The 57438-nt window shown below is 62.7% G+C and carries 51 protein-coding genes (2 of these 51 only partly in view); 18 read left to right on the forward strand and 33 right to left on the reverse strand.

Annotated elements, in window-relative coordinates:
* The 3 genes in view from djlA to AB5Y94_RS00280 are tightly spaced (at most 19 nt apart) and all read right to left on the reverse strand, a layout consistent with a single transcriptional unit that may run on beyond the window.
* Positions 1-202 carry the beginning of a co-chaperone DjlA gene (djlA, locus tag AB5Y94_RS00270; protein WP_017779140.1) on the reverse strand. 629 nt of this gene lie to the left of the window's left edge, so the window shows 202 of its 831 coding nt (coding positions 1-202); its start codon is at positions 200-202; its stop codon lies beyond the left edge, outside the window.
* Between the two features lie 19 nt (positions 203-221).
* A complete protein-coding gene (murU, locus tag AB5Y94_RS00275; RefSeq protein ID WP_368204448.1) occupies positions 222-890 on the reverse strand; it encodes an N-acetylmuramate alpha-1-phosphate uridylyltransferase MurU in 669 nt (222 codons plus the stop codon).
* Positions 887-1897, reverse strand: a complete 1011-nt coding sequence (locus tag AB5Y94_RS00280; RefSeq protein ID WP_054544198.1) for an aminoglycoside phosphotransferase family protein — start codon at positions 1895-1897, stop codon at positions 887-889. Before AB5Y94_RS00280 ends, murU begins: the two co-directional genes overlap by 4 nt.
* Before the next feature lie 174 nt (positions 1898-2071).
* Between AB5Y94_RS00280 and lptD the strand changes: the two genes are divergently transcribed.
* From lptD to AB5Y94_RS00310, 6 genes are read left to right on the forward strand one after another with little or no spacing between them, the layout of a single operon-like run.
* Positions 2072-4504: an LPS assembly protein LptD gene (gene lptD, locus AB5Y94_RS00285; RefSeq protein ID WP_368204449.1), complete on the forward strand. Its 2433-nt coding sequence runs from the start codon at positions 2072-2074 to the stop codon at positions 4502-4504.
* Positions 4505-4534: 30 nt separating this feature from the next.
* Entirely contained in the window at positions 4535-5833 is a 1299-nt protein-coding gene (surA, locus tag AB5Y94_RS00290; protein ID WP_368204450.1) for a peptidylprolyl isomerase SurA, read from the forward strand.
* The gene (gene pdxA / locus AB5Y94_RS00295) at positions 5833-6828 is read left to right on the forward strand and encodes a 4-hydroxythreonine-4-phosphate dehydrogenase PdxA (protein ID WP_368204451.1); all 996 of its coding nucleotides are present in this window, start codon (positions 5833-5835) and stop codon (positions 6826-6828) included. Before surA ends, pdxA begins: the two co-directional genes overlap by 1 nt.
* Positions 6818-7630 carry a 16S rRNA (adenine(1518)-N(6)/adenine(1519)-N(6))-dimethyltransferase RsmA gene (rsmA, locus tag AB5Y94_RS00300; RefSeq protein ID WP_368204452.1) on the forward strand — a complete coding sequence of 271 codons (813 nt, stop codon included), beginning with the start codon at positions 6818-6820 and terminating at the stop codon, positions 7628-7630. The genes pdxA and rsmA overlap by 11 nt, the downstream gene beginning before the upstream one ends.
* A gap of 4 nt (positions 7631-7634) precedes the next feature.
* Positions 7635-7997 (forward strand): Co2+/Mg2+ efflux protein ApaG, encoded by a 363-nt coding sequence (gene apaG, locus AB5Y94_RS00305; protein ID WP_005304166.1) that lies wholly within the window; start codon positions 7635-7637, stop codon positions 7995-7997.
* Between the two features lie 6 nt (positions 7998-8003).
* Entirely contained in the window at positions 8004-8825 is an 822-nt protein-coding gene (locus tag AB5Y94_RS00310) for a symmetrical bis(5'-nucleosyl)-tetraphosphatase (RefSeq protein WP_019839316.1), read from the forward strand.
* Positions 8826-9173: 348 nt separating this feature from the next.
* Here the strand turns inward: AB5Y94_RS00310 and AB5Y94_RS00315 are convergent, their stop codons facing one another.
* Together AB5Y94_RS00315 and AB5Y94_RS00320 are read right to left on the reverse strand one after the other, a co-directional pair.
* Positions 9174-9674 carry a 2TM domain-containing protein gene (locus tag AB5Y94_RS00315; RefSeq protein ID WP_017763864.1) on the reverse strand — a complete coding sequence of 167 codons (501 nt, stop codon included), beginning with the start codon at positions 9672-9674 and terminating at the stop codon, positions 9174-9176.
* Positions 9675-9907: 233 nt separating this feature from the next.
* Complete coding sequence (locus AB5Y94_RS00320) at positions 9908-10897, reverse strand: luciferase-like monooxygenase (protein WP_005304175.1); 990 nt, start codon at positions 10895-10897, stop codon at positions 9908-9910.
* Between the two features lie 154 nt (positions 10898-11051).
* Here AB5Y94_RS00320 and AB5Y94_RS00325 point away from each other — a divergent pair, with 154 nt between their 5' ends.
* The 3 genes from AB5Y94_RS00325 to AB5Y94_RS00335 all read left to right on the forward strand — a co-directional run bounded on the left by AB5Y94_RS00325 (position 11052) and on the right by AB5Y94_RS00335 (position 14947).
* Positions 11052-14024 carry an HD domain-containing phosphohydrolase gene (locus AB5Y94_RS00325; protein WP_195878035.1) on the forward strand — a complete coding sequence of 991 codons (2973 nt, stop codon included), beginning with the start codon at positions 11052-11054 and terminating at the stop codon, positions 14022-14024.
* A gap of 133 nt (positions 14025-14157) precedes the next feature.
* Positions 14158-14508: a hypothetical protein gene (locus AB5Y94_RS00330; RefSeq protein WP_005304182.1), complete on the forward strand. Its 351-nt coding sequence runs from the start codon at positions 14158-14160 to the stop codon at positions 14506-14508.
* 85 nt (positions 14509-14593) lie between these two features.
* The gene (locus tag AB5Y94_RS00335) at positions 14594-14947 is read left to right on the forward strand and encodes a hypothetical protein (RefSeq protein WP_123245600.1); all 354 of its coding nucleotides are present in this window, start codon (positions 14594-14596) and stop codon (positions 14945-14947) included.
* A gap of 42 nt (positions 14948-14989) precedes the next feature.
* On the opposite strand, the gene AB5Y94_RS00340 is transcribed toward AB5Y94_RS00335, so the two are convergent.
* The 5 genes from AB5Y94_RS00340 to rplU form a co-directional block, all read right to left on the reverse strand.
* Complete coding sequence (locus tag AB5Y94_RS00340; protein ID WP_368204453.1) at positions 14990-16684, reverse strand: AMP-binding protein; 1695 nt, start codon at positions 16682-16684, stop codon at positions 14990-14992.
* Positions 16685-16853: 169 nt separating this feature from the next.
* Positions 16854-18224, reverse strand: coding sequence for a YjiH family protein (locus tag AB5Y94_RS00345; protein WP_005304191.1), 1371 nt, complete (start codon positions 18222-18224; stop codon positions 16854-16856).
* Between the two features lie 393 nt (positions 18225-18617).
* Entirely contained in the window at positions 18618-19820 is a 1203-nt protein-coding gene (gene cgtA / locus AB5Y94_RS00350; RefSeq protein ID WP_017763857.1) for an Obg family GTPase CgtA, read from the reverse strand.
* 188 nt (positions 19821-20008) lie between these two features.
* The gene (gene rpmA / locus AB5Y94_RS00355) at positions 20009-20266 is read right to left on the reverse strand and encodes a 50S ribosomal protein L27 (protein WP_005304202.1); all 258 of its coding nucleotides are present in this window, start codon (positions 20264-20266) and stop codon (positions 20009-20011) included.
* A gap of 17 nt (positions 20267-20283) precedes the next feature.
* Entirely contained in the window at positions 20284-20595 is a 312-nt protein-coding gene (gene rplU / locus AB5Y94_RS00360) for a 50S ribosomal protein L21 (RefSeq protein ID WP_005304210.1), read from the reverse strand.
* A 242-nt stretch (positions 20596-20837) separates the two neighbouring features.
* Between rplU and ispB the strand changes: the two genes are divergently transcribed.
* Complete coding sequence (gene ispB / locus AB5Y94_RS00365; RefSeq protein WP_010634945.1) at positions 20838-21809, forward strand: octaprenyl diphosphate synthase; 972 nt, start codon at positions 20838-20840, stop codon at positions 21807-21809.
* Positions 21810-21882: 73 nt separating this feature from the next.
* Here the strand turns inward: ispB and AB5Y94_RS00370 are convergent, their stop codons facing one another.
* The 10 genes from AB5Y94_RS00370 to AB5Y94_RS00415 form a co-directional block, all read right to left on the reverse strand.
* A complete protein-coding gene (locus tag AB5Y94_RS00370; RefSeq protein WP_005304217.1) occupies positions 21883-22071 on the reverse strand; it encodes a DUF2065 family protein in 189 nt (62 codons plus the stop codon).
* 127 nt (positions 22072-22198) lie between these two features.
* Entirely contained in the window at positions 22199-23083 is an 885-nt protein-coding gene (gene hflC / locus AB5Y94_RS00375) for a protease modulator HflC (RefSeq protein WP_017763855.1), read from the reverse strand.
* Positions 23084-23086: 3 nt separating this feature from the next.
* A complete protein-coding gene (gene hflK, locus AB5Y94_RS00380; protein WP_005304223.1) occupies positions 23087-24238 on the reverse strand; it encodes an FtsH protease activity modulator HflK in 1152 nt (383 codons plus the stop codon).
* Between the two features lie 91 nt (positions 24239-24329).
* Positions 24330-25616 (reverse strand): ribosome rescue GTPase HflX, encoded by a 1287-nt coding sequence (gene hflX, locus AB5Y94_RS00385; RefSeq protein ID WP_005304225.1) that lies wholly within the window; start codon positions 25614-25616, stop codon positions 24330-24332.
* A gap of 63 nt (positions 25617-25679) precedes the next feature.
* Positions 25680-25943: an RNA chaperone Hfq gene (gene hfq / locus AB5Y94_RS00390; protein ID WP_005304228.1), complete on the reverse strand. Its 264-nt coding sequence runs from the start codon at positions 25941-25943 to the stop codon at positions 25680-25682.
* 70 nt (positions 25944-26013) lie between these two features.
* Positions 26014-26931 (reverse strand): tRNA (adenosine(37)-N6)-dimethylallyltransferase MiaA, encoded by a 918-nt coding sequence (gene miaA / locus AB5Y94_RS00395; protein ID WP_017782112.1) that lies wholly within the window; start codon positions 26929-26931, stop codon positions 26014-26016.
* 94 nt (positions 26932-27025) lie between these two features.
* Positions 27026-28903 carry a DNA mismatch repair endonuclease MutL gene (mutL, locus tag AB5Y94_RS00400; RefSeq protein ID WP_368204454.1) on the reverse strand — a complete coding sequence of 626 codons (1878 nt, stop codon included), beginning with the start codon at positions 28901-28903 and terminating at the stop codon, positions 27026-27028.
* 230 nt (positions 28904-29133) lie between these two features.
* Positions 29134-30699 carry an N-acetylmuramoyl-L-alanine amidase gene (locus tag AB5Y94_RS00405; protein WP_025202169.1) on the reverse strand — a complete coding sequence of 522 codons (1566 nt, stop codon included), beginning with the start codon at positions 30697-30699 and terminating at the stop codon, positions 29134-29136.
* Positions 30690-31163 (reverse strand): tRNA (adenosine(37)-N6)-threonylcarbamoyltransferase complex ATPase subunit type 1 TsaE, encoded by a 474-nt coding sequence (gene tsaE / locus AB5Y94_RS00410; protein WP_005304245.1) that lies wholly within the window; start codon positions 31161-31163, stop codon positions 30690-30692. Before tsaE ends, AB5Y94_RS00405 begins: the two co-directional genes overlap by 10 nt.
* An 8-nt stretch (positions 31164-31171) precedes the next feature.
* On the reverse strand, positions 31172-32683 hold the full coding sequence (locus AB5Y94_RS00415; protein WP_201899624.1) for an NAD(P)H-hydrate dehydratase: 1512 nt from the start codon (positions 32681-32683) through the stop codon (positions 31172-31174).
* Positions 32684-32869: 186 nt separating this feature from the next.
* On the opposite strand from AB5Y94_RS00415, the gene queG reads away from it, so the two are divergent.
* Positions 32870-33997, forward strand: coding sequence for a tRNA epoxyqueuosine(34) reductase QueG (queG, locus tag AB5Y94_RS00420; protein ID WP_043170997.1), 1128 nt, complete (start codon positions 32870-32872; stop codon positions 33995-33997).
* 83 nt (positions 33998-34080) lie between these two features.
* A complete protein-coding gene (gene ppgK, locus AB5Y94_RS00425) occupies positions 34081-34836 on the forward strand; it encodes a polyphosphate--glucose phosphotransferase (protein ID WP_005304254.1) in 756 nt (251 codons plus the stop codon).
* 109 nt (positions 34837-34945) lie between these two features.
* Here the strand turns inward: ppgK and AB5Y94_RS00430 are convergent, their stop codons facing one another.
* Positions 34946-35401, reverse strand: coding sequence for a hypothetical protein (locus tag AB5Y94_RS00430; protein WP_252601876.1), 456 nt, complete (start codon positions 35399-35401; stop codon positions 34946-34948).
* A gap of 471 nt (positions 35402-35872) precedes the next feature.
* Here AB5Y94_RS00430 and metN point away from each other — a divergent pair, with 471 nt between their 5' ends.
* The 4 genes from metN (at position 35873) to rfaH (ending at position 38973) form a co-directional block, all read left to right on the forward strand.
* Positions 35873-36916, forward strand: coding sequence for a methionine ABC transporter ATP-binding protein MetN (metN, locus tag AB5Y94_RS00435; protein ID WP_368204455.1), 1044 nt, complete (start codon positions 35873-35875; stop codon positions 36914-36916).
* A complete protein-coding gene (locus AB5Y94_RS00440) occupies positions 36897-37550 on the forward strand; it encodes a methionine ABC transporter permease (protein WP_324039837.1) in 654 nt (217 codons plus the stop codon). Before metN ends, AB5Y94_RS00440 begins: the two co-directional genes overlap by 20 nt.
* Positions 37551-37575: 25 nt before the next feature.
* Positions 37576-38376, forward strand: coding sequence for a methionine ABC transporter substrate-binding lipoprotein MetQ (gene metQ / locus AB5Y94_RS00445; protein ID WP_324039836.1), 801 nt, complete (start codon positions 37576-37578; stop codon positions 38374-38376).
* 96 nt (positions 38377-38472) lie between these two features.
* Positions 38473-38973, forward strand: a complete 501-nt coding sequence (gene rfaH / locus AB5Y94_RS00450) for a transcription/translation regulatory transformer protein RfaH (protein ID WP_005304273.1) — start codon at positions 38473-38475, stop codon at positions 38971-38973.
* A gap of 95 nt (positions 38974-39068) precedes the next feature.
* On the opposite strand, the gene AB5Y94_RS00455 is transcribed toward rfaH, so the two are convergent.
* The 6 genes from AB5Y94_RS00455 to arcB all read right to left on the reverse strand — a co-directional run bounded on the left by AB5Y94_RS00455 (position 39069) and on the right by arcB (position 50944).
* A complete protein-coding gene (locus tag AB5Y94_RS00455; protein ID WP_368204456.1) occupies positions 39069-41045 on the reverse strand; it encodes a methyl-accepting chemotaxis protein in 1977 nt (658 codons plus the stop codon).
* Between the two features lie 38 nt (positions 41046-41083).
* Complete coding sequence (locus AB5Y94_RS00460) at positions 41084-42295, reverse strand: EAL domain-containing protein (protein WP_368204457.1); 1212 nt, start codon at positions 42293-42295, stop codon at positions 41084-41086.
* Positions 42276-46553, reverse strand: a complete 4278-nt coding sequence (locus AB5Y94_RS00465; protein WP_368204458.1) for a transporter substrate-binding domain-containing protein — start codon at positions 46551-46553, stop codon at positions 42276-42278. The genes AB5Y94_RS00460 and AB5Y94_RS00465 overlap by 20 nt, the downstream gene beginning before the upstream one ends.
* A 148-nt stretch (positions 46554-46701) precedes the next feature.
* On the reverse strand, positions 46702-46905 hold the full coding sequence (locus AB5Y94_RS00470; protein ID WP_005304283.1) for a hypothetical protein: 204 nt from the start codon (positions 46903-46905) through the stop codon (positions 46702-46704).
* A 321-nt stretch (positions 46906-47226) separates the two neighbouring features.
* A complete protein-coding gene (dgt, locus tag AB5Y94_RS00475; RefSeq protein WP_017763839.1) occupies positions 47227-48603 on the reverse strand; it encodes a dGTPase in 1377 nt (458 codons plus the stop codon).
* Positions 48604-48631: 28 nt separating this feature from the next.
* Complete coding sequence (gene arcB, locus AB5Y94_RS00480) at positions 48632-50944, reverse strand: aerobic respiration two-component sensor histidine kinase ArcB (RefSeq protein ID WP_201881771.1); 2313 nt, start codon at positions 50942-50944, stop codon at positions 48632-48634.
* 207 nt (positions 50945-51151) lie between these two features.
* Between arcB and AB5Y94_RS00485 the strand changes: the two genes are divergently transcribed.
* Positions 51152-52150 (forward strand): DUF2860 family protein, encoded by a 999-nt coding sequence (locus AB5Y94_RS00485; RefSeq protein WP_368204459.1) that lies wholly within the window; start codon positions 51152-51154, stop codon positions 52148-52150.
* Positions 52151-52218: 68 nt separating this feature from the next.
* Here the strand turns inward: AB5Y94_RS00485 and AB5Y94_RS00490 are convergent, their stop codons facing one another.
* The 4 genes from AB5Y94_RS00490 to AB5Y94_RS00505 form a co-directional block, all read right to left on the reverse strand.
* A complete protein-coding gene (locus AB5Y94_RS00490) occupies positions 52219-52917 on the reverse strand; it encodes a DUF3334 family protein (protein ID WP_010634960.1) in 699 nt (232 codons plus the stop codon).
* A 98-nt stretch (positions 52918-53015) separates the two neighbouring features.
* Positions 53016-53453 carry an HIT domain-containing protein gene (locus tag AB5Y94_RS00495; RefSeq protein ID WP_017763836.1) on the reverse strand — a complete coding sequence of 146 codons (438 nt, stop codon included), beginning with the start codon at positions 53451-53453 and terminating at the stop codon, positions 53016-53018.
* A gap of 72 nt (positions 53454-53525) precedes the next feature.
* Positions 53526-54155, reverse strand: coding sequence for a DUF2057 domain-containing protein (locus AB5Y94_RS00500; protein WP_368204460.1), 630 nt, complete (start codon positions 54153-54155; stop codon positions 53526-53528).
* 99 nt (positions 54156-54254) lie between these two features.
* Positions 54255-55154 carry a LysR family transcriptional regulator gene (locus tag AB5Y94_RS00505; protein WP_095593366.1) on the reverse strand — a complete coding sequence of 300 codons (900 nt, stop codon included), beginning with the start codon at positions 55152-55154 and terminating at the stop codon, positions 54255-54257.
* Between the two features lie 97 nt (positions 55155-55251).
* Between AB5Y94_RS00505 and AB5Y94_RS00510 the strand changes: the two genes are divergently transcribed.
* Complete coding sequence (locus tag AB5Y94_RS00510) at positions 55252-55854, forward strand: short chain dehydrogenase (protein ID WP_124250600.1); 603 nt, start codon at positions 55252-55254, stop codon at positions 55852-55854.
* 131 nt (positions 55855-55985) lie between these two features.
* Here AB5Y94_RS00510 and AB5Y94_RS00515 read toward each other — a convergent pair whose 3' ends face one another.
* Together AB5Y94_RS00515 and bamC are read right to left on the reverse strand one after the other, a co-directional pair.
* Positions 55986-57089, reverse strand: a complete 1104-nt coding sequence (locus AB5Y94_RS00515) for a phosphoribosylaminoimidazolesuccinocarboxamide synthase (RefSeq protein ID WP_010634965.1) — start codon at positions 57087-57089, stop codon at positions 55986-55988.
* 65 nt (positions 57090-57154) lie between these two features.
* Positions 57155-57438, reverse strand: the end of a protein-coding gene (bamC, locus tag AB5Y94_RS00520) for an outer membrane protein assembly factor BamC (protein WP_017779109.1). Its footprint extends 841 nt past the window's final position; only the last 284 of its 1125 coding nucleotides appear in the window; its start codon lies beyond the right edge, outside the window; its stop codon occupies positions 57155-57157.

Genomic DNA, 57438 nt, shown 5'->3' on the forward strand with positions numbered 1-57438 from the left:
CGCTCGCCTTGGCGATGTGGCCCATGACGGCGAAGGTGGCGTGGAAGAAGACCGCCTGTTGCTGCTGGGTGGGGGCGCGGCGAAAATTCAAGCCCATGCCCCGATCGAAGCGATGGCCGATCCAGAGGCCAAGCAGGGCACCGAAGATGTTGCCGAGCAGAAAACCGAAGAAGGCGCCAAGCACCTTACCCCAAATACGCATGGTTCAAGACCTCGTGAAATTAATGAGTGCGTCCTTGCAACTGATCGTCCAGCTCGTGCAGCCGCTGGGCCGTCCCTATGTCGCGCCACTCGCCGGCCAGCAGGCTGCCGCCCACCCTGCCTTGCGCCATCCACCCCCGCAGCAAGGGCGCCAGCTTGCGTGCCCCCGCCGCCAATCCGGCAAAGGCGGCGGGATGATAGAGCCCGACGCCGCTGAAGGTCAGCGCAGGGGTATCAACCACCTTGCCCGCCTGCAGCGCAAAATCCCCCGCCGGATGCTGCGGCGGGTTGGGCACCAGCCAGAGGTGGGCCAACTGGTCGCCAAGGGGCTGGCTCACCAGGGTGCGATAGTCCAGGTCGAGCCAGGTATCGCCGTTGATCACCAGAAAAGGATCGCTGCCCAGCAGCGGCAGCGCCTGTACGATGCCGCCGGCGGTCTCGAGCGCGCTCTCCTCGGCCGACCAGTGGATGGAGACCCCGAACGCACGGCCATCGCCGAGCGCTTCCACCAGCTTGTGGCCGAGCCAGGCGTGATTGATGACCAGGTCGGTCACGCCGGCCGCCTTGAGTTTTTCGATATGGTGCACGATGAGCGGCTTGCCCCCCACCGCCAGCAGTGGCTTGGGCAGGCTGTCGGTGAGCGGGCGCATCCGCTCGCCGCGTCCGGCGGCCAGGATCATCGCCTTCATGACGCCACTCCGCTGCGGGCCAGCCCGGGCAGCACCACCCGCTCCAGCCACTGGCCGAAGCGGGCCAGCACCGGATAGGCGGCGCCATGGCTGCGGCAGACATCCACCACGTAGCCCAGGGTGCGGGGAATATCCTTGAGGTAGCCGGACTTGCCGTCGCGATGGTAGAGCCGGGTGAAGATGCCCGCCGCCTTGAGGTGGCGCTGCATGCCGGTGAGGTCGGCGGCGCGACGAAACGCGGCGTAATCGAGCCCGCCCAGCAGATTGGCCTGCTGCAAAGTATCGAAGCCGAGTCGCATGCCCTGCTCGATCACCGCGTCCGGCCAGCGCACGTAGCAGTCTTTCAGCAGCGAAACCAGGTCATAGCTGAGCGGGCCGATGACCATGTCCTGAAAGTCGATCACCGCCAGCTCGCTCTCATCCGGCGTCTCGCAGCCGCACACCATCAGGTTGCGGCTGTGAAAATCACGGTGCATCACCCCCTGCGGCTGGGCCAGGTTGTTCTCGGTAAGGCAGGCGAAGGTCTCATCGAGCAACTGCTGCTCTTCATCGCTCAGGGTCAGTTGCAGATGGTGACCCAGCAGCCACTCGGGGAAGATGCTGTTCTCCCGCGCCATAAAGGCGGAATCAAAAGGCTCAAGGTCCAGCTCAACCGCGCCGAGACGGGGCAGCAGCGCGATGGCCTTGCCGTACCAGGCCTGCACATTGTCTGCGTTCAGGCAGCTAATAAGTTGGGTATCCCCCAGATCGGTCACCGCCAGCAGCCCCTGCTCGTAGTCCACCGCCCGCACCTCGGGGGACAGCAGGCCGCCTGCATGCAGGGCCGAGGCATTGCGGACAAACTCATGATTTTTTTCGGTTTTAGGGTTGGCATCCACCCAGATCAGGCCACCGCCACGGTGGTAGCGGCGAAAACTGGCGTCACCGGAAATGAGGGTCAACTGAAGGCTGGCATCACCGGAAATCCGGCGCGCCCAGTGCAGCAAGAGGGAATCGCGATCGTGCATAAGTCGGGGACCAAATTGGAAAGCAGCACTTGGCTGTTAGCCCTGGCCGCAATAATGCTTTATCATTGCCGGCTAACATAAAGCAATGACATGCAATGTCAACTCGATGAATCCTGTCGTAAAATGCATGTCTTGAATCAGCCGTAGCTACCACGGATTGCGCGAGTCTTTCACATGACAAAACGGACACTGGGATACTCCTATCCCATCGCCCTGACCATCAGCCTTGTTCCTGCCCTGACCCCTGCCATCGTGCAGGCAGCGCCGCTGACGCCGCCTCCCGCCACCGGGATCCTGGACGGGCTCTGCTATGACTATGTCCCCAAGATTGAAAAACTGGCGCCCGGCACCGACGCCAATGCCCAGCCCGTGGAGGTGGATGCCGATCGCCTCGAAGCCAAGCAGGGCGGCACCGCCGTCTATCAGGGCGACGTCAAGGTGCGCCAGGGCGTGCGCAAGTTCGATTCCGACTACGCCGAGCTCGATCAGAAGAGCCGGGACGTCATCGCCATCGGCAACATCTATTACAACGACGGCCAGATCACGGTCACCAGCGACAAGACCCTGAAATCCAACCTGGATACCAAGAATTCCGAGCTGGAAGAGGGCAAGTATCAGGTGCATGGCTCGCCGGTGCGCGGCTCTGCCGACCGGGTCACCATGACCAACAACAACCAGAACATCACCCTGGAAGGGGCCCAGTACACCACCTGCCCACCGGGCCAGGAAGTGTGGACCCTGAAGGCGGGCAGCATCGACATCGATCAGACCGAGGTGTTCGGGGAAGCCTGGAACGCCAGCCTCTGGCTCTACGACTATCCGGTGTTCTACTTCCCGTACATCAACTTCCCCATCAAGGATGAGCGCAAGACGGGCCTGCTCTACCCGGGTTACACCCAGAGCTCCAAGAACGGCATGGACATCACCCAGCCGTTCTACTGGAACATAGCCCCCAACTACGATGCCACCATCACCTCCCGCTTCATGGACAGACGGGGCCTGATGGAGCAGGTGCAGTTCCGCTACATGCCGGATCCGGCCCACGTGGGCAGCCTCTATTTCGAGAACCTGGCCAACGACAAGCAGTACGACGAGACCCCGAGCCTCAACCAGGCCATGTCCGACGGGCACCGCTACCTGTTGAATGCCCGTCACACCTCCATGTTCATGGACAACGCCATGCGGGTATCAATGGACTACACCAAGGTGCGGGATCGGGATTACAACTACTTCAACGACTTCTCCCCCAAGGTGGGTACCCAGGTCGACAACCAGTTGCAGCAGTCCCTGATGGCCGGTTACTTCCAGCCCAACTGGAACATCAACACCGAGGTGCGCACCTACCAAATCTTGCTGGCCAGCGCGCAGCAGCCCCACGAGCTGATGCCGCGCATCAACCACAACTACTACCAGCAGGGCAGCTGGTATGATCTGGCCTGGAATACCGAGATCACCAAGTTCGGCTACAACAATGCCCAGGCTATCGAGCAAAACAAAGGTAGCGCCTACACCGGCACCCGGGTCTACACGGCCCCGACCCTGACCATGCCGCTCATTGACGAGGCTGGCTACTACCTCGACAGCCAGTACAAGCTGATGTACACCCGCTACGATCAGGAAGTGCCGGACAACATGAGCCAGACCTTCGTCAACCGCTTCACCCCTGCAGGCGCCAACGGAGTCACCCTGGATGAAGGGATCATCACCCGCACCCTGCCCTCATTCCGCCTCAAGGGCGGCATGACCTTCGAGCGCAACCAGAACTGGTTTGGCGGCGATGCCAACCAGACCCTGGAGCCGGAGTTCCAGTACCTCTATGTGCCCTACAAGGATCAGGACAACATAGGGGTCTATGACTCCACCACCATGCGCCAGGACTACTACAGCCTGTTCAGCGACCGCCGCTACGCCGGCCTGGATCGCATCAGCGACTCCAACAGAGTCTCCATCGGCCTCACCAGCCGGGTATATGATGAGGTCGGCGATGAACGAATTCGGCTGGCCGTTGCCCAAGCTTTCGATTTCGTTGCGCCCAGGGTCAAGCTCTATCCCAGCGAGACCCTGACCACCAACACCCGCTCCCCGCTCTCCTTCGAGGGGGATGCCAAGATCAACGAGCAGTGGTTTGCCCATGCCGGCGCGCAATATGATATGGACCAGAGCAGGCTCAGCTCCGCCAACAGCGCCCTCGAGTATCGCCACGAGAAGCTGATCAGCCAGTTGAACCACCGTTTCGTGCGCGACGCCAACTACGATCTCGAAAACCGGGGACAGGTCACCGACCTCAACCAGATCGGCCTGCTGTTGACCACACCGCTCAACGATCAGTGGCACCTGTACGGGGGTTACTACCAGGAGCTCAACCAGAGCGTGAAGTCTGATCGCAAGGTGGGCTTGAAGTACGACTCCTGCTGCTGGAGCATCAACTTCAACCTGGAGTGGGTCAACACTCCGGACAACGTGACGCTGCGTCCGACTTCGGAGCGCAGCCTGGGCATTCAGTTTGAAATGAAAGGATTGGGTAGCGTGGGTACCGGCTCCAAGGGCACCTCCCTTGACACCGAAGCACTGCCTTACATTCGTCCGTTTAACCTGCGAGACCAATAAGCGGTCTGGCAAACGCCTTGAGAGATGGATATGAAGAAGACGTTGATTTCCCTGCTGACTGCAGGCCTGTTCGGAGCCATGAGCCAGGGTGCCTTCGCCGCCCCCGAGCTGATGGACAAGGTGCTTGCCGTGGTCAACAAGGACGTGGTGCTGGCTAGCCAGCAGGAGGCCCTGGTTCAGAAGGTCAAGATCTCCGCCCAGGAAAACGGCCAGTCCCTGCCCGATGACGCCACCCTGCGCAAACAGGCGCTGGATCGCCTGATCCAGGAGAGCCTGCAGTTGCAGCTGGCCGAGCGCCAGGGCCTCAAGATCAGCGATACCCAGCTGGAGCAAGCGATCCAGAGCATCGCCGCCGACAACAAGATGACCCTGGATCAGCTGCGTGCCCAGCTGGATCGCGAGGGGCTGACCTATGCCCAGTATCGGGAAGAGGTGCGCCGCGAGATCCTGATGAACGAGGTGCGCCGCAACCAGGTGCGCCGCCGCATCAACATCTCCGAGCAGGAGGTGAAGCAGGTAGTGGATATCCTGGCCAAGCAGGGTCAACAGCAACAGCAGTACCATGTCGGCCACATCCAGGTTGCCCTGCCGGACAACCCGAGCGCCGAGCAGCTCAACGCCGCCAAGAGCAAGATTGAACGCATCCTGGCCGCCCTCAAGCAGGGCGCCGACTTCCGCAAGATGGCCATTGCCGAGAGCAGCGGACCCAAGGCGCTGGAAGGGGGTGACTGGGGCTGGATGAGCCCGCAAGAGATGCCGACCCTGATGGCCGAAGCGGTGCAGGGTGCCAAGAAGGGCGACATCGTCGGCCCGCTGCGCTCCGGTGCCGGTCTGCACATCATCAAGGTGTTCGACAGCAAGGGCCAGCAGCAGGTGGTGCAGACCGAAGTGCGCGCCCGCCACATCCTGATCAAGCCCTCCATCATCCTGAGCGAAGAGAAAGCCAAGGGGATGCTGGACGGCATCCTGCATGACATCAAGAGCGGCAAGGCGAGCTTCGCCAGCCTGGCGGAGAAGTACTCCGAGGATCCGGGCTCTGCAGTGCAGGGTGGCGAACTGGGCTGGTCCGATCCCAACGTCTACGTGCCCGAGTTCCGCGACATGGTCAACCGCCTGCAACCGGGCCAGATCAGCGAACCCTTCCGCACTACCCACGGCTGGCACATCGTCCAGCTGGAAGAGCGCCGCAGCCAGGATGCCACCACCAAGGCCCAGGAGCAGCGCGCCTATCAGCTGATCTACAACCGCCGCTTCACCGAAGAGTCCCAGGCCTGGCTGGACGAGCTGCGTGACGAGGCCTACATCCAGACCGAAGGCGCCGGCAGCTGATGACCTGTCGTCGCCTTGCCATTACCCCGGGTGAACCGGCCGGGATCGGCCCGGATCTGGTGCTGCAGATTGCCCAGCAGGATTGGCCGCACCAGCTGGTGGTGATCGCCGATCCGGCGCTGCTGCACGAACGGGCCGCCCTGCTGGGGCTGCCCGTCGAGCTGCTGCCCTATGATGCCGGTCAGCCGGCACAACCGCAGCGGGCGGGCACACTCACCGTCTGCCCTGTTCCCCTCGGCGCCGCCGTGATACCGGGCAAGCTGGACGAGGGCAATGGTGCCTACGTGCTGGCCACCCTGCAGCGCGCCTGCGACGGCAACATGAGCGGCGAATTTACCGCCGTGGTGACCGGGCCGGTGCACAAGGGGATCATCAACCAGGCTGGCGTGTCATTCAGCGGTCACACCGAGTTCTTCGCCCAGCAATCCAACACCGCCGACGTGGTGATGCTGCTGGCGACAGAAGGGCTGCGGGTCGCGCTGGCGACCACCCACATTCCGCTGGCCTATGTGGCGATGGCCATCACCGAGGATCGCCTCGGCAAGGTGATCCGCATCCTGGATGCGGATCTCAAAGCCAAGTTCGGCATCGCCAAGCCCCGCATTTACGTCTGCGGCCTCAACCCCCACGCCGGGGAAGGCGGCCACCTCGGCCGTGAAGAGATTGACGTGATCGAACCTGCCCTGGCCGGCCTGCGCCAGGAGGGGATCGATCTGGTCGGCCCGCTGCCGGCCGATACCCTGTTCCAGGAGAAATACCTCAAGGATGCGGATGCGGTACTCGCCATGTACCACGACCAGGGGCTGCCCGTGCTCAAATACAAGGGCTTCGGCAGTTCGGTCAATATCACCCTTGGACTCCCTTTCATCCGCACTTCGGTGGATCACGGCACCGCTCTGGATCTGGCAGGCAAGGGCCTGGCCGACTCCGGCAGCCTGATCACCGCGATCAACCACGCCATCAAGATGGTAGAGAAAAAAAGATATGAGCAGTAAGGTGCACATGGGCCACACGGCCCGTAAGCGTTTCGGTCAGAACTTCTTGCACGATCGCTACGTGATCGACCAGATCGTGGCCGCCATCAATCCGCAGCCGGGTCAGAACCTGGTGGAGATAGGCCCGGGTCTGGCCGCGCTGACCGAGCCGGTCGCCGCCCAGATGGACAAGATGACCGTGGTCGAGCTTGACCGGGATCTGGCGGCGCGCCTGCGCGATCACCCGACCCTGAAGGACAAGCTCACCGTCATCGAAGCCGATGCCATGCGTTTTGACTTCAGCACCCTGATGGGGGAAGGCAAGGGGCCGCTACGCATCTTCGGCAACCTGCCCTACAACATCTCCACCCCGCTCATCTTCCACCTGTGCGAGTTCGCCGATCGGGTAGAAGACATGCACTTCATGCTGCAAAAGGAAGTGGTGCTGCGTCTGGCCGCCGGCCCGGGCAGCAAGGCCTATGGCCGTCTGAGCGTGATGACCCAGTACTACTGCCAGGTAGTGCCTGTGCTGGAAGTGGGCCCTGGCGCCTTCAAGCCGGCGCCCAAGGTGGATTCTGCCGTGGTCCGTCTGATCCCGCACAAGAACCCGACTATCGTCGCGAAAGACATTCGTTGCCTGAACCGGGTCTGCACCGAGGGCTTCGGCCAGCGTCGCAAGACCATTCGCAACAGCTTCTCCAACTTCATCACGGACGCCCAGCTGACCGAACTTGGCATCGATGGCAACCTGCGCCCGGAGAACCTCTCCCTCGAGCAGTTCGTCATGATCGCCAACTGGCTGGCGGATCAGCCAAAGGCCTGATCCCGTGGCAACCCCGCACATCCTGGTCCGCCCATACCCCTCGTATGTGGCGGATAGCAAAGACCCTTACCAGTTCCACTATCTCATCGAGATCGAGAACCTGGGGCCCGGCCCGGCGCAACTGCTGCGCCGGCGCTGGCTCATCACCGATGCCAATGGCAAGATGCTGGAAGTCGAAGGCCCCGGCGTGGTCGGCGAGCAGCCGGTCATCGCCCCCGGCGAGACCTTCCGCTATCAGAGCGGCGTACCGCTGGCCACCCCGCTCGGCGTGATGGAAGGGAGTTATACCCTGCAAGACGAGTCGGGGCAGCAATTCGAGGTGCCCATCGCACCCTTTACGCTGGCCGTCCCCCACATTATCAACTGAGGTTTCATGGCGAACTGTTTTGTTGGCGATATCCAGGGCTGTTACGACGACTTGCGCCGTCTGCTGGATCTGGCCGAGTTCGATCCCGCTAACGACGTACTCTGGCTGTGCGGCGATCTGGTCGCCCGCGGCCCGGATTCCCTCAACACCCTGCGCTTCGTCAAAGGGCTGGGCAACCGTGCCGTCACCGTGCTCGGCAACCACGATCTGCACCTGCTGGCGGTCGCCGATGGGGTCGCCCCGCTCAAGAAGAAAGACAGGCTGCAGGAGCTGATGGACGCCCCGGATCGGGACGAGCTGCTGGAGTGGCTGCGCCACCGCCCGCTGCTGGCGGAGCACCCCGACCTGCCCATCATGATGGTGCATGCCGGCATCTCCCCGGCGTGGGACGCCCGCACCGCCCGCAACTGTGCCCGCGAGGTGGAAAGCCTGCTGCGCGGTGATCAGTACCAGTGGCTGCTGCACAACATGTATGGCGATCAGCCCGATGGCTGGCAGGACGATCTGGTCGGGATCGAGCGCTACCGCTACATCATCAACACCTTCACCCGGATGCGCTTCTGCTATTTCGACGGCCGGCTCGACTTCAAATGCAAGAAGGGCCCCACCGAGTCGACCCCGGGCCTGCGCCCCTGGTTCGAGCAGCGCGAACACCATGTGGATGACCCCATCCTAGTGTTCGGCCACTGGGCTGCCCTGATGGGCAACACCGGCAAGCCGGATATCAAGGCGCTCGACACCGGCTGTGTCTGGGGCAACAGCCTCACCCTGTGGCGTTATGAAGATGATGCCCTGATCGCCACCCCCTGCCCTACCTACGCCAAGTAATGGTGAGGCGAGCGTCTGGACAACAAGAGCCTCACTCTGTGGCGTTATGAAGATGATGCCCTGATCGCGACCCCCTGCCCCACCTACGCCAAGTAATGGTGAGGGAGCGAGCGTCTGGACAATCAGAGCCTCACCCTGTGGCGCTATGAAGATGATGCCCTGATCGCGACCCCCTGCCCTACCTACGCCAAGTGACGATAAGCGGCTGAACCTGAGCAACCCTGTGGTGCCATGAAGATGATGCCCTGATCGTCACTCACTGTCCCGCCAACGCCAAGTAGGCTGCAGACAATAAAACAAAACAGGCCCGGTATTGCCGGGCCCGTTTTTTATGGTGCACTGCTCACCCTAGAGCTTGCGTCCCAGTCGTTTCTCGATCTGCTGTCGCTCCCACTCGGGGCCGAACAGCTTGAAGGGCTGGAACAGGTTGATGGCATGGGAGATCAATCCCAGCCCCCAGCCCAGTGCCGGCCACCAGGCCCAGATATAGCCCGGGTTGCTCAGATAGTTGATGACAAACAGCCCGCATATTACCAGCAGGTAGCTGGCGATGTGGTAATAGAAGCCCTTGAGCCCCTCCACATAACGCATGGCGGCCCGCTCCTCTACCGATACCCGGATCTGATCCCGTTCCATCGTGTCACTCCCTCTCATCTCATGCTCCTGTTGGCTTGTACCGTCAAGTTGCGCCACCTCGAGCTCAAAGACGGCGGCCAGGGCCTTGAGGGATTCCAGTCCGGGCTGCTGACCCTGCTCGATCCGCTGAATGGTGCGAACGCTCAGGCCGGTAAAGGCGGCCAACTGCTCCTGTGACCAGCCCCGCTGCAATCTCAACTTCCTGACGATCATCTCGAACTCCTTGTGGTTGATTGACGGGGCCAGCATAGGATCAGGAGGGTGGCATGCGACACGACAGCAGCCTGACACCAACCTGACTTTCCTTTTAATTCAGTGCATTAGATAAAATAGAGAGGGCAGAAACCCCATCTTTCCTCCCCACAACGCCCCCTCTCGATGACCTGACAGCAGGGCGACAGAGGCGCTTCTAGCAAGATAGCGCCCTGCTCTTCGGGGAGTCGAGCTTATAGCGCCTGCATCAGCTCGGCGGCAATTTCAAAGGAGCGCAGCCGCGCCTGATGATCGACGATGGGACCGTTGAACATCAGCTCGTCGGCCCTGGTTTCCGCCAGCAACGCCTTGAGGCCGTGGCGTACCTGATCCGGGTTGCCCACCAGCGAGCGGGCCAGGGTCTGCTCCATCGCCACCAGCTCGCGTTCGGACCACTCCTCGCTCAGTTCGACGACGGGCGCCGGCAACTTGCCCGCGTTGCCGCGATGCAGGCGCAGAAACTGCTGCTGCAGGGTAGTGAACTGGAAGCGCGCCTCCCGCTCGCTGTCGGCGGCGATCATGTTGATGCAGACCACCGCATGGGGCTTGGGCCAGCGGGCGGAGGGGCGATACTGGGCGCGGTAAATTTCCAGCGCCTGCAGCAGCATGGCGGGGGCGAAGTGGGAGGCAAAGCCGAACGGCAGCCCCATGGCCGCCGCCAGCTGGGCGCTGTAGAGGCTGGACCCCAGCAACCAGATGGGCAGATGCAGCCCCTGGCCCGGTACCGCCTGCACCGCGCCCACCTCGTCGCCAAAGTAGTCCATCAGTTCGCGCACATCCGCCGGGAAGTCATCCACCTCGCCGCTGCGCTGGCGTCTGAGCGCCCGCATGGTGCGCTGATCGGTGCCCGGCGCGCGGCCAAGGCCGAGATCGATGCGATCCGGATAGAGTGACGCCAGGGTGCCGAACTGCTCGGCAATGACCAGCGGCGAGTGGTTCGGCAGCATGATGCCGCCGGCGCCGATGCGCAGGGTATTGGTGCCGCCGGCCAGGTGGCCGATCAGCACCGAGGTGGCGGCACTGGCGATGCCCGGCATGTTGTGGTGCTCGGCCAGCCAGTAGCGGTTGTAACCCCAGCGCTCGGCATGGCGAGCCAGATCCAGCGAGCGGCGAAACGACTCGGCCGGCTGGGAGCCTTCGGCAACGGGCACCAGATCGAGCACGGAATAGGGGATGGCAGACATGGGTCACTCCATTGATTCACAGACCAGTAACAAGGGGGCAATGTAGCACGGGATACCTGAATGAATCACCTGATCGGCCGGCAAAATTGACGGACACGGGTTCCGGGAGCGCCAGCAGGGTTAGTTTCTCTCTGTCACATCCCGATCTCTCTGAATGGGTTATTGTGTTTATTGTCATCCTGCAGGCACACTGCAGGTTGATCGTCTCTGCAATCGCCCGTGTGACAAGGATGTGTCCATGACAACTGCCAGGCCAGGTCGTAAACCCTTCTATGTGCATATCGCCACCCTCTTCATCCTGCTGTTTACCCTGCTCGGCAGCGCCCTCATCGCCTTGCAGTTCCAGCAAGGGGCCCGCCAGGGGCTGGAGCACGAGCGACAGAACTTTCTGCAGTATCGCCAGCAGCTGGCCCTCGCCCTGCAGCTGAACGAGCGGCCGGCCCGCATGTCGCTGAGCCTGCTGCGCAGCGGCCAGCTGGCGGCCATGACCAACCTGACCGACCGTCTGGCCTACCTGCCGCAACTGGCGGAGGTGCTGGCCAACAGCCCCAGCTATGGGGCCGTCTATGCCGGCTACGAGGATGGCGACTTTTTTCTGGTGCGCAAACTGACCGAGCGGGCCAAGACCCAGCTGGGGGGCGTGCCGGCCGCCAGCAGCCTGCTGGTGCAGAGCCTCAGTCAGGGCAAGGGAGAGTTTCTCTATTTCGATCAGCGGCTGAGCCTGCTCGAGCGGCGCCCCATGCCGAACTACCGCTACGATCCCCGCAGCCGCGACTGGTACAAGCAGGCCCGCTGGCGAGCGGGGATCGCCACCACCAACCCCTACCTCTTCTTCACCACCAAGGAGCCTGGCATGACCCTGGCGGTGGAGAGCGACGACAGACGCGCCGTGATCGGGCTCGACACCAGCGTCGAGGGACTGTCGGCCCTGATCGGCAAGCTGCAGCTGCCCGCCCAGAGCCAGGTGATCCTGTTCGATGAGTACGCCACCCTGCTGGCCGCCGATCCCAGACACCTGCCCAGCTTCGAGCAACTGAGCCAGCTGCCCATGCTGGCCAGCCTACCCCATCCGGCCCTGGCGGACCTGCAACAACGGATCATCAGCCAGCCCACCTTGCTGAACGACCCGGCCGAGCTCAACCTGACCGCCGCCGATGGCAGCGACTGGCTGGTCAACCTCTCCCCCCTCGGGAGCGACTCCCCCTTCCATATCGCCCTGCTGGTGTCGGCCGACCTGCTCTATCAGCAGGCCAGAGACGAGGCCCTGGTCAATCTGGGCTGGGCGCTGGCGGGCCTGCTGCTGCTGCTGCCGGTGATCTGGCTGGTCTCGCGGCGTACCGCCACCCCGCTGCTGGCGCTTACCAAGGAGGCGGAGCGGATCCAGCACTTCGATTTTGGCGAGAGTCGGGTCCCCGAGTCTTCCATCCGCGAGATCGACGATCTGGCACATACCATGTCCGGCATGCGGCTGACTCTCGGCAACTTCATGAACATGGGACGGGCGCTGGCGGCCGAACACCGCTTCGACTCCCTGCTCAGCCGCATCCTGCACGAAACCATCGCCGCGGTGCAGGCCGAAGGGGGTTGTCTCTACCTGGCTCAGGAGCAGGGGATGGTGGCGGTGCAGGCGCTGTGGCGCAAAGCGCCGCTGCCGGCCGGGCAGATCCGCTGGCAGCAGGCCCTGTTTGGCGAGCTGGCCCGGGGCGAGCGGCTCAGCCTCGCCATCGACCAGCAGGGCTGGCAGCAGCATCTGGCCGACTGGGGCCCCTTCCCCGGCCCCTGCCAGCTGGTGGCCGAGCCCCTGCGCAACCATCGCCAGGAGCTGATCGGCTGCCTGCTGCTGATCCTGCCTGACTGCTCGGCCCGTGAACTGGCCTCGCGCATCAGTCTGATCGAGGCGCTGGCGGGCACCTCGGCCTCTGCCATCGAGAATCAGCGCCTGCTGGAGGAGCAGAAACAGTTGCTGGAGTCCTTCATCGAGCTGATGGCCGGCGCGATCGACGCCAAGAGCCCCTACACCGGCGGCCACTGCCAGCGGGTGCCGGAGCTGACCCGGATGCTGACCGAAGCTGCCTGTGCCCAGCAGCAGGGGCCGTTCGCCGAGTTCCGGCTCAACGAGGAGGAGTGGGAGGCCATCCATATCGCCAGCTGGCTGCACGACTGCGGCAAGGTGACCACCCCCGAGTTCGTGGTGGACAAGGCCACCAAGCTGGAGACCCTTTACGATCGGATCCACGAGATCCGTACCCGCTTCGAGGTGCTCAAGCGCGACGGCTACATCGAGGCGCTGGCGGCCCGCCTGCCGGCGTCGGAGCGGGAAGCGGCCAGGGCGACGGTGGCGCCGCTCTGGAGCACCCTGGACGAGGAGTTCGCCTTCGTCGCCGAGTGCAACCTGGGCGGCGAATGGATGGCACCGGAGAAGCTGACCAGGCTGGATGCCATCGCCAGCCGCACCTGGCTGCGCACCCTGGACGATCGGCTCGGCATCAGCCGGGAGGAGCTCAAGCTGCGCCAGGGGGAGCCGGCTGCACCGCTGCCCTGCGTCGAGCCCCTGCTGGCGGACAAGACCGCCCACCTCATCCCCCGCCCCGTCCACGATCAGCTGGACGAGCGCAATCCCTGGGGCTTCAAGGTGCGGGTGCCGACCCATCTCTACAACCGCGGCGAGCGCTACAACCTCGCCATCGGGCGCGGCACCCTCACCGAGGAGGAGCGCTACAAGATCAACGAGCACATCATCCAGACCATTCGCATGCTCGAACGTCTCCCCTTCCCCCGCCATCTGCGCAGCGTGCCAGAGATTGCCGGCGGCCATCACGAGCGGATGGACGGCAAGGGCTACCCGCGCCAGCTGCTGGGCAGCCAGATGAGCATCCCCGCCCGCATCATGGCCATCGCCGACATCTTCGAGGCGCTGACCGCCAGCGATCGCCCCTACAAATCGGGCAAGACGGTCTCCCAGTCGCTGGCCATCATGCAGAGCATGGTGCGCGAGCAGCACATCGATCCCGCCCTGTTTGCCCTGTTCGTCAGCAGCGGCATCTGGCGCGATTACGCCGGGAGATTCCTCGCCCCCGAGCAGCTAGATCAGGTGGATGAAAGCGCCCTGCTGGCCGGGCTGGCCTAGGGCCGGGTCATATTTTCTTACATTTGCGGACTGGCCTGAACGCCCCCGGCTGGTTATAACGGTGCCCCTATAGCGAAGGGGGAGCAATAGACTCCCCCTCACTCTTTGTCACACCACACTGTTCAGGTTATCTATGTCAAAACATCTCATCATGCTGGGCGCGCTGACGCTCTCCGGCTGCTCCCTGTTGTCTCCCCCCGCCCCCACCGTCACCCCGGTGCACCTAGCCGATGCCAGCCAGCGCGGCTTCTACATCGAGTGCAGCAGCATGACGGCCTGCTTCCAGCAGGCCAACCAGACCTGCCCGCAGGGCTACCAGGAGACGGATCGCCGTCAGCAGACGCTCTACAGCACCCAGTACACGGCGGGCAGCTATGACGACGAGAAGAAGGTCTACAAGGCTGGCAAACCCTATCGCATGGCCAACACGGTGCACTCTCTGACCATCCAGTGTCCGGTCGATATGGGCATCACGCCGCGCTGATCCGCGCTTTGCGGCCGGCACGAGGCTGATGGCCCCGGCCGGCCGCTAGCCACCCTTTTCTTGTTTCATCGAGCACAACTCTCTTATGTCACCCCGAATTTTCCTGCTGGGCAGCCTCTTGCTGTCCGGCTGCGCCCTGCTGCCGGCGCCCGCCACCGTCACCGAACTCGCTTCAGCTAATCCCGCACTGCAACGCTTCCAGATCGAGTGCGCCGCACTGGAGGAGTGCCAGCAGCAGGCGACGCTGAGCTGCCCGCTCGGCTATCAGGAGACCGATCGCCGCCAGCGCATCTTCACTTCCCATCAGATGAGCATGGGGGCCGCCGATCCGATGACGGGGTTTCGCCCAAGCTTCCCCCAGAGCAGCACCTTCACCACCCATACCCTGCTGGTGCAGTGCCCCCGCAAGCCGGCACAGCCCCACCCGCTGGGACGCTGACAAAAAAGGGCCCGCAGGCCCTTTTTTCCGATGTCGCCACGCTCAGCGCATCCCCTCGGCGTGCTGGCGGGCCAGCTCGTCGCTCATCAGTTCCCGCATCCTGAATTTTTGCAGCTTGCCGGTTACCGTCATGGGGTACTCCTCCACGAAACGGATGTATCTTGGAACCTTGAAATAGGCGATGCGGGCCGACAGGAACTGCTTCAGCTCCTCCTCGCAGGCCTCCTGGCGGGGCCTGAGCTTGACCCAGGCACACACCTCCTCGCCATAGCGCTCGCTGTCGACCCCGAACACGGCTGCATCCTGCACCGCCGGATGATCATAGAGCCGCTCCTCGATCTCGCGCGGGTAGATGTTCTCGCCACCGCGAATGATCAGCTCCTTGCTGCGTCCGACGATCCGCACATAGCCCTCTTCATCCATGATGCCGATGTCCCCCGAGTGCAGCCACCCTTCCTCATCTATGGTATCCGCCGTCTTGACCGGATCCTGCCAGTACCCCTGCATCACCCCGTTGCTGCGACAGCAGATCTCGCCCCGCTCGCCGATGGCCACTATCTCTCCGCTGGGGTCGACCAGCTTGATCTCGGTGTGACCGATGGCGCGGCCGACCGTGGTGACCCGCTTGTCCAGCGGCGCATCGATGGCGGTCATGTGATTGATGGGACTGCACTCGGTCTGGCCGTAGGCGATGGTCACCTCGGTCATGTGCATCAGGGTCTGCACCTTGCGCATCAAGGGCTCGGGGCAGATGGCACCGGCCATGATGCCGGTGCGCAGGGAGGAGAGATCGAACTGGTCAAACTCCGCCAGCTCCAGCTCGGCGATGAACATGGTCGGCACCCCGTGCAGGGCGGTGCAGCGCTCCTCGCTCACCATCCGCAGGGTGGCCGCCGGATCGAAGGCTTCGGCCGGAAACAGGGCGCAGGCCCCCACACTGATGCAGACCAGATTGCCGAGCACCATGCCGAAACAGTGGTAGAGCGGCACCGGGATGCAGAGCCGATCCTGCTCGCTGAACGCCATGCCTTGCGCCACCTGGCGGCCGTTGTTGAGGATGTTGCTGTGACTGAGGGTAGCCCCCTTGGGGTTGCCCGTGGTGCCCGAGGTGAACTGGATGTTGATGGCGTCATCGGGTTTGAGGGTGGCGGCCACTCGGGCCAGCCAGGCCGGATCCTGCCGGTCGCCCAGTACCAGCACCTCGGGGAAGTTGAGCATGCCGGCGCTTTGCTGCTCCCCGAGCCGGATCACCATCTCCAGGCTTGGCAGCCGGGATGATGTCAGGCGGCCTGGCGGACAGCTAGCCAGCTCGGGGGCCAACTCGCCCAGCATGGCGAGGTAGTCGCAGCCCTTGAACGCGCTGGCGCAGATCAGGGCCCGACAGCCCACGTTGTTGATGGCAAAGGCGAGCTCGTAGCTGCGGTAGGCGGGGTTGATGCAGACCATGATGGCCCCTATGCGGGCCGTTGCGAATTGCACCAGGCACCACTCGATGTTGTTGGGCGACCAGATGCCGACCCGATCCCCTGGCCGGATCCCAAGCGCCAGCAGGCCCAGCGCCAGCCGGTCTATCTGGGTCAGGTATTCCCGGTAGTTCCAGCGGATCTGCTGGTGGCGCACCACCACGGCGGGCCGCTCGGGGAAACGTTCCGCCACCTCTTGCAGGTAGGCGCCTATGGTCTGGTGAAGCAGCGGCTGATCGCAAGGACCGGCCCGGTAGCTGAGCAGTGAGGTCATGGGGTGACTCCTGGCCACATAGGTTGGAATTGCCTACTGCTCGGCTGGCGTGTTTTTTCAGCTTGTTACATTAATGTAAATTCAGGCCTCATAAAAGACTCACTTTGGTCTAATAGTGACCATAAAAAAACGGCCAACCGAAGTTGACCGTTTACAAACGCGGGGCAGATCAGAACAGCAGGTGCGCCACCCCGGCGATGACCGGCAGGGTGATCAGGGTGCGCAACAGGAAGATCACGAACAGCTCCCACAGCTTGACCGGGATCTTGCTGCCCAGCAGCAGGGCACCCACTTCCGACATGTAGATGAGCTGGGTGACCGACATGGCGGCGATCACGAAGCGGGTCATCTCGCTCTCGATGGTGGAGGCCAGCACCGCCGGGATGAACATGTCGGCGAAGCCCACCATGATGGTCTTGGAAGCGGCTTCCGCCTCCGGCAGTTGCAGCAGCTCCAGCAAGGGGACGAAGGGGGCCCCCAGCCAGTTGAAGATGGGGGTGTGCTCGGCCAGCATCAGGGCACAGGTACCCACCGCCATCACCACCGGCAACACGCCAAACACCATGTCCAGGGCATTCTTCACCCCTTCCCGCGCCACGGCGCCGAGATCCGTCATGCTGTCGGCCTTGGTCAGGGCCCGCTCATAGCCATAGCTCAGCACGCTGTGCTGATGGGGGATCGCCTCCTGCTTGCGGCACAGGGGAGTACCGTCGCTGTAGACATCCTTCTTCCAGGAGAGCGGCGGCAGGCGCGGCACCACGATGGCGGCCACTACCCCGGCCAGGCAGACGGTCAGGTAGAAGGGCACGAACATGTGCTCCAGCTTCACCTGGGAGATCACCACCAGGCAGAAGGTGATGGAGACGGCAGAGAAAGTGGTGCCGATGACGGCGGCTTCCCGCTGAGTGTAGAACTTGCCTTCGTACTGTTTGCTGGTGAGCAGGATGCCGACGCTGCCATCCCCGAGCCAGGAGGCGAAGCAGTCCACCGCGGAGCGGCCCGGCAGGCGGAACACGGGACGCATGATGCGGGTCATCATGGTGCCGACGAACTCCAGCAGACCAAAATCGAGCAGCAGCGGCAGCAGCAGGCCGGCGAAGATGAAGACGGAGAACAGCACCGGCAGCAGATCGTGCAGCACCAGGCCACCGGTTGCCCCGGAACGCAGCACCTCGGGACCGGCCTCGAAGAAGGTCAGCAGCACGAAGATGCCGCCAAGCACCCGTACGCAGGCCCAGAAGGGTGAGACGTTGAACAGGCTGTTGAGGAAGGGGCGCTTCACCAGGATCGCCGGCTTGAACAACCAGGCGATCAGGGTCATCAGCATGGTGGTGGTGATGATGGCGCTGACCATGGCCACCAGATAGTCGGCAAACACCCTCTGTACCAGCTTCGCCAGTACGGCTACCGGGATGGTGACGTTGCCGTCATAGAGAACGGGGGTCATGAACAGCAGGATCCCGATGAGTGACGGGACCAGGAACATCAGCACGTTGCGACGGGTATTGAGCGCAGGTGCTTGCAGAGTCTTTTCCAGCATGGTTTACAGCCTTAATGTTACTTTTCCTTAGCCAGGCAAACCTGCATACCCATGCTCTCACCCGACAAAACGGGCGCAAGAATACTCCAAAAAAATGCACAAACAAGCTTTTAATGGATCATTTCAAGCATAAATATTTTTACAGGCAAACCTTCCATAAGAATGTACCCAAACAGATGCGCATATCAATTCATTACAAATGGTTAGCACATTGTTTCGTTAAGGTTACATTCAGGAGCGCAGTATAATCAGTTGCGGTTGGCAGGCAATAAGTGACATAAGAAATATATCTATATGGTGATCCAGTCGATCCCCATAAAAAAACCGGAGCCTGGCAAGGCTCCGGTTTTTCAGCGGCGGGTGGCTGCACTGTGCCCACCCGCAGGATGAGGGTCAGTCACGCACGTAGATGACTTCCACGCCATCATCGTCTTCGTCGTCCCAGTCATCGTCGTCCAGCGACTCGTCAAACGCCTTGGAGGCAGCCAGCGCATCCGCTTCGGCCTTGGCCAGCTGGTTCTTGTGGTAGTCGTCCCACTTGAACTCCACCTTCTCGATGGCTTCCTTGGCATCTTCCGCCAGCTGACGGGGCATGGTATCCAGCAGATCCAGGATGTCGTAGCAGACCTTCTTGGTCCCTTCCTTGCTAATGGCGGTGATGGCGTAAACCGGCCCTTCGTGGTTCAGGGCGGCCTTCACGCGCTCCATCACTTCACCTGCCTCTTCTTCCAGGATCAGGTCCATCTTGTTGAACACCAGCCAGCGTGGCTTGCTCGCGAGCTCCGGGCTGTACTTCTCCAGCTCACGGACGATGGTCACGGCATTCTCGGCCGGATCGGAACCATCCACCGGGCAGATATCCACCAGATGGACCAGCACGCGGCAGCGCTCGAGGTGCTTGAGGAAGCGGATACCGAGGCCGGCGCCTTCGGCAGCACCCTCAATCAGACCCGGAATGTCGGCAATGACGAAGGAGCGGGAGTTCTCGCCACGCACCACCCCCAGGTTAGGCACCAGGGTGGTGAAGGGGTAGTCGGCCACTTTCGGGCGGGCCGCAGAGACGGCGCGGATGAAGGTGGACTTGCCGGCGTTGGGCAGGCCCAGCATGCCGACGTCAGCCAGCAGCAGCAGCTCCAGCTTCAGGGTACGTACTTCACCCGGGGTGCCGTTGCTCTTCTGGCGCGGCGCACGGTTGACCGAGCTCTTGAAGCGGGTGTTGCCAAGACCGTGGAAGCCGCCCTTGGCAACCAGCAGCTTCTGCTCATGGTGGGTCAGATCCCCCAGCAGTTCGCCGGTATCTTCATCGGTCGCACGAGTACCGACCGGCACGCGCAGGATCTTGTCCTTGCCGCGACGACCGGTACAGTTGGCGCTCTGGCCATTCTCGCCACGCTCGGCGGCATGGAAACGCTCGAAACGGTAGTCGATCAGGGTGTTCAGGTTTTCATCGGCAACCAGATACACGTCGCCACCGTCACCGCCGTCACCGCCGTCCGGGCCGCCGTTTGGAATGTACTTCTCCCGGCGAAAGCTCACACAACCGTTACCACCGTCACCGGCATCGACTCGAATCTGGACTTCATCAACAAACTTCATAGGTAACCGTCACCTTAATTCGAAAAACCGATACGCCATTATAGTGGTACAGACCACTGCGGGCGATACGCATCTTGCCAGTCGCCCCTTCAGAGCCAGGGTCGGCTGCGTGCCGTTTTTTCGTCAACTACATCAGAAAAACAAAAGCCCCGCCTGTTGGCGGGGCTTCGGATCCTTGCGGTCCGTAATTACTCAGCAACGATGCTTACGTACTTACGGTTCAGCGGACCTTTGACTTCGAACTGCACCTTGCCGTTCGCGGTAGCGAACAGGGTGTGGTCCTTGCCCAGACCAACGTTCTCACCAGCGTGGAACTTGGTGCCGCGCTGACGAACGATGATGCTGCCAGCCAGAACTGTTTCGCCGCCGAAACGCTTCACGCCCAGGCGTTTAGCTTCTGAATCGCGGCCGTTGCGGGATGAACCGCCAGCTTTTTTGTGTGCCATCTATCGTACTCCTCTAATTAAGCGCTGATGCCAGTGATTTTGACTTCAGTGAACCACTGACGGTGGCCCGCTTGCTTACGGTGGTGCTTACGACGACGGAACTTGACGATAGTCACTTTCTCGCCACGGCCGTGAGCCACAACTTCAGCTACAACCTTGCCACCTTCAACGAAAGGAGCACCTACTTTAAAAGTGTCGCCTGCAGCAACCATCAGCACTTCGTTGAAGTCGATGGTAGCGCCAGTCTCAACGTTCAGCTTTTCCAGACGAACGATTTGACCTTCGGCCACACGGTGTTGTTTTCCGCCGCTTTGGAATACCGCGTACATTTGATTAACTCCGTAAAGGCGTGTCTTTTGCTCAAGGCCAGACACGCGCAAAAACCTATAACAATGGGCGGGCATTCTACGCAAATCGATTTGCTCAGGCAAGGCCAATTTAGCAAAAAGTTTATTTTGTGCGCATATCTGCCGCCGTGAATAAACGCTTAACTGTAACCCATTGTGAAATCGTGTAGAATCCCCGCCATTGCTAAAATCGCAGTCATCACTGCCGTCACGTTATGAGACTTATGGACCAACAGACTATCCGTGCGCTCTGTGCCGCCGACATGACGGCGGTCAATGAACTGATCCTGGCGCGACTCCAGTCCGATGTCAGCCTGATCAACCAGCTGGGTTTCTATATTGTCAGTGCAGGCGGGAAACGGATGCGCCCCATGCTGACCGTCATGGCCGCCCGCGCACTGGGATATGAGGGTGAGGATCACCTGAAACTGGCTGCCATCATCGAATTCATTCACACTTCCACCCTGCTGCACGACGACGTGGTCGACGAATCCGACCTGCGCCGCGGCCGGGAGACCGCCAACGCCATGTTCGGCAACGCCGCCAGCGTCCTGGTGGGTGACTACCTCTACAGCCGCTCCTTCCAGATGATGAGCGAGCTCTCCAACCTGCGGGTGATGGAGATCCTCTCCGAGGCCACCAACACCATCGCCGAAGGGGAAGTGCTGCAGCTGATGAACTGCAACGACCCGGATACCACCGAAGAGAGCTACATGACGGTCATCTATTGCAAGACCGCCAAGCTGTTCGAAGCCGCCACCCGTCTCGCCGCCGTGCTGACCCATCAGCCCGCGCCCATCGAACAGGCGATGACCGACTACGGCAAGTATCTGGGCACCGCCTTCCAGATCATCGACGACGTGATGGACTACTGCTCCCAGAGCGACGAGATGGGCAAGAACGTGGGCGACGATCTGGCCGAAGGCAAGCCGACCCTGCCGCTGTTGCGTGCCATGGAAGTGGGTAGCCCGGAAGAGCGCCAGCTGGTGCGCGACGCCATCGAGCACCGCAACGGCATGGAGCACCTCGACCGGATCCTGGCCATCCTCGACCGTACCGGCGCGCTGGAGTACTCCCGCATGCGGGCCCGGGAAGAGGCCGACAAGGCCATCGCGGCCCTCGCCATCCTGCCGGACTCCCGGCACAAGCAGGCACTGGAAACCCTGGCCCACATGGCGGTGCAGCGCAGCGCCTGATGCTCAGCCGGAAATAAAAAAGAGGCCATTGGCCTCTTTTTTATTGTCTGGCAAACACAGCCAGGCTCATCCTTTAACGCGCCAGCGCCCACAAGATAACGGCCCCGGCCACCACCAGACAGCCGCCGATGCGGCGCAACTGCTCGGCCGGTTGATCGCTCAGCAGCCGCAACATCTGCTGCCAGGCGCGCGGCATCAAGAGCGGCCCCAGCCCTTCGAACAGCAGCAGCAAGCCCAGCCCCATCAGGATGGATGTCAGCATGCAACCTCCTTTCTCGCCTGAATGCGCCTCAACCACAGCGCTTCACACACAGCCACCCGCTGCCAGCCAATGACCGGCAAACAAAAGGGCCTGAATCATCAGGCCCTTGGGTCAAATCACGACGAGCTTACTGCTTGTTGCCGTGCGGCGACTTGAGGTAGCGGAAGAACTCGCTGTCCGGCTTGAGGACCATCAGGTCGTTGCCACCGGCGAAGCTCTTGCGATAAGCCTCCATGCTGCGCACGAAGCTGAAAAACTCCGGGTCTTTCTTGTAGCTGTCGGCATAGATCTTGGCGGCCTCGGCATCCCCTTCACCACGCAGCTGACGAGCATTACTCTCGGCATCGGCGATCATGACGGTCACCTTGCGGTCGATGTCGGCACGCAGGATCTCGGCCTGCTCGCGGCCCTGGGAGCGATGCTCACGGGCTACCGCGGTCCGCTCGGCACGCATCCGCTGATAGATGGAGCTGGAGACTTCCACCGGCAGGTTGATCTGCTTGATACGCACATCCACCACCTTGATGCCGAGCTCGGAGGAGCGCGCCATCTTCATCAGGGCATCTTCCATCACGGTACTGCGCTCGCCAGAGACGATATCCTTGATGGTGCGGTTACCGATCTCGGAACGCAGACCGTTGTTGATCTTGCGCTTGAGCAGGTCTTCGGCCTGGATCTTGTTGCCACCACCGGTTGCCAGGTAGTACTTGGAGAAGTCCTCGATCTTCCACTTCACGTAGGAGTCGATGATGAGGTCCTTCTTCTCGGAGGTGACGAAGCGATCCGCCTGCCCTTCCAGGGTCTGGATACGGGCATCCATCTTGCGAACCTGGTCGATGAGCGGCACCTTGAAGTGCAGGCCCGGCTCGTACAGACGCGGCTCGCCGGATTCAACCCGCTTCACCTTGCCGAACTGCACCACGATTCCCTTCTGGCCTTCATCCACGATGAAGACCGAAGAGAAGCAGACCATGGCGGCCACAGCGATGACACCAATAGCTAGCTTTTTCATCTATCAGTTTCTCCCTGAGCTGAAACGGTCGCCGCTGCGCAGCGGGGTCGGCGTGGAGTTGGCCCCTTCGTTGGACGGCGGGGTTTGTTCTACCACCGGCGCACCTGCCGGACGAGCCGGTTGCACCGCGTTGGCCTTGCCGGAGAGCTTGTCGAGCGGCAGGTAGATCATGCTGTTGTTGCCAGCCGGCATGTCGACCACCACCTTGTTGGCCTGCTGATAGAGCTCTTCCATGGTTTCCAGGTAGATACGATCACGGGTCAGCTCGGGCGCAGCCTGATACTGGGGCAGCAGCTCGTTGAAGCGAGCGACTTCACCCTTGGCCTTCAGCACGATCTGGGACTTGTAGGCTTCGGCCTCCTGCTCCAGGCGCTTGACCTGGCCGCGGGCCTTCGGCTCCACTTCACGGGCATAGGCTTCGGCTTCACGAATGAAGCGCTGTTCATCTTCCTGAGCGGAGATGGCGTCATCGAACGCATCCTTCACCTCTTCCGGCGGACGCGCCGGCAGGAAGTTGACGTCGACGATCTGCAGACCCATGTGATAGGGCTCGATGATGCTGTCGATCACCTGCCAGGTCTCCTGACGCACCTTCTCACGACCCGTGGTCAGCACGTCGTCCATCCGGGTGTGACCCACCACGTAGCGCAGGGCGCTGTCGGTCGCCTGACTCAGACTCTCGTCGGCGTTGGTGACGCTGAACAGGTACTGCTCGGGATCGACCACGCGATACTGCACGTCCATCTCGACCCGCACCACGTTCTCGTCCTGGGTCAGCATGAAGCCGGAAGCCGGCAGGGAGCGGACCGACTCCACGTCCACCGGGATCACCCGGTCGATGAAGGTCGGTTTCCAGCGCAGGCCCGGATCCACGTTGTGGGAGTACTCACCAAAGCGCAGCACCACGCCACGCTCGGCTTCGCGAATGGTATAGAAGCCGCTGACGACCCACACCACTACCGCCACCACCAGCGCGATGGAGAGGCCGAACTTGCCGACGTCACCACCACCCGATTTACCGCCACCCAGCAGACCACCAAAACGGCGGCTCACCTTGCGCAGCATCTCGTCCAGATCAGGGGGTCCCTGATTCTTGCCGTTGTTCCCCCAGGGGTCACGGTCTTTGCCGTTATTACCAGGCTCATTCCAAGCCATCAGCGTCTCCATTAATACATGCGGATGGATATCATCTCTATCGGGCCATCAACCGTTGATGAAGCCAGCAAACATTCATCTCATCGACGAATCAATGCCTGATAAAGCGTTGTAAACTCTCACCTTCTTGCTTCACGAGGCGGTTCCAGTCAGCCAGTTGCAGGCGGACTTCCAACACAAAATCCCCCTCCTCGCTGAAACCTTCCTGCTCGATGCCCTTGAGGCGATAGAGCGCACTGCGCAATCTGGCGGCCGAAGGGGGCAACTGCAGGGTGTGGTGCACCATGGAGCCGGCCAGCAGCTCGGTCAGGGCAACAAACAGATCGTCACACCCCTCGCCGGTCTGGGCAGACAGCCAGACCCGCACCGGGCGCCCCTCTTCGTCCCTCTCCAGCCCGACCGGGTGTTCACCCAGCTTGTCGATCTTGTTGCAGATCATCAGCTGGGGCCGGTCATCGGCTTCGATCTCGGCCAGCACCTGCTGCACCGATTCGATATTCTCCTGCATCTGCTCGTCGGCACAGTCCACCACGTGCAGCAGCAGATCCGCTTCGCGGGTCTCCTGCAGCGTCGCCTTGAAGGCCGCGACCAGATCATGGGGCAAGTGTCGAATAAATCCAACTGTATCCGCCAGAATCACATCACCCACATCCCGGATCACCAGTTTGCGCAGGGTCGGATCCAGGGTTGCGAACAATTGGTCGGCAGCATACACGCTGGCAGCTGTAAGTTGGTTGAACAAAGTGGACTTTCCGGCGTTGGTGTAACCCACCAGAGAAACGGTCGGTACCTCGTTGCGGTTGCGGGCACGACGTCCCTGTTCCCGCTGCTTGGCCACCTTGTCGAGCCGGCGCAAAATCGCCTTGATGCGTTCACGCAACAGGCGGCGGTCGGTTTCCAGCTGGGTTTCACCCGGGCCGCGCAGGCCGATCCCCCCCTTCTGACGTTCAAGGTGGGTCCAGCCTCGTACCAGGCGAGTAGAGAGATGGCGCAACTGGGCCAGTTCGACCTGCAACTTGCCTTCGTGAGTACGGGCACGCTGAGCGAAGATATCGAGGATCAGGCCGGTCCTGTCCACTACCCGGCACTGGAACAGACGCTCCAGGTTGCGCTCCTGGGCAGGGGTCAGGGCATGGTTGAAGATGACGACGTCGGCGTCCAGCATCTGGACTTGGGACGCGATCTCTTCAGCCTTGCCGCTGCCGACAAAAAATTTGGCGCTGGGCGCACTGCGGCTGGTGGTGATCACCCCCAGCGCATTGACCCCGGCCGAGCTCACCAGCATCTTGAGCTCTTCCAGATCCTCCCGCTCACCCTCATCACTGAAGTTGACATGTACCAGAACGGCCTGTTCGCCGGCTTCATAACGGTCAAACAAGCGCTTGCTCCTTGACAGGAATCATGATGAATCTGGGTTGACGAGTCGCCTCGTCCCGGGATATCACGCCTCGGCTTCACCCTGCTCTTCGCCAGCCGCGCCCTGGGCGTGCTGGTGATGGTTGACGGCACGGGCCGGCACCACGGTGGAGATGGCGTGCTTGTAGACCATCTGGCTCACGGTGTTCTTCAGCAAAATGACAAACTGGTCAAACGATTCGATCTGACCCTGCAGCTTGATGCCGTTCACCAAATAGATAGAAACAGGAATCCGCTCACGGCGCAGCGCATTCAAAAACGGGTCTTGGAGAGATTGCCCCTTAGCCATCTTCTTTTCCTTATAGTTTGTTGTTTTTAAACACCGGATATCAATATAACAACCTGATTATACAGGAGTGTCAAGCCACTCCGGCACGGGCAACGACCCTTGCCAGATTGCCAGACTCACCAGATTCCAACCAGGTCACATCAGACCAACCGCGCAACCAGGTCATTTGACGCTTGGCCAACTGGCGGGTGGCAACAATTCCGCGATAGCGCATCTCATCATACTCCACTTCCCCCGCCAGGTAGTCCCACATTTGGCGGTATCCCACGCAGCGGATGGAGGGAAGATCCGGGGTGAGATCGCCCCGTTGGTAGAGGCCCCTGACCTCCTGTTCAAAGCCACCCTGCAGCATCTTGTCAAAGCGCAGCTCGATGCGCTGGTGCAGCACGGCGCGATCGCTCGGTGCGATGGCAAACTGCAGCACGCGATAGGGCAACCCCTCCCCCTGCACCTGGGTCAGCTCGGTGAGGGTCTTGCCGCTGATGCGGTAGACCTCGAGCGCCCGGCTGAGCCGTTGCGGGTCATTGGGATGGATGCGGGCCCCGGCCACCGGGTCGATGCGCACCAGCTCATCGTGCAGTGCCTGCCAGCCAAGGCGGGCGGCTTCCTCCTCGATGCCGGCCCGAATGGCGGGGTCGGCGGAGGGCAACGGAGAGAGTCCCTCCAGCAGCGCCTTGAAATAGAGCATGGTGCCGCCCACCAGCAGCGGAATGCGGCCGCGATCGGCGATCTCTTTCATCTCCCGCAGCGCATCGCGGCAAAAATCGGCCGCCGAATAGCTCATGGCGGGATCCAGGATGTCGATCAGCCGGTGCGGCGCCTGCGCCAGTTCGGCCGGCGTAGGCTTGGCGGTGCCGATATCCATGCCGCGATAGATGAGCGCGGAATCCACGCTGATGATGTCGCAGGGCAGTGCCTGGCACAGTTCGATGGCGAGATCCGTCTTGCCGGAGGCTGTCGGCCCCATCAGAAAAATTGCAGTCGGCAAGTCAGCCACGTGAAAAACTCCCCCTGCATAGTCGCCACCCCTTGGCGGCGCACCTGCAAAAAAACTGGTTTATGGATTCAAGAGGGCATTTCCCTCAATGGCCATCGGCGAACTCGGCCAGCACGCTCGCCAGCGACAGCGGGCGCACCATGCGAACGTCTGCCAGTTGGTCACTGAAATCGGCAACAAGTTCCGTCAGCAAGCGGTTGGCCGTGGCAAAATCATATACTTTTTCGCGACTTATCCCCTGCTCCACCAGCCATTGGCATAGTACTTCAGCCTGCTGGCCAGCATCACTGTCAGATCCGCTCTCGATCAGTTGCAGCAATTCGGGTAATAAGCGCACCAGATCGGTCTGGCGCAGCAGCGCCGGCACCCGAGTCAGGATCATGGTGTCGCGCCCACCGCTTTTCAACTCCAGCCCCATCCGTTTGAGCAAACGCTCCTGCGTTTCCACCAGCGCGACCAGGTTTTTCGGCAGCTTGAAGGAGACCGGCAGCAGCAGCGGCTGGGCCGCCAGCCCCTGGCCCCAGGTTTCCAGCAGCCAGTGGCGCAGCAGCAGGCGCTCGGCCCGCACCAGCGACAGCAGGGCCAGCCGGTTGTCCCGCTCCAGCAGCAGATAGGCCTGCTCCACCAGGGTCAAGGCCCGCCATGCCCCCGCCTTGGCAGCCACGGCAGCGGCAACAGGCGCGGTTTCAGCCTCTGCCAGCGGCGTGCCCTGCACCGTCGGCAGGGTGGTGAGCAGGGCTCCCATGCCGCGCATCGCCTCCCGGCTGGGGGGCTCGGGCGGCTGGTAGTTGCCGGGTCGCCCGGCGCCACTTCCTTCCCGCACTTCCCGGGCCGGAGCCCGGTAGTTGTGCTCGGCGCCATACCACTCGGCTCTGGGCGCCTGACCCGGATACTCGATGGGGGCACTGACCGGCAGCTCGACCAGGGTCTCGGCCAGGGGTTGGTCGCTCCCGTCGCTTGCCGCCCCTGGCTGGCGCAGGGCGGTAAACAGCGCCTGGAAGATGAAGTCGTGAATGAGGCGCGCCTGATGAAAACGTACCTCGTGCTTGGCCGGATGGACGTTGACGTCCACCTGACGCGGATCCAGCTCGATGTAGAGCACGTAGGCCGCGAAGCGTTCGGCCGGCAGCAGCTCGTCATAGGCCTGGCGAATGGCGTGATTGATGAGCTTGTCGCGCATCATGCGGCCGTTGACATAGGTGTATTGCAGATCGTTCTGCGGTCTGGCGCCGGCGGGCGTGGCCAGCCAGCCCCACAGCCGCACGTCGCTGTGCTCGCTCTCCACCGCCAGCGCGTGATGCATGAAGGGAGAGCCGCACACCGCGGCGAGCCGGCGCTCCTGCTCCGCCACCGTGCTGGCGGCCTTGTACTGGCGCACCACCTTGCCGTTGTGGCGCAGGATCAGGGTGACGTCGAAGCGGGAGAGCGCGATGCGGCGCACCAGCTCGTCAATGTGGGCAAACTCGGTCTTTTCGCTGCGCATGAACTTGCGCCGGGCCGGGGTGTTGAAGAAGAGATCCACCACCTCCACCGTGGTGCCCACCGGGTGGGCCGCCGGCTTGACGGTGACGCTCATCTCGCGCCCTTCGGCCTGGGCCTGCCAGGCTTCGGACTGCTCCGCCGTGCGGGAGGTAAAGGTGAGACGGGAGACCGAGCTGATGGAGGCGAGCGCCTCGCCGCGAAAGCCCAGGCTGTTGATCCCTTCCAGATCGTCGAGAGTCGCCACCTTGGAGGTGGCATGGCGCGACAGCGCCAGCACCAGCTCATCCTTGGCGACGCCACCGCCATTGTCGCGAATGCGAATAAGCTTGGCACCGCCCTTGTCGATGTCGATCTCGACCCGGTCGGCGCCGGCATCCAGGCTGTTTTCCACCAGCTCCTTGACCACGGAGGAGGGCCGCTCCACCACCTCACCGGCAGCAATCTGGTTGGCCAGAATCGGCGGCAATATACGGATTGGCATCGCTTACTCCTGCTGGTTGAACGGGATGGCTGTGGCAACCGTCCCGACTGGGCGCCACGCCGCCGCATCACAGCCCGCGCTCGTCTGGCTGGCCAGAACAGGGGACAAAGAACGGATCGGCATCGCTGGCTCCTGCTTGGTTGAAGGTGCTGGTAATCGGCGGGGGCGATGAGGACTAGCCGGGTCAGCCCTTGCCACAGGCAAGGACGGGCCCGGCGCCTCATCCAGCGCTACTTTTGCGGGATATAGAGCACCTGCCCTATCTGGATGTCCCGCGACTTGAGCTTGTTGATCTCCACCAGTCGCGCCTGGCTGACCCCGTATTTCTCGGCGAGCCGGGAGAGGCTCTGCCCGCGGGTGACCACATGACGGAGCATGCTGGCCTTGTCATTGCTCTGCACGCTGGTCACCGGGACGCTCGGCTCCTTGGCTGCCACCACGTAGGGCTTGATCACCCCGGCGCCGGACGAGGATCCACCGACGCTGCTGACCGGCGCCCCGCCGTCGCTGCTGCGGTTCGGTTCGGTGGCCGGCATCCGGTTGGTCACCACCTGCTGCACCGGCTGCGCCGCCGGTTTGCTGACGGCGACCGGCTTGCTGGCAGGGGCGGGTCGGCTGACCGCGGCCTGCTTGTTGCTGGCCTGCCCCTTGCCGGTGAGCATGGCGCCCTTGGTCGGGTGAGCCCGGTAGTAGTTGCGGATCCCCTCGAAGATGGCACGGGCCAGTTGATCCTGATAGCTGGAGGTCGCCAGCAGCTTCTCTTCGGCGTGGTTGGAGATAAAGCCCGTCTCCACCAGCACGGAGGGAATGTCCGGCGCCTTCAACACCGCCAGGCTGGCGTGCTCCGGCGCCTTCTTGTGCAACCGGGCCACCCGGCCCAGCGAGCGCAGGATCTGGCGGCTGACGTCATAGCCTTCGGCTCGCGACTTGTCCATGGAGAGGTCGAGGAAGGTCTGTGCCAAGTAGGGGTTGGGATCGGATTCGGCCAACACCTTGCCAACGCCGCCCAGCAGCTCGCCCTGTTTCTCCTGCTTCTCCAGCCAGCTGCCCATCTCGCGGTTGGCACGGTTGGTCGACAGCACCCAGACGGAGGCGCCGCGCGGGGTCGAGTTGTGGAAGCTGTCGGCATGCACCGACACCAGCAGGTCGGCCTTGGCCTTGCGAGCAATCTCGGAGCGCTTGTTCAGATCGACGAAGTAGTCGCCGCGCCGGGTCAGCACTGCGCGCATGCCGGGTTCGCGGTCGATGAGGGCGGCCAGTTTCTGGGAGACCGCCAGGGTCACCCGCTTCTCGTAGGTGCGACGCGGGCCGATGGAGCCCGGGTCTTCCCCGCCGTGGCCTGGGTCGATGGCGATCACCACTCCCTTGCCCTTGCCGCCCACCGGTGCCGCCTGAGCGGTGGCGGAGGCCTTCTCTTCATAAGGCAGGTCGATCACCAGCCGGTGGCCATAGGGGCCGGCCGGTGCCAGCGGAAAGACCACCGGCTTGATGGCTGAACTCAGGTCCAGCACCAGCCGCAGCCCGCCTTTTTCCAGCGGCGAGCTCTCGCGGATCTTGCGCACCAGCTCGCTCTTGTTCTCGATGCGGGCCAGGTTGGTGACGTTGCTCGCCCCTTTCAGGTCGATCACCAGCCGGTCGGGGCCGGTCAGGGTGAAGTAGTTGTAATTGGGGGCGCTGCTCATGTCGAGCACCACCCGGGTGTTGTCCGGCGATGGCCACACCCGCACGCTCTTGAGCTGATTCGCCCAGGAGGGTAAGGCCAGCAGGGAGAGGGCAATAACAAGGATCAAGCGCACGTAGATGACAACCGTTCCAGAATGGCTTCGCCAATAGCAGTGCGGGCGTCAATCTGCACCTCGCGCTGCTCGTTTGCATAACTCAGGGTGATCTCGAGATCCGGCGCAGGCAGCCAGCCGTCGCCCTTTTCCGGCCACTCCACCAGACAGAGGGTGTTGGCGCCGAAGTAGTCGCGGATCCCCATGAACTCCAGCTCTTCCGGGTCGGCCAGCCGATAGAGATCGAAGTGGTAAAGCTGCCAGTCGGCCAGCTCGTAGGGCTCCACCAGGGTGTAGGTCGGGCTCTTGACCTTGCCCTCATGACCCAGCCCCTGCACCCAGCCACGAGTCAGGGTGGTCTTGCCGGCCCCGAGGGCCCCGTGCAGGAAGACAGTGGTCGCCTGCTGGCAGGCGTGGGCCAGACGGCCACCCAGTGCCACGGTTGCTGCCTCGTCCGGCAGTGTCATCATCAACTGTTTTGCCATGTTCTTCTTTAGCTTGTTATGGTGTCGGGATTAACCAGTCGACGGATAAAGGGCAGCAGGTCTGATGCCAGCATGCCCCGCTCTCCGTCTGCAGCGGCCAGATCGGCCGCTTCCCCGTGGATCACGGCGCCCAGTCGGGCTGCCTCGGCGGCAGACCAGCCCTGGGCCAAAAGGGCGGCGATTATACCAGATAACAGGTCGCCCATGCCGCCACTGGCCATGCCGGGATTGCCCTCGTTGCAGAGCGCCATCCCCTTGCCGTCGTGGATCAGCGTCCCCGCCCCCTTGAGCAGCACCACACCGCCGAAGCGTTGCTGCAGACGCTGCACCGCGGCAAAGCGATCCGCGGCGATCTCGGCAATGGTGCAACCCAGCAGGCGGGCCGCCTCGCCCGGATGGGGCGTGAGCACCCAATTATCCTGATGACGGGGACATTGCGCCAGCCAATTCAATCCATCGGCATCCAATACCAGTGGCACCCGCTCGTTAACAAATGACTCAAAATGGCGCCGACCCCACTCATCCTGACCCAGACCCGGTCCCACCACCCGCACCGAGGCCCAGCTTTCCTCGCCACCGCCCTGACTGCCCATCAATTCGGCCTGGTAGAGGCTGGCGGGCAGGTGATCAGGATGCTGGCACACCCGGACCAGACCGGCACCGGCCCGCAGGCAGGCGCGCGCGGCCAGCACGATGGCCCCCTGCATCCCCGCATTGCCCCCCACCAGCAGCACTTTGCCGTGGGAGCCCTTGTGGGACGAGCGCTGACGCGGCGTCAGCCTGGCGCGAAGAGAAGGATAATCGACGCGCGCGGCGGCCGCCTGCCACTCGGGCGGCGCGGTGACGCCGAGGGTGTCGCAATCGAGCCGACCGACGCAATCCACCCCGTCGGCGGTGAGCATGCCCTGCTTGATGCCGATGAAGGTGAGGGTACGGCTGGCGCGCACCACGGCTCCCATGGCGCAGCCAGTATCGGCATTGAGGCCGGAGGGGAGATCCACCGCCAACACGGGCACCTGCAAGCCATTGATTGTTGCGACGATCTTTGTCATGAGCGGTGACAGCCGGATATGGACACCGGTGCCAAGCAGTGCATCTATCACCAGATCCGGGGCCGGCAGCCGGTCGAGCTCCCGCTCCTCGGGCGACACCACTGTGCCCCCCATCGCCAGCCACTCGTCGGCGGCCCGCCTGGCATCCCCCGTCAGCTCGGCGGGATCCCGCACGGCAATCACCTGAGGCTCAAGACCAAGCTGTCTCGCCAGGCGGGCCAGCACGTAGCCGTCGCCACCGTTGTTGCCGGGGCCGGTAAAGATCCACCAGCACCGGCTGTGCGGCCAGTGGTGGGTGGCGTAGGTACGCAGCGCAGCACCGGCGCGCTCCATCAGGGCATAGAGGCTCAGCCCCTCGCGTTCGGCCCACTCCCGCTCCAGGGCACGGATCTGTTCAGTCCGCCACAGTGATTGTGGTAAGCTCTGCCCCTCTTTCCCGCTGATAGCATCCCCGATGACCTGTTCCATGACGGCTCCTGACTCTCATCCATTGATCCGGTCCGGCGGGCACCGGGCTCATGATGCAGTATGACGGCGGCAAACGCCCCCATCGGTTAACCTTGGCAGCAAGCCCCCAGAGATGCGATACAGCATGACAGTACACTCCCATCCCGGTGCACGCTCAGGTCGCCCGCCAGCAGGACCGGCAGCGCCATGACCACGGCCGAACTTCATCAACTGGCCCAAGATATCAAGCTCTGGGCGAGCGAGCTAGGATTCGACCAGGCCGGCATCACAGACACGGATCTCACCCTCGAAGAGCCCAGGCTACAAGCCTGGCTGGACGCTGGCTATCACGGCAGCATGGACTACATGGCGCGCCACGGCATGATGCGGGCTCGCCCCCACGAGCTGCTGCCGGGCACCTTGCGGGTGCTGTCGGTGCGGATGAACTATCTCCCGTTCGAGGCGGGCTTCGCCGCCACCCTGCGCGATCCCACCCTCGGCTACATCAGCCGCTATGCCCTCGGTCGCGACTACCACAAGCTGCTGCGCAGCCGGCTCAAGCAGCTGGGGGAGCGCATCGAGCAGCGCTGCGAGGCGCTGGGCTGGCGCCCCTTCGTCGACTCGGCCCCCATTCTGGAGCGACCGCTGGCGGCCAAGGCCGGCCTCGGCTGGGTGGGCAAACACTCGCTGCTGCTCAACGAGTCGGCGGGATCCTTCTTCTTTCTGGGGGAGCTGCTGCTCAGCCTGCCACTGCCGCTGGACGCCCCGGTGGAGAAAGAGCAATGCGGCAAGTGCGTGGCCTGCATCAACATCTGCCCCACCGGCGCCATTGTCGCCCCCTACGTGGTGGATGGCCGCCGCTGCATCTCCTATCTCACCATCGAGAACGACGGCCCCATCCCCGTAGAGTTCCGGCCGCTGATGGGCAACCGCATCTATGGCTGTGACGACTGCCAGCTCATCTGCCCCTGGAACCGCTACGCCAACGCCAGCCCTGAACCCGACTTCAGCCCGCGCCCCAATCTGCACCGCCCGCCCCTCTTGACCTTGTGGGGCTGGAGCGAGAGCGAGTTTCTCAAGCACACGGAAGGCAGCCCCATTCGCCGCATCGGCTATCAGCGCTGGCGCCGCAACCTGGCGGTGGCCCTTGGCAACGGCCCAGCCAGCCAGGAGGTAATGGTGGCCCTGCAGCAGGCGCTGGCTGAAGCCGAGCCCATGGTGGCCGAACATATCGAGTGGGCGCTGGCGACCCTGGCCCGGCGCCAGCAGGATGACAACAAAAAGACCCGCTTGCTGATCCGCTGCATCGAAAAAGGTCTGCCGGATCACGCATAGACGATCTGCCCCTTGCCGGATCCAGGTCATTTTTTCATGCTCTGCCGACGGTCGATGGTCGGCACAACAAAAGGAACAAGCTGATGCAGATGTTGGGAGTGGATATCGGTGGTTCGGGGATCAAGGGATGCCTGGTCGACACCGCAACGGGCGAGCTGATTGGCGAACGCCACCGGCTGGTGACGCCGCAGCCGGCCACCCCGGCCGCCGTGGCGCATACCCTCAAGGCGCTGGTGGAACACTTCGACTGGAAGGGCCCGGTGGGCTGCGGCTTTCCCGCCACCATCCACAACGGCATCGCCAAGAGTGCGGCCAACATCGACAAGAGCTGGATTGAGACCGACGTCGCCCATCTGTTTGGCGACGTGACCGGCCAGCCCTGCCACGTGCTGAACGACGCCGATGCGGCCGGTCTGGCGGAGATGCGCTACGGCAACGGCCGGGATCGCCAGGGGGTGATCATCCTCATCACGGTCGGCACCGGCATCGGCACCGCCGTGTTCGTCAACGGCCAACTGCTGCCCAACACCGAGCTGGGTCACCTGATGCTGGAAGGGATGGTGGCCGAGCACTACTGCTCGGACGCGGTGCGCAAGCGCGAGGATCTCTCCTGGGGCCGCTGGGGCAAGCGCTTCAACAAGTACCTGGCTCGCCTCGAGTTTCTGTTCTCCCCCGACCTCTTCATCCTGGGCGGCGGCAGCGCCGCCAAGCTCGACAAGTTCATCGACAAGATTGAGACCCGGGCCCCGCTGGTAGCGGCCGCCAACCTCAATCAGGCCGGCATCATAGGCGCCGCTCTGCACGCCGCCGAGCTGACCGCCGCCCGCCAGTCGGCATGAGCCCGTCGTGAACAACAAACAGCAGAGGCCCGGCATTGCCGGGCCTCTGCTGTTTTCCCCGCACATTTTTCACTACGCGCCGCACACCTCACCCGACAACAGCCATCTCCTAGAGATCGTCGAGCCGATGGGCACCGTGCACCAGCCGGGTCAGGCGGGTCTGCTCCTGCGTGGCCAGGCCACCCAGCAGCCGCACCGTCTCCTCGGTCGGACACTCCCGGGCCAGATGGCTGAGCTCACCGATGAGTTTCTCCTCCTGTCGGCACACCAGCTGCACTATGTCCTGGGTCTGGGCCGTAGCGGGCAGGCTCAGGCGCCGGATCCCGGGCAGCAGATCCTCGCTGAAGCCCCGTTCCAGCCAGGTCTCCTTCACCCCTTCGCCAAGTTCGCTCAGGTAGTCCTCCAGCTGGGTACCCGCCGCCTCCTCCCGCTGCTGCAGATAGGCCAGCAGCAGCCGGCTGCGCTCGCCATCCACCTGGGTCATGAGGCGCCCGTAACAGAGTCCAAGCTGGTGATGCACCTGCTCCAGATAGAGCAGCAAGTCTTTGATTTGTTGAAATCGCATCAGGTTGCCCTCCTGTATGTCGTGCCCATTCAGTATAAAAAACAGGCAATTGCAAGCCAAGCCAAAGCACGGCCCTTGTTGTGCTGCATCAAGAAGGCGGCCAAGAAAGCAGCGATCGATACAAAATGGAATGATTTGTGCCAACCCGGGGGGAGTAAAAGGATGAGCAGCTGAATCCGTCTCACGACTAATAAAGGAAGTGATAATGGTGCATTTACCATCTGATATTCGGCAATCCCACTACACTGACAAATACAATATTGATGTGAACCGGATCACCGTCGGCCTTAGTCAACAAGTGGCAATCCTTAGCACTTTTTTAGACGTCTAGATGTATAAACACGCGTTGACATGGCCATCCAGACATCTTAGCATCATCCTCCATGATGACAGAGCAACCCAGTGAAACCTCTGCCCAATTCACCCGCCTGTAGCGCCCTGTGCTTTAAGGCTGTTAGCACGGAAGAATCCATGATTAAGTTGATCGGTCTCAACAAAGTCTACGGTAAAGGCAGTGATGCCGTGCACGCCCTGCGTGATGTCAGCCTGCATGTGCCGCAAGGCAAAATTTTCGGGGTGATCGGTGCCTCCGGTGCCGGCAAGAGCACCCTCATCCGCTGCGTCAACCTGCTGGAGCGCCCGACGGATGGCCAGGTCATCGTCGACGGCCAGGATCTGGTCGCCCTGAGCGAGCGGGATCTGACCCAGGCTCGCCGCCAGATCGGGATGATTTTCCAGCACTTCAACCTGCTGGCCTCCCGCACCGTCTCCGCCAACATCGCCTTCCCGCTGGAGCTGGCGGGCTGGAGCAAGGACAAGATCCAGAATCGGGTCACCGAGTTGCTGGCGCTGGTCGGGCTGGAAGCCCGCGCCCACGCCTATCCGTCCGAGCTATCCGGCGGTCAGAAGCAGAGGGTCGCCATCGCCCGGGCGCTGGCCCCGGCCCCCAAGGTGCTGCTGTGCGACGAGGCCACCTCGGCCCTCGACCCACAGACTACCCGCTCGATCCTGACCCTGCTCAAGGAGATCAACGTCAAGCTGGGGCTCACCATACTGCTCATCACCCACGAGATGGACGTGGTGAAGGGGATCTGCGACGAAGTGGCCATCATCAGTGACGGCCGGCTGATCGAGCAGGGCGAAGTGGCCTGGTTCTTCAGCAATGCCAAGACCCAGCTGGCACGGGATTTCATCCACTCCACCATCCACCTGGAAGTGCCCCAGGAGTATCAGGATCGGATGAGTAGCGACCGGGTACCCGCCAGCTATCCGCTGGTGAAGCTCGGCTTTACCGGCAGCACGGTCGACACGCCGCTCATCTCGGAGGCGAGCCGCCGCTTCAACATCGACATCAGCATCTTGAGCGCCGACATCGAGTACGCCGGCGGCGTCAAGTTCGGCTTCCTGCTGGCGGAACTGTTCGGGGATGAGGCCCAGTGCGAGGCCACCCAGCAGTTCTTCATCGACAACCATATTCAGCTGGAGGTAATGGGTTATGTCCGAAGCCATGATTAATCTGCTGTTCACGGCCCTGGGCGACACCCTCATCATGGTGTTTGCCTCCGCCCTGTTCGGCTGCCTGCTCGGCCTGCCGCTCGGCGTGGCGCTGCACGTGACCAAGGCCGGCCAGATCCTGGCCAACCCTGTGCTCAACAGGACCCTGGGCGTCATCGTCAACGTTGGCCGCTCCGTGCCCTTCATCATTTTGCTGGTCGCCATCATCCCGCTGACCCGGCTGATCGTCGGCACCAGCATCGGCACCATCGCCGCCATCGTGCCGCTGACCGTCGGTTGCATCCCCTTCATCGCCCGCCTGGTGGAAGGGGCCCTGATGGAGGTGCCGGACGGCCTGCTGGAAGCGGCCAAGGCGATGGGCGCCAAGCCATTGCAAATCATCACCAAGGTGCTGCTGCCCGAGGCCCTGCCCGGCATCCTCAACAGCGTCACCATCACCCTCGTCACGCTGGTGAACTACTCCGCCATGGCTGGTGCCATCGGGGGCGGTGGACTGGGCGATGTGGGTATTCGCTACGGCTATCAGCGCTTTGACCCGACCGTCATGCTGGTCACCGTCGTGATCCTGGTAGTGCTGGTTCAACTCATCCAGAGCGCGGGTGAGCGCCTGGTCAACAAATGTGATCATCGTTAATCGTCGATTTCTGACAGGAGGTTTTATGAAATTTGGCATCAAATCCGTTGCGGCTGCCCTGCTGGCTACCCTGGTACTGGCCGGTTGCGGTCAAAAAGAAGAGAACAAGACCCTGAAGGTGGGCGCCATCGCCGGCCCCGAGACCGAACTGGTTGAAGTGGCCGCCAAAGTGGCCAAGGAGAAATACGGTCTGACCGTCGAGGTGGTAAACTTCTCCGACTACGTCACCCCGAACGTGGCCCTGAACGATGGCAGCGTTGACGTCAACGCCTTCCAGCACAAGCCCTATCTGGATGCCCAGATCCGTGATCGCGGCTTCAAGCTGGTGCCGGTCGGCAACACCTTCGTCTACCCGATCGCCGGTTACTCCAAGAAGATCAAGGCCCTCTCCGAGCTGAAAGATGGTTCCCAGATCGCGGTGCCGAACGATCCGACCAACCTGGGCCGCTCCCTGATCCTGCTGGAGAAGCAGGGTCTGCTGAAGCTCAAAGAGGGTGCCGGTCTGGAAGCGACCGTGCTGGACATCGCCAGCAACCCGCGCAACTTCAAGATCGTCGAGCTGGAAGCGGCCCAACTGCCGCGCTCGCTGGAAGACGTGGACTTGGCCATCATCAACAACACCTTCGCCGGTCAGATTGGCCTGACCCCGACCGAGAACGGCCTGTTTGTTGAGGACAAGGAGTCCCCCTACGTCAACCTGATCGTCGCCCGCGACAACAACAAGGACGACGAGAAGGTCAAACAGTTCGTACAGGCCTTCCAGACCGATGACGTCTACAAGAAAGGGCTGGAGCTGTTCAAAGGCGGCCTGGTGAAAGGTTGGTAATCACTCACTCGGCAAAAAAGGCCACGCAATGCGTGGCCTTTTTTATTGCTGCCGCTATCATATCGGCGAGCACGGCAACACGAACATATTCATCACATGAAAAAATGGTATCTGGCCTACTGCAAGCCAAAAGAAGAGGCCCGCGCCCGCGCCCATCTCGAAGCCCAGGGGATCGAGTCCTATTATCCCATGGTGGAAATTGAAAAACTGCGGCGGGGCAAGCGAGTCCCGGTGCGGGAGCCCATGTTCCCCAACTACCTGTTCATCTACGTGGATCTGGAAGAGGTCACCCCGGTCACCCTGAAGTCCACCCGCGGCATCAGCCGCATCATCCACTTCGGGCGGGAGTGGACCGCCATCAACAGCCAGCTGGTCTATCAGCTGATGAGCCGGGACGACAGCGACGAGGCACGCGCCAGCTACGCCAACCTGCCAACCCAGGGCGACAAGGTATTGATAGAATCCGGTCCGCTGGCCGGCTTCGAGGCCATCTATCTGGAGCCGGATGGCGACAAACGCGCGATCCTGCTGGTGAGCCTGCTCAATCAGGAGACCAGCAGCAGCTTCGACAACCAGTCCTTCCGCCGGCTGGAGTGACCCGCCAGGTCAGAGCAACCATCTCTTGCCAGCAAGGCTGAAAAGAAACGGGGCAGGCCAAGCGGCCTGCCCCGTTTTCATGGGCCTTGTCAGCCTCAGGCATCCAGTTCGAAGCGGCTGATCACCGCCGTCAAGCGGCCGGTATCCTGCGCCAGCCTGGCCACTATCTCCTCCCCCTGCTTGCTGCGCTGGCTCGACTGCCGGCTGAGCCCGGCGATCTCCTCCACCGTGCCCGCCACCTCCTGCGCCACCCGCGACTGCTGCTCGGTCGCGGTGGCGATCGCTCCCAGCTGACCCGACAAGTCCTGCACCAGCTGCAGCATGGCGTCCAGGGTAGCGGTCACCGAATCGACGGCGCCGCGCCCCTCCTCCACCAGCCGGGTACCGCTGCCGACCGTGTTGACGGTCTGGCGGGTCTGCTGCTGGATGCTGGCGATGGTCTGGCTGATCTCCTCGGTGGACTGGCTGGTGCGGCTCGCCAGCAGGCGCACCTCGTCGGCCACCACCGCAAAACCGCGCCCCTGCTCGCCAGCCCGCGCCGCCTCGATGGCGGCGTTGAGCGCCAGCAGATTGGTCTGCTCGGCGATGGTGGCGATCACCTCGGTGACGCGTCCCACCTGCTCGCTCTGGCTGCTGAGCTGGCCCATCGCCTCGTTCGCCTGGGCAATCATGGCGGCAATCTGCTGCATGGTGGCCGTCATGCGGGCCAGCTCGTGGCCGCCCTGGCGGGTCTGCTGCTCGGCCTGCTGGGCGGCCCGCGCCGCTTCGGCGATATTGCCCGCCACATCCCGGGTACTGACCGACATCTGCTCGATGGCCGCCGCCACCGTATCGACCCGCTGATTCTGGCTCGCCAGATCGGTAACGATGGAGCGGGTGGTACTGCTCACCTCGCCGCAGGCCCCGTCTACCTGCCCCACCGCCCCCTGGATCTCCCCCACCAGCTGGCGCAGCTGGCCGGACATCTGGTTGATGGAGCCCGTCAGCCCGCCCAGCTCATCCTGGCTCTGCACCGGCAGGGGACGGGCCGGCAACCGGCCATTGGCCACCTGATCGGCCCGCAGCACCAGGCTGGCGATATCCCGGGTCAAGCGCCGACTGAACAGCAGCGCCACCAGGGTCCCCAGCACGATCACGGTCAGGGTGGCCAGCAGCAGGGTGCGATTGATGGCCTGACCGGCGCTGGTCATCTTCTGGCCCATGCTCTGTACCTCGGCACGGGTCTCGGTCACCTGGCCGGCCAGCTGGGTCGCAAGCTGGCCGAGGGCGGGTTCAATCTCGGTCGCCATCAGGTAATTGGCCTGATCCCAGTCCGGGGCCTGACGCTTCTCGATCACCTGGCCCACCAGCTCGGCAAAGGGGGCCGACATCTCCTCGAACAGCGACCAGATCCCTTTCTGCGCCTCGGTAAAGTTGGCCTCTTGCTGTTTCAGCTCGGCCACCCGCTGCTGGTGGAACTGGTAATAGTCCTGGTATTTGGTGCGATAGTCCGGATCCCCCGAGATGAGGAAGTCACGCAGGGCGGAGAGCGCATTGGAGAGGCCGTTGTAGGCATCCCCCACCTGCTTGAGCAGCAGGCGACGATCGCCGGGCAGCTGATCCTGCGGGGTGGCCACCTCTTCGTTGGCAAAGGACTGCAGCTGATCGAGGGCAGACTCTGCCAACGGCCCCGCCTCCTGCAACATCAGGGTGTGGGCGGGCAGGTTCTCGTCGGTCTGGGCAATGTCCCACACCTTCTGCTGGCTAGTCTTGAAGGCCTTGAGCGAGCGGGCAAGCTCGGCGGTGAACTGCTGATGCTCGATCACCTGCCAGGCCCCCTCCCACTCCTGCTTGAGGCGGTCGGCCTGCGCCGGATCCTTGCCCAGGATGAGATAGGCCCGCAGGGAGGAGATGGTGGCCACCAGCGCCTTCTGGCTGGCCTCATCCCGTTGCAGGGCGGGCAGGGCCTGCTCCATCAGAGCGCTGCCGGCCTGTCCGATGCGGCCGAGCTGGTGGTAGACCAGGCTGGAAGAGAGGATCACCAGCAGATTGATAAAACAGAAGCTGAGCAGCAACTTGCTTGAAATTTTCATGAACGTCCCTGTTCCGTTGCGGGCATCCTGCCCGATATTCACTCCCCGAGCAGCGCCGGTAGCCGTTCACGCCAGGAGTCGTGCCATCTCAACAACTCCTCGCGCGGCATGGGCCGGGCAGAGAAGAAGCCCTGGCACACGTCGCACCCCAGCCGCGCCAGCAGTCGCCAGGTGAGTTCATCCTCCACCCCTTCGGCGACGGACTTGAGCCCCAGTTTGCGGGCCAGCTCGATGCTTGACTCTATTATGGCCAAGCGGGAGGGGTCCTCAAAGCAGTGATCGACGAAAGAGCGATCCAGCTTGAGTTCGGTGAAGGGCAGCAGGGCCAGCTGCTGCATGGAGGAGTAGCCGGTACCGAAGTCATCGATGGAGAGGCCGAAACCGTGCATGCGCAGGCGCGTCAGCACCTCCAGCGACTTGCCCAGATCCTGCACGAACGCGCTCTCGGTCACCTCCAGGGTGATGAGCTCGGGATTGATGCTCCAGCGCTGGCACTGGTTGATCAGGGTGTTGCACAGATCCCCCTCGATCAGCGAGGTGGTGGAGAGGTTCATCGAGAGGTTGAGGGATAGCCCGGTCTGCTCCCACAGGTGGCCGTCTCGCAGCGATTTGCTGATGATCACCTCGGTCAGCCGATCGATGAGACCGTTGTGCTCCGCCAGCGGAATGAAGCGGGCCGGCGAGATGAGGCCGTACTCCGGATGCTGCCATCGGGCCAGCGCCTCCATGCCGACCCACTGGCCGGAGCCGAAGCTCACCTTGGGCTGATACCAGGGCAGCAGCTGGTCCTGCTCCAGCGCCAGGCTCAGCTCATCCAGGGTCAGGCGGTGGCCATCTTCCTCCTGGGCTCGCTCCTGCTGCGGGCGCCAGGCCCCGATCAGCTGGCTGATCTGCTGCTGGCTGGAGGGCTTCTCGATGCGCCCCAGCACCTGCAAGCCATAGGCGGCGCTCATGCGCAGCACGGCCTCGACCACGTCATCCTCCAGCGCGCTGGAGAGGATGATGCCGCCGCGAAAGCCGCCGAGGGAGAGGCGGCGCAACAGCGCCATGCCATCCATGCCCGGCATGCGCAGATCGCAAAACAGGATGTCGACCTGATGACGCTGGCACATGGCCAACGCCTCCACCCCGTCCTGCGCCTCCAGCAGGGAAACGTAACCGAGCCCGCGGATCTGGTGCATCAACGCCTTGCGCTGGAAGGCGTGATCTTCCACCACCATGATCACCAACTCATGCTGTGTCTTGTTCATCGAGCCATAATCCAATTTCACCTGTAATAGCCTTCATCAGCGCCAGCACCGTCTGGCTCAGTTCGCTGAGCTCGTCCAGCTGCTTGAGGCGGGCCGCCGCTTCGAGCCGGGCCGCCTCCTCCGCCAATGCCTGCTGCCCCACCATGCGGGCAGCCCCCTTGATCCGATGCGCCGTCTCCACCAGGGCATAGGTATCCTGCCTGGCCAGTGCCTGCATCATGTCATCTCCGTCCTGGCGATTGGAATCCAGGTATTCCCGCGCCATGCTGCGCGCCACCGCCTCATCGCCAAACAGCGAGAGCCAGCGCTCCCCCTGCTCGCTGGCAGGCGCAGGGACCTGGCTGGGTTCCTGCGCCTGGCTGTTCACCGGCAGCCAGCGCATCAGCACCTGCCGCAGCGTATCCAGGGTATAGGGTTTGAACAACATGTCGTTCATGCCCGCCTCCTGCATCTGCAGGCCGGCCTCTTCGGAGGTGTCGGCCGTCACCCCGATGACAGGGGCCGATACCCCCTGCTCCCGCAGCGCCCGGGTCAGGCTGTAACCATCCATCGCCGGCATGTGGCAGTCGGTCAGCAGCAGGGCGAATCCCTGCCCCTGCCAGGTGCGCAAGGCCTTGTCGCCGTCATCCACCACCTCGGCATCCACACCGAGAATGGCCAGCTGGCGGGCCAGCAGGGCGCGGTTGATGGGGTGATCGTCGGCCACCAGCACCCGCCCGTGCAGCTTGGGCGCATTGGCTTCCACCGGGCTGATCGCCGCCTCCCCCAATAACTGATGGCAAGTCTCCAGCAGCAGGTCGGGGTAGAGCGGCGATTGCCCCAGCCGCCACCAGGCACTCGATCCCATACGACCGCGCAGGGCCTCCTGCGGGGAGAGCACTATGCCCTTGAGGGTCGATCGCTGCAAATGGCCCAGCCAGTCGCTGCCGAGCGCCTGCTCGAGCCAGCTCTCCTCCGCCAGCAACAGGCCGTTGAGGGGCTGCTGCCACTGCTGTGGATCCAGACGATGCAGCCTGGCCCCCAGCCGCTGCATGGCGCTCTGCAAGGCAACATCTTCGCCAAACAGCCACCAATCCTGGCCGGCCAGCGGCGGGGCATCCCACTGACACTCGCTCAGCGGGAACTCGAAGATGAGCCGGGTGCCGTGCCCCGGTTTGCTCTCGAGCGTCAGCGTGCCCCCCATCTTCTGGGCCAGCTGGTGGCAGATGGCCAGCCCCAGCCCGGTGCCTCCGAAACGTCGAGTTATGTCGGACTCCACCTGCTCGAACGGAGTGAACAGGCGATCCTGCTTCTCTTCGGCGATACCGATGCCGGTGTCGCTGACCGTGATGGCCAGTCGCTCGGCCTGCAGACCCACCTGGATGCGGATCTCGCCCCGCTCGGTGAACTTGACCGCATTGTTGAGCAGGTTGGAGAGCACCTGACCCACCCGCACCGCATCGATGCGGGCCTGATCCGGCACCTCGGTGCCCCAGTCCAGCGTCACTCTGAGCCCCTTGCCATGGGCCAGGGTGGCATGGCCGCGGATCACGTCACAGATGACGGAGGCAAGCCGGCACTCCTGATAATGGAGCTGCAGCTGACCCGCCTCTATCTTGGAGAAGTCGAGTACATCGTTGACCAGATAGAGCAGGTTGTTGGTGGAGGTGACCACGTTGCGCAGCAGGTAACGCTGATCCTCGTTCAGCTCGCTCATCTGCAGCAGCTCCAGCATGCCATGCATGCCGGAGATGGGGGTTCTGAGCTCGTGGCTCATGGTGGCGAGGAAGCGGCTGCGCACCTGCATCGCCTGCTCGGCATAGGCCCGCGCCTCCCTCAGCTCGTGCTCCTGGCGCTTGAGGGCCGTGATGTCCTGGATCACCCCGTTGAGGATCAGGTGCCCCTCCTCCTGCGGCACGAAACTGCCGCGCACCTGCAGGTAGCGCGCCCCCTCAGGCCGCTCCACCTTGACCTCGAGATCGAGAGGGGCCAGGGTCTGAGCATGGTTGGCCACCTTGCTGACGAAGTCCTGCAACGCCTCCTCGGTAAAGCCGAACACCTCCCCCCCCGACTCGGCCGACAGCATCTCCTGCCGGCTGGCCCCCAGGATCTCGCTCGCCCCCTGCGAGGCATAGAGGAAGCGCCCCTTGCCGGGTCCGATCCAGAGGTACTGATAGACAATGCCTGGCATGCTGTCGGTGATCTGGGTGAGGCGGGTCTCCGCCTTGCGGGCCCGCGCCTCGGCCTCCTTGATGCGGGTCACGTCAGTCAGCACGGTCAAGACACCGAGCATGTCTCCATCCGGGGAGGTGTAGGGGCGCTTGGTATAGATGACATGGAACATGGCACCATCCTGGCGGCGGCTGTTGCCCGCCCCCTCAAGCTGTGCGCCGCTCTGCCACACCTCCTGCTCCTCTTTCAGTACCCGCACCCGCTCTCTGGCCGGCATGCGGTCCAGATCGTCGCCCCCCTCCTTCATCGGGTCGCCGATGAAGGCATCCCGATAGGCCTGGTTGCAGAGGGTGATGCGCTGCTCGCGATCCCGCAGCACCACCATGTTGGGCAGGGAGTTGAGCAGGGTCTGCACAAAGGTCAGCTGCTCGTTCAATTTGTGCTCGGCCAGCTGGCGCTGCACTATCTGGCGACGCAGGGTCCGGTTCCAGCCCATGAACAGCAGCACGCAGAGCAGGAAGGCCCCCAACCCTAAGGCGGACCAGAGCGCCACCGTGGTCGGATTGATGCCTGTCTGGATGGTCAGAGTCAGCCACTTGTGCTCCAGCTTGGTCATCTCTTCCGGCCGGATGGAGAGCAGCACCTTGGTCAGGATCTGCTGCAACATGGGATCCTGTTGATGCACCGCCATGGCGACCGGCACCCTCAGCTCGTTGCCGGAAAACACTACCTGGTAGCGGTTGTTAAACCCTTTCTGCAGTGCCTGCTCCAGGGTGGTCATGCTCATCAGCACATAGTCGACCTGGTGTCCGTCCAGCAGGGGCAGCAGCTTGGTATCGCTGCTCACCGCCACAGGGCTGGCGCCTACCTCCTTGAGCACCAGCTCCTCCACCGAGCCGCCGACGATCCCCACCCGGCGCCCCTTGAGTTCGTTGAGACTGGCCAGCTCTTCACTCCCCTGCCTGGCGGCAATCACCCGGTGGATGAAGGCGTAGTCGGGGGTAAACAGGGCGTACTGGCGCCGCTCGGCAGTCGGGGTGATGGCCGGAATGAAATCCAGCTTGCGCGCCTGCAGCAGGCTCTGGGTCTCGGCCCAGCTGCTGGTGGGTACCAGGCTGAAGTGCAGGCCGGATCGCAGACTCACCAGCTTGAGCAGGTCGGCGATGAAGCCCTTGAGCTGGCCATTGCCATCGATCTCGCTCACCGCCGGCCAGTCCGGTGCCACCCCGAAGCGCAGGGTCGGGTGGCGGGCCAGCCAGTCCAGTTCGCTCTGGTTGAACACTATCTGGCGAGGGCCGTTGGCCAGCTCGTAGTCGACGATACCGCCGGTCTCCAGAATGCGGCGGCGCTCATCCAGCGACATGTCGTTGAGGGCCAGCTCCAGCAGATCGCGCAGCCCCTGATTGTCCAGCCTCACCGCCATGGCCAGCGAGGTATCCGTCACCCACTCCGGGGTGATCACCTTGAGCCCGGTCTGCGGCTGCAGGCGCTGCAGCCGCATCAGCGAGGGCAGATCGGAGAGATAGGCATCCGCCAGCCCCTTCTTGACCATGAAGACGGCTTCGTCGCTGCTGTCCGCCTCGGTCAGCTGGGTCATCCCGAGCTGGGTCAGCTCCTCGCAGGAACTGAAGCCGTGCTCGCACACCCAACGCAACTGGCGTGCCGCGGCCAGGGTCGGCTCCCCCTCTTCCCGCGTCAGCAGGACGGCGCGCGGCAGGGTCATCAGATCCGAGGTAAAGCGCATCTTCTCCTGACGCGACTGGCTGGGCGTCACGCCGATCAGCATGTCCACCTCCCCATCGAGCAGCGCCTGCTGGGCATCGGCATAGTAGGGATAGGTCTTGTAGCGCACGGTCAGCCCCAGCCGGCCGGCAATCTGGTTGGCAAAGTCGTCGAGCGGACCGTTGAAGCCGCCCCGGCCATTGGTATAGATGTAGGGGGGCCAGGCCATCGAGGGCATGCCCACTACCAGGTCATTGCGCGAGGCGAGCCACAGCCGTTCCGTCAGTCCCAGCTGATCCTTGTCCAGAGAGGTTTCTGCCGCAGCCACATGGCTCCAGCAAGCAAACCAGCACAACAGAATGGCGCGATAACAGAGGCGCAGCATGGATGACTCCTGAACAGATCGGAGAGCGATCATAGGGATTTTGGCAAAATGTGCGAATAAAAATTCGTAACAGAACTCGTGCGGATACGAAAAATGGCAGGCTAATGCCTGCCATTTTTATGCAAGAAGGGGGCCAAGCCCCACCTTATCAGGTTATTCGGTTCCCAAGCCGGAAGCCGGTTTGATACTCCTGCTCACGGATGTGGGCGATCTGCACATTTTGCCCTTCCAGACCTATGTCTTTGAGCAGGGCGGGCGACAGGTGCAGATAACGGGTGCGGCGTTCCAGCCGGGTGATCCGTTTCTGGACCAGGGTTTCGACGGTGCGCAGCAGGGTCAGTTCGATAGACATAATATTCTCCAGTTGAACGTGCGGTTCCCCCGGAGAGAAGAGATCACCCTGCGGGACAACCGCGGGTGATGAAAAAGCAGGTGTTACCTGTTTCCTCCACGCGGCAGAAAAAGAGCACGAGTCTTCGCGCTGCTGATGCAGCGGTCGAACGCAACGTTTAGCATTGAATGTTGCATATCCGTCTCCTTACCGTGTGAAAGTTGAACAAGTTGCCACAGTCTAAAAAAAGACCGAATTTTATACAAGAACCTCACCCCCCATATGGGGAGGTGAGCCATCTATCAATACTCATCCGGAACAGAGAGCCTGACGCCGTCCCGCTCAGATCCCGGACAGCAGCCGAAACTCCTCCAGCGCATAGGTGTCCGTCATGCCACTCACGTAGTCCAGCAGCAGCCGCACCCGGTAATACCACTCCTGCTCCGCCTCCTCGGCAAAACGGGGATCCCGGCTGGCCACCGCCAGTCGATAGGCCTTGAGATGGCGGGCTGACAGGCGATGGTAAAGCCGGCGGGCAAAGAACAGCTCGCTGCCCCCCTGCCCCGCCAGCAGACGCTCAAACTGGCTGGCCGGCAGGGCCAGCAGGCAGGCGTAGGTGGAGAGCACGCCGCGCAGGGCGGCGTAGCCCTCCAGCTCCAGCGCCTCCACCTCGGGACGCATGAACACCAGCTCGCGAGCGACCCGCTTGAGGATGTCGAGCACCCGTGCCGCCGGCGCCTGGCCGTGCAGCAGGGCCTGAGGATAGGCGCCGCTCAGGATCTGGGCGTGCTCGCTCACATAGGTGCTGGCAGCCAGCGCCACCAGATCCCGGGTCAGCTGTTGGCGGAAATGGGGAAAGAAGCCGCGATCCGAGTCGACGGCCGCACTCAGCAACGCCGCCATGTAGTCACCGCCATCCGCCTCCCGCAGCGCCTGCAGCAGCTCGCCGAGGCCGAGGATGCGTCGATCCACCGCATCTTCCAGATCCGCGATGCAGTAGGAGATGTCGTCCGCCGCCTCCATGATGTAGACCAGCGGGTGACGACAGCCGGCGGCCAGCCCCAGGCTCTGGCCGAGGGCGCTGTAGAGGGGTTGTTCGCTGAAGAAGATGCCGCGCTTGCTGCTCCAGCCATGATGCTGGCCATAGTAGGGGGTTGCCTGCCGGCCCGCCGGCGGTTGCTGCGGATATTTGCACAGTGCAGCCAGCTGCCCCAGGGTCAGATTCAACTCGTGCAGGCTGTGTACCAGCCGCAGGCTCTGGGCATTGCCGTCAAAAACCAGCAGATCCTGACGAAGCTCGGCCCACTGCGGGCTGGGCGCCTTGCCCAGCGCAGCGGCAAACAGGCCGTCCAGCTCCTGCGCCAGCCACTGGCTCATCACCTGCTCGCCAAAGTGGCCGAACGGCGGGTTGCCGACGTCGTGCAACAGGCAGGACATCTCCACCAGATTGACGAAGGCCCCCTCACACACAGCGCCTGCCGGCAGGGCCGCCAGAACGCGGCGGCTGATCTGGCGACCGGTCTCCTGTACTTCCAGCGAGTGGGTCAGTCGGCTGCGCACCGAGGCCTTCACGTCGAGCGGGAAGACCTGGGTCTTCTGCTGCAGTCGGCGCACCGGCGCCGCCTGCACGATGCGGGCGCGATCCTGCTCGGTCGCCTCCAGCAATTCTTCGTCACCCCAGGGGTGGATCCGCTCGGGGGTAATCAAACGGCTATACATGTTGCAGCTCCTTGCCAGCGCAGCGCGTTTATGAGAGCAACCAGCGCCGCAAGCGGGCGATATCGCCCGGGTACTCTCGGCGCAGCGTCTCAATCCAGTCTTCCACGTTCTCCCACCAGGCCGGATGATCCGGGCTCTGGATCAGCTGGGCCGTCTGCTGCAGCCGGCGCAGGCCGATGGAGCCCGCCGCCCCCTTGATCTTGTGCGCCTCCTCCACCACGCCGGCCTGATCCCGGGCAATCATGTTGGAGTCGAGCACCGCCATGTAGTCGGGCATCATCTTCTCGAACAGATCGACGCTGGAGAGCAGCACCGGCTTGCCCACGGTATCGGCATAATCGGTGAGGAAGGGCAGGTCCAGCAGCGCATCCTGGCTAACGGTGTCGGCCTGCTCGTCCGCCTCGTCCCCGGCCAGATCGGCAAACAGGTGACCAATCACCTCCCGCACCGCCTTCGAGCCGAGCGGCTTGTTGATCACATCCTGCATACCGTGATCCCGGTAGTACTGGCGATCACCGGTGGCGTTGGCGGTGAGTGCCACCATGGGCGGCAAACTTTCGCCGTAGCGGGCGAGCAGCTGTTCCGCCACATCAAACCCCGTCATGTCCGGCAGCTGGATGTCGAGCAGGATCAAGTCAAAATCATCCGGGTTGGCCATGGCCAGCGCCTGGGCGCCATCGCGCGCTACCTTGACCTGGTGGCCAAGCTTGCTCAGCAGGGCGCAGGCCACGGTCACGTTGAGCTCGACGTCCTCCACCAGCAGGATGTCGAGGGACGGCATCTCGGGCTCAGGGACGGCAACCTCTCCTTCGATACACTCCACCTCCAGCTCGGCGGTGAAGCAGGACCCCTCGCCCGGATCGCTGTCCACGTAAAGCTGGCCGCCCATCGCCTGCACCAGCTGGCGGGAAACCGCCAGCCCGATGCCGGTGCCGGTGGCGTGCTTCTTGCCCTGTACCTGATAGTACATGGCGAAGATCTTCTCCTGCTGGGCTCGCGGAATGCCGATGCCGGTATCCTCCACCTCGAAGTGCAGCGCCAGCTTGCCCGGCGCGTCGGCGGCATGGGCGAGGCAGCGTACCGTCACCCCACCTTCGTCGGTGAACTTCACCGCATTGCCCACCAGATTCCACAGCACCTGGCGCAACCGGGTGCCGTCCGCCATCACGAACTGTGGCACCTCGCCATCCCGATCGAAGTGCAGATAGAGCCCCTTCTGCTCCGCCTGGATGCGCGACAGCGTCTCCAGCTCGTCGAGGAAGGCGGGCAGATCGATGCGGGTCGGCGCAATCTCCAACCGGCGCCGATCCAGTTTGTCCAGATCGATGATGTCGTTGAAGATGTTGCCGAGCGTCACCGCGCTCAGGTGAATGGTCTTGAGCTGCTGATGCCGCTTGGGATCGAGCGGCGTATCCATCAGCATCCGGCTCAGGCCGACGATGCCGTTCAAGGGAGTGCGCAGCTCGTGGCTGATGGTGGAGATGAAGGTGGTCTTGTCGCGGCTCGCCTTCTCCAGCTTGTCCTGGTATTGCTTGCGCTCGGTGATGTCGCGGCCAAAGCCGAGCAGGCCGAGCCGCTTGCCGAAGCGGTCGAAGAAGGGCACCTTGCGCAACTCGAAGTAGGCCTTGCGGCCATCTGGGTACTCCAGCCACTGCTCATAGGTGAGAGGCTCATTGCTGGCGAAGACCTGCTTGTCGGTCTCCACCACCTTGCTGGCAATGTCGTGCTTGTAGACGTCGAACGGAGTCAGCCCGATGAGCTCCGCCTCCACCTTGCCGGTCAGCTCCTCCATGGCGCGGTTGCAGCCGGAGAACTGCTCGTCTTCGTTGCGGTAGTAGACCAGATCGGGGGAGCAGTCGATGAAAGAGCGCAGCAGGGCGGTGCGCTCGCCCAGGTGCAGCTGGGCCTTCTCGCGCTGGAACACCTCGTTCTCCAGATCCTCGATGGCCTGCTGACGCAGGGTCTCGGCCCGGTTGGTCTCGGCGATCTGGGCGTTGAGGCGGCTGATGTTCTCCTGCAGCTGGCTGTTGAGCTCGAGATCCCGCTCGCGCATGTCCTGCAGCTTGCGCACCATGCGGGTCAGCCGCTGGCGGGAATCCTCCAGCTGATCCACCACGATGGAGAGAAAATAGACGGCCCAAGGGGTGACCAGCAGGCCGAAGAAGACCGAGCGCACCAGGTCGACGATATCCACTGTGCCGCGCAGAAACAGGGTGACCCCCATCTGGATGGAGACGGCCAGCACTATGATGCCGGTGGCCAGGAACATGCTGAATCGCACCAGCCCCAGCTTGGTCATCAGGTCGACGTAATATTGCGCCCAGGATTTTATTTGTTTCATCTTATTGTTTTCTCCCCGATATTCGCCGAACAGAATACCAGCACGACGCGCCGAACTCTTCTGCCGTCGCACGATAAATTATCGATTAACCTCCTCCGCCCGCTGGGGTAGCATGCCGGAGTCAATTCGGTCAGCCCGGATTAAGCCTGGCTGGCTATAATGCCAGGCCGTTCAATTCAACCAACTGATAATTCAGGAGTCTCATCGATGCGCAATCTCACCCTGCTGAGTCTTGGCCTGCTGGCAGCCAATGCCGCCCACGCCGACCTGGGCGAGATCCCCAAGCAGTCAGGCTGGTCCGGCTTTCTGCTGGGCGGGGTCAACGCCGTCAGCTACCAGTCCAACTTCTACGCGGGCGATGACAACCACAGCCGTATCAATGATCTCGGCTCGCCCGACAGCGAGAGCGGCTTGACGCCGCTGCTCAACGCCGACATCCGCTATACCTTCGCCGATACCCGTACCCAGATCTTCCTCGGCAACCTGATCCAGGATGCGGTGCGTTTCGACTTCACCCAGCAGCTCGGTCTGCGCCAGGAGATGGGCGACAAGGGCATAGTTGCCACCTCGCTGGTGTTCAACGTCATGCCGGTGGAGCTGTGGAGCGATCCCTTCGCCACCGGCGTGGACCGCAGCTCGACCGACCTGAAGTCAAAAGGGGCCCGTTTCGCCTGGGACAAGATCTGGGGCAGCAACTTCTACGGCAACCTGACCACCCGGGAGGTGGACATGGACGAGGAGCGCAGTGGCCAGCAGTATGACCAGAGCCACGGCACCCACTACGCCGGCATGCTGGATCGCAACGGCAAGGTGCACGACATGGAGCTCTCCTACCAGTTCCATTTCAGCGGCAACCAGCTGCTGGAGCCGGCCATCCTCTACAAGGAGGCTCGCCTGGACGGCAGCGCCGAGAGCTTCAAGAACACCGGCCTGAAGCTGACCTACGCCAAGCGCGGCCCCCAGTGGTCCTTCGTCAGCAACCTCTACACCGGCAAGCGCAAGTACGACGAAGCGAACCCCATCTTCGGCCAGCATGCCGACGCGGACGAATTTGCCGTCAACGGCACCTTCTTCTGGCACAACCTGTTCGGCGTCAAAGCCCTGGCCGCCACCTTCACCGCGGCCTACTCCAACGCCGACTCGGACATCGACTTCTACGACAGCCAGTCCACCCGTTTCAGCACGGGTCTGCTCTACAACTTCTAACGGCGAGCAGCACCAACAAACGAGGCCACCCCATGGGTGGCCTCGTGCATTGGCGGAGGGCGGGAAAATCAGATCCCGAGGGAGTCCAGCAGATCGTCGTGATCGTTGGCCACCGGGGCGGCGGCCGGAGCTGGCTGGGCAGCCTCGCGTTTGGTCTGGGCGATCAAGGCATCGGGATCCAGCTCTTCCTGATCCATGCCATCGTTGTGGATGCGGATGAACTCGGTCTTGTCCATCGCCAGCTCCAGATAGAAGATGTTGTTGCGGGCGGTGAAGAAAGTGACCCGGCGCGACTCCGGGCTGTCGAGATTGGTATCGACGCTCAGCATCACCTGTTTGTTGAGGGCCAGCATCTTCGGCTGGTTCTGGGTGATGTGGGTCTGCAGATCCCGGCCCACCTTGACGGTGAAGCTGCCGACGATCTGGTTCATCAGCTCGCCCATCACGTTGCTCACCTCGTCCGAAGTGTGGGAGATGGCGAGATCTTCCTTGGAGAGCCCCATGCTGAGCATGTAGCTCTCGTACAGCTCCATGGCGGCGGAGGCGGAGAAGTTGATCACCACCAGGCCGGAGAAGCCGCCGTCAAACAGCACGAAGCAGCCGATATCCGGCTTGAGGCAGGTCTTGCTGATCCGCTGCACCATGCCGGAGAAACGCACCTGACTCTGGGTTGCCGCACTCAATACATCCGTCACCGAATGGCACAGGCTCAACAGCACGTCCTCTGTGGTCAATACGGTATCATCGTCGGCTCTTGTCACTATCATGGGACCTTCCTGAACATCGAAAATGGGGTTATCTATACCATAACTCTAACAGATAGCGCGGCCCGGGCGTCGAAATAGCGAGCCGCCTCTCACTTGATTCAACTGTCAGTTTCAAGGGGAGTGAATCCGGCCAGATTGGCCAGCTTGCGTCGCCAGCCGGCGGCTTCCCGCTGCAGGGTCGATTCATCATAGGGCAAGGAGGGATGAGCCCCCCAGATGGGGCCAGGCCAGGCCTTGTCGGTACTGAAACGGGCCACGTGGTGCAGATGCAGCTGGGGCACCAGGTTGCCGAGCGCCGCCACGTTGATCTTGTCCGGGCGCAGCGCCTGCTCCATCAGGGTTGCTACCGCGCAGGACTCCTGCATCAGCTGCTGTTGCTGGGCCGGCGCCAGGTGGTGGATTTCCCGCAGATTGGCCACTCTCGGCACCAGGATGAGCCAGGGATACTGGCTGTCCTTGGCCAGCAGGACGCGGCAGAGAGGCAGATCGCCGAGCAGGCGGGTATCCGCCTGCAGGCGACTGTGCAATTCAAACATGAAGACCTCGTTGCAATAAGATGGGCGCTAGACACGATGAGAGCCCCCACGTTACTGCAACGGACGGCAAACTTAAAGCCGCGGCACGGCCCAGCTGACAAAGCGCTTGCGCAGGGCCGGATCCGCCTTGAGGAAGAGTTGCTGCAACTGCCCCTCCAGCTCGCTGGCCGCTACCGGCGCAATCTCGCTGGCGACCACGGCCGCAGGAAGTGCAGAACCAGAAGCCGCCGTCAGCGCCGCCTTGCCACCGCGCTGGTTGTATTCGGCCAGCTTGGCGCGCCAGTCCATGCCGATCAGCATGCCGCTGGTCACCAGCGCATCCTGCTCGCTCGCCATCACCTTGCCGTCGGCCTGCAGCCCCATGACGGGAGACTTGGCATACTGCGCCATGCCCCGCTCATCACTCGGCAAGTTGGCGACCAGCTGTAATTGTTGCTGGCTGGCCTGATAGCGCAGCACCTGAGGCGCGGAGCGCAGCTGGCGGTCATTCTCGCTGCTGCTGCGACTCGGGATCACCCCTTCATAACGCACCAGCAGCTGCTGCTCGCCATCCGGCAGGGTGGCGTGCTGCTCGTCGTGCAGGGTGCCAGCGCTCACCGCCAGGATCTGGAAATCCGCCGGCACCGTCACCTCAACCGCAGCATGCGCCGAGCATGCGCCCAGCATCATGTTCATGCCCAGTGCGGCGCACAGCAGCGACACACCATTTCGATATCGACAACCCTTCATCTTCGTTCATCTTCCTGATCGCGTTGATGGGCGCAGGCTAGCAGCCGAAGATGACAGAAAAATAACGGCAGTTCAGAGCAGGTAGTGGGGCCGCTCGGCAAACCACTGGGCCAGCACCTGCTTGAACAGCCGGATCTTGCGCGGCACCCGCCGCTGCTGGGCATGAAGGATATGAAGCGGGTGCAGACCGCTGTGCCAGCCGTCGAGCACGGTCACCAGCTCCCCCGCCGCCAGCAGGGCATCCACCGCAATCAGCGGACATTTGGCATAGCCCAGCCCCGCCCGGGCCAGCTGCAACGCCGTGCTGTAGTGATTGGCCCGCACCTTGCCCTGCACCAGGATATGCGCCTCCTCCCCCTCCCGGCTGAAGTGCCACTGCTCCCAGGCCGGGTTGCTCCCCATGAGCAGGCAGGCACGGCCGCTGAGCTCATAAGGGGTGGCCGGCTTGCCCTCCCTTGCCACCAGTGTGGGGCTCGCCACCACCACATCCCTGAGCCGGCCCAGCGGCATGGCCACCAGGTTGTCGGGCACCTCGCTCATGGCGCGCAGGGCGATGTCATGCTCACCCTGGCTCATGTCGACCATCTGATTGGTGAAGTTGAGCTCGACCGCAACCCCGGGGCAGAGCTCGGCGAAGCGAGCCAGCAGCTCGCTCACCATGCGATCGCCGGCGCTGATCGGACAGGTGAAGCGCAGCCGGCCGCCATCCTCCTCGGTCAGGGCCTGGATATCCTGCTCCGCCTGGCGAGCCAGCGCGAAGATCTCCCCCGCCTGCAGATAGAGGGTGGAACCCGCCTCGGTCAGGCTGAGCCGGCGGGTGGTGCGTTGCAGCAACTGGGCATTGAGAGAGGACTCCAGCGCACTGACATGACGGCTCAGCATCCCTTTGCTCACCCCCAGCGCATCGGCGGCGGCGGAGAAACTGCCCCTTTGTACCACTTCGTAAAAACTGGCCAGATGGGCGATGTCCATCATTAGCTCCAATTTGGAAACAATGGGTTTATTTTACGCGCTTTTTCCCCTTTTTTAGCGCGCTAAAATCAACACATCCCAACCAGGAGTGACTGAGATGAAGATTGTGATTGTGGGTGCCTCCGGCACCATAGGTTCTGCCGTCAGCGACTTGCTTGCCAAGGATCATCAGGTGATCCGGGTCAGCCACAGCCAGGGGGATGCCAGGGTCGACATGCGCGATCCCGCCTCCATCAGGGGGCTGTTTGCCAAGCTGGGGCAGTTCGATGCGCTGGTGGTGGCCAGCGGCAGCGCCGCGTTCAACGCCCTGACCGAGATGACCGATGAAGAGTGGCAGCTGGGGATCCAGAGCAAGCTGATGGGCCAGATCAACCTGACCCGCGCCGCCATCCCCCACCTCAACGACAAGGGCTCCATCACCCTGATCAGCGGCATTCTGAGCGAAGAGCCCATCAACTGGGGCGCCAGCGTCACCACCATCAACGGCGCCGTCGAGCACTTCGTCAAGGCGGCCGCCTGCGAACTGCCGCGGGGCCTGCGCATCAACGTGGTGAGCCCGACCGTGCTGGAGGAGTCGATGGATAAATACGCCAGCGTCTTCCCGGGCTTCGTCCCCGTGCCCGCCGCCAGGGTGGCGCAGGCCTACCAGAAATCGGTACTGGGCGTACAGACCGGCCAGGTGTTCAGGGTCAACGGCTGATCGCCGCCCTTCTGCCGCCCAGTCGGCACGGAAACAAAAACGGGCCCCGTGATGGGGCCCGTTCCGTGACCGCTGCCGTACCGACAGGTGGCAAACGTTTGTTTTTACGACAACAAAAAAGGCGGTACGCCTCAGTCGATCAGCCCGTACTGCTCGCGCAGCACCTCGATGATCTCCTGCTTCGGATTGGCGCTGCGTACCAGCGGCTGACCGATGATCTTCTCGGCGATCCCCACGTAGGTGTTGGAGATGTCCATCATCACCTCGGTCGGCAACTTGTTGTCGCGGGCCAGGGCGAAGCGCTCGGGCATGCGGTGCTTGTTGAGCAGGATGTCCGGATCCGGGAAGTGATTGAGCAGCCACTGGCGGAAGCCCTCTTTGGACTTCTCGACGATCTGGCCGTCGCGCAGGGCGGCGCCGTCCCAGATGCGGGAGCTGTCCGGGGTGCCCACTTCATCCATGTAGATCAGCTTTTCGTTGCCGGCGGCATCCTGGACGTAGCCAAACTCGAACTTGGTGTCGACGAAGACCTGATCCAGCTCGGCCAGCGCGTCGCTGATGACGTTGAAGCCCTCTTTGAGCAGCACTTCGTAGCGATCGATGTCGGCCGGCTTGCTGAAGTTGAAGCCCTGGTAGTGGCGCTCGATGTCGGCACGGGAGACGTTGACGTCATCCGCTTCCGGCACGCCGTCCAGCCCTTTCAGCACGCCCTTGGTGGAGGGGGTGATGAGGATCTCCGGCAGCTTCTGATCCTTTTTCAGTCCTTCCGGCAGGGTGATGCCGCAGAACTCGCGCTCGCCATCCTTGTAGGCACGCCACATGGAGCCGGTGATGTATTGACGGGCAATCGCCTCGATCATCACGGGACGGGCTTTTTGCACGATCCAGACGAAGGGATGGGGGATGTCCAGGATATGGCTGTCGGCCAGTCCCTTCTCCTTGAACAGCTTGAACCAGTGGCTGGAGATGGCGTTGAGCGCAGCCCCTTTGCCCGGCACACCGTTGAGCCCGTCCACGCCCTGCCAGATGCAGTCGAAGGCCGAGATCCGGTCGCTGATCACCATGATGGCAAGCGGCGCATCCGCCGGCACGTCGTAACCCTTCTCGCGGATGAGACGAGCGCTGTCTGCGGCGGTCAGCCAGTAGACGCTGCGCACTTTACCGGAATGGACGGGTTTATCGGTACGGATCGGCAAATCATCGTTCACCGCCAATACTTGGTCTGCAAGACTCATGGCTAATAACACTTCCTGTTTGTGGGGGGTTAACATAACAAAACAGGGGCACAAGGCCCCTGTTTCTATTCTGTTTTTGCAGCTTGGTCAGCCAGGCCCTTGGCGAATGCTTCGGACAGGCTGATGTACATCTGGGAGATGACACCGGACGACACGGGCTTCTTGTCCTTGTCGAACAGGGTGATGGAGGTCTTGCCCCCCGCCATCTCGCCAAGCTGGAAGCGATATTTGTCTTCGTCCAGTTTGAACGGCTCGCTGCCCTTGGCCTTCCAGAACTCGCTGCCCGGCTCGTCGTACTCCACGTCGATCCAGCCCAGCGACTGTTGGGTATCCTTGATGGTGAAGCCGT

Origin of the sequence: Aeromonas sp. s5 (genome assembly GCF_040907865.1) — a bacterium.
GTDB classification, from domain to species: Bacteria; Pseudomonadota; Gammaproteobacteria; order Enterobacterales; family Aeromonadaceae; genus Aeromonas; species Aeromonas dhakensis.

Coding starts and splice junctions, on each gene's coding strand:
- murU (WP_368204448.1), bottom strand. CDS start 890: ATGAAGGCGATGATCCTGGCCGCCGGACGCGGCGAGCGGATGCGCCCG.
- AB5Y94_RS00280 (WP_054544198.1), bottom strand. CDS start 1,897: ATGCACGATCGCGATTCCCTCTTGCTGCACTGGGCGCGCCGGATTTCC.
- lptD (WP_368204449.1), top strand. CDS start 2,072: ATGACAAAACGGACACTGGGATACTCCTATCCCATCGCCCTGACCATC.
- surA (WP_368204450.1), top strand. CDS start 4,535: ATGAAGAAGACGTTGATTTCCCTGCTGACTGCAGGCCTGTTCGGAGCC.
- pdxA (WP_368204451.1), top strand. CDS start 5,833: ATGACCTGTCGTCGCCTTGCCATTACCCCGGGTGAACCGGCCGGGATC.
- rsmA (WP_368204452.1), top strand. CDS start 6,818: ATGAGCAGTAAGGTGCACATGGGCCACACGGCCCGTAAGCGTTTCGGT.
- AB5Y94_RS00310 (WP_019839316.1), top strand. CDS start 8,004: ATGGCGAACTGTTTTGTTGGCGATATCCAGGGCTGTTACGACGACTTG.
- AB5Y94_RS00315 (WP_017763864.1), bottom strand. CDS start 9,674: ATGATCGTCAGGAAGTTGAGATTGCAGCGGGGCTGGTCACAGGAGCAG.
- AB5Y94_RS00320 (WP_005304175.1), bottom strand. CDS start 10,897: ATGTCTGCCATCCCCTATTCCGTGCTCGATCTGGTGCCCGTTGCCGAA.
- AB5Y94_RS00325 (WP_195878035.1), top strand. CDS start 11,052: ATGGGTTATTGTGTTTATTGTCATCCTGCAGGCACACTGCAGGTTGAT.
- AB5Y94_RS00330 (WP_005304182.1), top strand. CDS start 14,158: ATGTCAAAACATCTCATCATGCTGGGCGCGCTGACGCTCTCCGGCTGC.
- AB5Y94_RS00335 (WP_123245600.1), top strand. CDS start 14,594: ATGTCACCCCGAATTTTCCTGCTGGGCAGCCTCTTGCTGTCCGGCTGC.
- AB5Y94_RS00340 (WP_368204453.1), bottom strand. CDS start 16,684: ATGACCTCACTGCTCAGCTACCGGGCCGGTCCTTGCGATCAGCCGCTG.
- AB5Y94_RS00345 (WP_005304191.1), bottom strand. CDS start 18,224: ATGCTGGAAAAGACTCTGCAAGCACCTGCGCTCAATACCCGTCGCAAC.
- cgtA (WP_017763857.1), bottom strand. CDS start 19,820: ATGAAGTTTGTTGATGAAGTCCAGATTCGAGTCGATGCCGGTGACGGT.
- rpmA (WP_005304202.1), bottom strand. CDS start 20,266: ATGGCACACAAAAAAGCTGGCGGTTCATCCCGCAACGGCCGCGATTCA.
- rplU (WP_005304210.1), bottom strand. CDS start 20,595: ATGTACGCGGTATTCCAAAGCGGCGGAAAACAACACCGTGTGGCCGAA.
- ispB (WP_010634945.1), top strand. CDS start 20,838: ATGGACCAACAGACTATCCGTGCGCTCTGTGCCGCCGACATGACGGCG.
- AB5Y94_RS00370 (WP_005304217.1), bottom strand. CDS start 22,071: ATGCTGACATCCATCCTGATGGGGCTGGGCTTGCTGCTGCTGTTCGAA.
- hflC (WP_017763855.1), bottom strand. CDS start 23,083: ATGAAAAAGCTAGCTATTGGTGTCATCGCTGTGGCCGCCATGGTCTGC.
- hflK (WP_005304223.1), bottom strand. CDS start 24,238: ATGGCTTGGAATGAGCCTGGTAATAACGGCAAAGACCGTGACCCCTGG.
- hfq (WP_005304228.1), bottom strand. CDS start 25,943: ATGGCTAAGGGGCAATCTCTCCAAGACCCGTTTTTGAATGCGCTGCGC.
- mutL (WP_368204454.1), bottom strand. CDS start 28,903: ATGCCAATCCGTATATTGCCGCCGATTCTGGCCAACCAGATTGCTGCC.
- tsaE (WP_005304245.1), bottom strand. CDS start 31,163: ATGGCAAAACAGTTGATGATGACACTGCCGGACGAGGCAGCAACCGTG.
- AB5Y94_RS00415 (WP_201899624.1), bottom strand. CDS start 32,683: ATGGAACAGGTCATCGGGGATGCTATCAGCGGGAAAGAGGGGCAGAGC.
- queG (WP_043170997.1), top strand. CDS start 32,870: ATGACCACGGCCGAACTTCATCAACTGGCCCAAGATATCAAGCTCTGG.
- ppgK (WP_005304254.1), top strand. CDS start 34,081: ATGCAGATGTTGGGAGTGGATATCGGTGGTTCGGGGATCAAGGGATGC.
- AB5Y94_RS00430 (WP_252601876.1), bottom strand. CDS start 35,401: ATGCGATTTCAACAAATCAAAGACTTGCTGCTCTATCTGGAGCAGGTG.
- metN (WP_368204455.1), top strand. CDS start 35,873: ATGATTAAGTTGATCGGTCTCAACAAAGTCTACGGTAAAGGCAGTGAT.
- AB5Y94_RS00440 (WP_324039837.1), top strand. CDS start 36,897: ATGTCCGAAGCCATGATTAATCTGCTGTTCACGGCCCTGGGCGACACC.
- metQ (WP_324039836.1), top strand. CDS start 37,576: ATGAAATTTGGCATCAAATCCGTTGCGGCTGCCCTGCTGGCTACCCTG.
- rfaH (WP_005304273.1), top strand. CDS start 38,473: ATGAAAAAATGGTATCTGGCCTACTGCAAGCCAAAAGAAGAGGCCCGC.
- AB5Y94_RS00455 (WP_368204456.1), bottom strand. CDS start 41,045: ATGAAAATTTCAAGCAAGTTGCTGCTCAGCTTCTGTTTTATCAATCTG.
- AB5Y94_RS00460 (WP_368204457.1), bottom strand. CDS start 42,295: ATGAACAAGACACAGCATGAGTTGGTGATCATGGTGGTGGAAGATCAC.
- AB5Y94_RS00465 (WP_368204458.1), bottom strand. CDS start 46,553: ATGCTGCGCCTCTGTTATCGCGCCATTCTGTTGTGCTGGTTTGCTTGC.
- AB5Y94_RS00470 (WP_005304283.1), bottom strand. CDS start 46,905: ATGTCTATCGAACTGACCCTGCTGCGCACCGTCGAAACCCTGGTCCAG.
- dgt (WP_017763839.1), bottom strand. CDS start 48,603: ATGTATAGCCGTTTGATTACCCCCGAGCGGATCCACCCCTGGGGTGAC.
- arcB (WP_201881771.1), bottom strand. CDS start 50,944: ATGAAACAAATAAAATCCTGGGCGCAATATTACGTCGACCTGATGACC.
- AB5Y94_RS00485 (WP_368204459.1), top strand. CDS start 51,152: ATGCGCAATCTCACCCTGCTGAGTCTTGGCCTGCTGGCAGCCAATGCC.
- AB5Y94_RS00490 (WP_010634960.1), bottom strand. CDS start 52,917: ATGATAGTGACAAGAGCCGACGATGATACCGTATTGACCACAGAGGAC.
- AB5Y94_RS00495 (WP_017763836.1), bottom strand. CDS start 53,453: ATGTTTGAATTGCACAGTCGCCTGCAGGCGGATACCCGCCTGCTCGGC.
- AB5Y94_RS00505 (WP_095593366.1), bottom strand. CDS start 55,154: ATGGACATCGCCCATCTGGCCAGTTTTTACGAAGTGGTACAAAGGGGC.
- AB5Y94_RS00510 (WP_124250600.1), top strand. CDS start 55,252: ATGAAGATTGTGATTGTGGGTGCCTCCGGCACCATAGGTTCTGCCGTC.
- AB5Y94_RS00515 (WP_010634965.1), bottom strand. CDS start 57,089: ATGAGTCTTGCAGACCAAGTATTGGCGGTGAACGATGATTTGCCGATC.